Here is a 57,671-nt window from a genome sequence, read left to right on the forward strand (position 1 = left end):
GCCGAACGCAGGCGTTGCGCAGGGGGCACCGCGGCAAGGATGCCGCGGTAGCCGCCCCCGGCCATGGATGGCCGATGGCGGCGGGCCCCCGGAGCAATGCCGGAGCGAGGGCATGCCGAGCCTAGGCGAGGCCGAGGCACCGAATGGTGGGGCAAAAGCGCTTTGGTTACTTTCGCGCTTTTCGAAAGTGACCCGCTGTAAGAGCGGAACCCTGAGTGGCCGTGACCGCAGAAACGGATATGTACACCAAAGAAAAAACCCGGTCGGCTTTCAGGCCGCCATCCATTTTCTTAAGTGAACAGCATTACGCCATTGTGCGGGCATTTTTAGGTGTCATTGCTCAACAAAAATCGGCTATAAAGTGTTCGGTTGTCAACCAGGTCGTGACAATGAACCCGTTTGAAGATATGCGTATTTTTTGCCAGGTCATGGACTCCGGCAGTTTCACCGCGGCGGCCGATCAGTTGGGGCTGTCCAAGCAATTCGTCAGCCGACGCTTGATGCAACTGGAAGAGCGCCTCGGTGTGCGGCTGCTCAATCGCTCGACCCGGCGGCTGGACGTCACGCCCCTGGGGCAGAGTTATTACGAGTCGGCCTTGCGCCTGCTCAGCGAAGTCGAGCAAGTGGAGCAGGGCATCGCCGGCCAGACCAGCGAGCCTCGCGGCACCATTCGCTTGAGCGCGCCGCTGTCGTTCGCGGTGGCGCACTTGGGTGGCCTGCTGCCGGTGTTTTTGCAGCGTTATCGCGATGTCACGGTGGAAGTGGACTTGAGTGATCGTCCGGTGGACTTGCTCAATGAGGGCTACGACCTGGCATTGCGCATCGGCGTGCTGGAAGACTCGACGCTGATCGCCCGACGCCTCGCCTCCATCCAGCGGGTGTACTGCGCCAGCCCGGCCTACCTGGCCGAGCACGGTACGCCGATCAAACCCGAAGACCTGCACAGCCATGACTGCCTGCCTTACGGCCACGGTCCTCAGGTGCAATGGCGTTTCGAAGGTCAGGGCAAACCATTGACCGTGAACGTCACCGGAAGGATGCGGGTCAACAACGGTGAATTGCTCAAGGACGCGGCCATCGCCGGCATGGGTATTACTTATTTGCCGACCTTCATTGTCGGTTCGGCCTTGAAGGACGGGCGGCTGGTGTCGGTGCTGGACAACTTGCACCCTGAGCCGTTGACGTTATCGGCGGTCTATCCGCAGCATCGTCAGGGCTCGCGACCGGTGCAGGCGCTGATCGAATTCTTGCGTGAGCGGCTGGATCGGACGGAGGACGGACTTTAAATACCGGCCCAGATGCTTGGCAAAAGAAATTTTCTCAGCACAAATTTTTCGCACATCCATACAATCGCTCTGCTCCAACGACGCCGAAAATAGCGCCTCTCAAACGTATCTGGAGAAGTGTTATGGCAACCGCAGAAGCAGCACCGGGTAAAGGACTGATTGATCCAGGCAACCACGCTCTGATCCTGATCGACTTTCAGTCACAGATGGCATTTGCGACTAAATCCATCGACGCTGTCACACTCCGTAATAACGCTGCACTGATCTCGAAAGCAGCGAAGGAGTTTGGCGTTCCTTCCATTCTTACCACCGTCGCCGAAAAAAGTTTTTCGGGCCCCATGTTTGAAGAGATTACCTCGGTCTTCGCCGGCCAGGAGCTGATTGATCGGACCAGCATGAATACCTGGGAGGACGAGCGTATAGCCGTCGCCGTGAATAAGATCGGTCGCAGCAGAATCGTTCTTGCCGGTCTCTGGACCTCGGTCTGCATTGTTGGGCCCGCGATCTCGGCTCTTGAACAAGGGTTTGAGGTATACGTCATTTGCGATGCGTGTGGCGATGTTTCAAATGAGGCTCATGAGCGCGCTATCGAGCGAATGATTCAAGCAGGTGCGCGTCCAATGACCTCGCTTCAATACCTCCTGGAACTTCAGCGTGACTGGGCTCGCGGCGACACCTATAACGAGACGGTGAAAACCTCTATCGCTCACGGTGGCGCTTATGGTCTTGGTTTGATTTATGCCAAAACCATGTTTAACGCATCGGAAGGTCACTGATCTGTATTGCGCCTTTTCCCTGATAGGGATGAGGCGCACTCCTTGAGAGGAGCAGTCCCTTGCTGCCTTCATTTACGCCTTGCTGAGAAATCGACTTTTGCAAAATGCCCGATTGGCTTTCAACGTATTGACAGTGCTGACAGTTAGCCGAATGTGGTCATCGAAGTGGGGGAGTGATACCGGCAGGCTGATGGCTGGCTTCGCCGACTAGGCGGCGCAGCGTTCTGTAGCACCATCGTTGAGAGGTCGTCCGGGGTTCCCATGCCTGAAACGTTGAAGAAGTCCTCGAACTGGCGAATACGGTTTTCCCGGTCTGCGTCGGACTCACCCTTGACGCCGATGCACTGACTGGTGATTTCTGTCTTGTTCCAGGCCACCGGGCGCACGATGGCGAACAATTGTCCGGCAAGAGCCTTGATGCGATGCAGCAGCTAAGCACATCTGTCGGAGTTCGGCGGTTCAACAACTGGCCAGTTCCACGGAGTCCATTGGCGCTATCACCAACATCATCAGTTCTATTGCCGGACAAACCAATTTGCTGGCTCTGAACGCCGCTATTGAAGCAGCTCGCGCCGGCGAAGCGGGCAGGGGGTTCAGTGTCGTTGCCGACGAGGTGCGGCAATTGGCAACTCGGACCCAGGAAGCAACACAGCAAATTCAACCGCTTTTACTACAACTGCGTAATGCCACCGAACGCACTGTACAACTGACCGATGAGGGCCGAGAGTTCGCGCGAAATAGCACTCGGCGAGATGGCGACCCTCCCTGGCCTGGTGCTTGCGGCTGGGTTCAGCGGCCATGGCTTCGGCATCGGCCCTGGGGCGGGCCACTTGATCGCCGACATTGTCAGTGGTGCCAACCCCTTAGTTGATCCTCGTCCCTATCACCCGGACCGATTCCAGTCTTCGGCTTGGGGCAAGGTCGCGGAATTCTGAGGATAGGCCGCCTACCGATGCAGATCTGAGTTGAACTGCTCGGCACAAGGCTCTCACTCGCAAAACAATAAACGGGCGCGTCCTCAGGGGGATGCGCCCGTTCTCGTTGCGCAGGCGTAGATTCTGCCGCATGTGGATTTTCGAATGGCTCGTCGGCGCACCATGACAGCCCGCAATGCCCGTAAACAGAGGGTGAGCGCCCGAGTCTGGAGCGCCCCGCAAAGTCTGCTGAGCGAGCCCTGAAAAACGGTGGTTTGTACCAAGCAACCAGTCCTTTTAACGGTTTATGCGTGGTTCCCTGGTGTTGTAATAAGCCGAGATGCAGCGTTGCACCGATACTTCTCAAACGGAGTAACTGCTTGCCTCGTCATGACCTCAACAATAACTCAGGACTGCACTCATGAGCTTTCTTCGACCCAAGTACATTACCTTCGATTGCTACGGCACGCTGACCAACTTCCAAATGGGAACCATGACGCGCGAGCTGTTCGCCGATCGTATCGCTGCCGGGCAGATGGATCAGTTCGTCAAGGACTTCTCCGCCTATCGACTGGATCAGGTGATGGGTGATTGGCGGCCTTATGATGAAATCATCAAGACCGCGTTGGCTCGCACCTGCAAGCGTTGGGGTGTCGAGTATCGTGACGAAGGTCAGCTGTATTACGACGCCGTACCGACCTGGGGCCCGCACGCTGACGTGCCGGCCGGTCTGTCGAAGATCGCCGACAAGATTCCCTTGGTGATTTTCTCCAACGCCAGCGACAGCCAGATCATGTCCAACGTCGACAAGCTCGGCGCGCCGTTCCACAAGGTCTTCACCGCCGAACAGGCCCAAGCCTACAAACCGCGTCTGGCGGCGTTCGAATTCATGCTCGACAACCTCGGCTGCGGCCCGGAAGACGTTCTGCATGTGTCCTCGAGCTTCCGTTATGACTTGATGCCGGCCCACGACATGAAGATCAAGAACAAAGCCTTCGTTGCCCGTGGTCACGAGCAGCCGGCGAATGCGGTCTATGGCTACCACCAGATCCCGGATATCGGCGGGTTGGCCGGTTTGGTCGGTCTCTGAGTCTCAGGGCACTCTTCAAGGCAAAAGGGGTTAGACATGGGCAGTGAGTCCTATTGGCTCGATACCGCACCGGTATTTACCGGTGCTCAGCTCGGTGCGTTGCCCGGGCAGGTCGATGTGGCCATCGTCGGTGGTGGTCTCACCGGCCTGGCGGCGGCCCGGGCCCTGGCCTTGAAGGGGGCCAGTGTGGTGGTGCTGGAAGCGGGGCGGGTAATTGGCGAGGCGTCAGGGCGCAATGGCGGTCAGTGCAACACCGGCGTTGCCCAGGATTACGCGGCACTCAGCGCCAGCCTCGGCGCTGATAAGGCGCGAGCCTATTACCTGGCCTATGAAAGCGCCGTGCAGAGTGTTGTTTCGCTGGTAGAGCAGGAGCAGATTGCCTGCGACCTCAAGCGCAATGGCAAGCTCAAGCTGGCCGCCAAACCGATGCATTACGAAGGCTTGGCGCGCACTTGCGAACTGATTCGGCGGGAGGTCGATGCCGAGGTCGAGTTGCTGTCTGCGCAAGAGGCCCGTGCTGAAGTCAACTCGGCCCAGTTCCATGGAGGCTTGCTGCAGCGCAACGGGGTGCAGATGCACGTTGGGCGCTTCGGTGTCGGTCTGGCCGAGGCGGCAGCCCGTCGCGGCGCGTTGATCTTCCAGGGCGTGTCGGTGATGGACTGGAAAGCCCGTGCCGGCGGCTATCAGGTCAATACCACCAAGGGCTCGCTGCACGCCAAACAGGTTCTGCTGGCTACAGGCACGTGTCAGCAGGGCGGATTGGGTTGGTATCGGCGGCGGATTGTGCCGGTGGGCAGTTTCGTGATCGCCACCGAGGTGCTACCGCAGGCCCTGATCGACAGCTTGCTGCCGGCACGGCGTTCCTATGTCACCAGCCGCATGATCGGTAACTACTTCCGCCTGACGCCGGACAACCGCTTGCTGTTTGGCGGTCGTGCGCGGTTTGCCATGTCTGACAGCGTTTCCGACGCCAAGAGCGGCAAAGTCTTGCAAGCGGCGATGGTGCAGATGTTCCCGCAGTTGGCTAGCGTGAAGATCGACTATTGCTGGGGTGGATTGGTGGACATGACCTCCGATCGGTTGCCCCGGGCCGGCCAGCATGGAGGGGTTTATTACTCCATGGGTTACAGCGGCCATGGGGTGCAGATGTCGGTGCACATGGGGCAGGTCATGGCCGAGGTCATGGCCGGCAAGGTCGAGGCCAACCCCTGGCGCGAACTCGACTGGCCGGCCATTCCCGGGCATTTCGGCAAGCCCTGGTTTCTGCCCCTGGTAGGGGCGTATTACCGCCTGCAGGACTATCTACACTGAGTTCATGTTGTTGCTTCTCACCTTTACGTTTCAACCACGCTGCGCTAATCGCGAGCATTAGAGCCTTATCATTTTCGAAAGGTAGAACTGATATGACTGACAATAAAAATATCGACAGCCAGTTGATAACAGGTAAAGAAAGTCTGCGCGTTTTCGAAGGGCTCAATCGCGGCATGTCACGCCGCAATGCATTGCAAATGCTGGGATTGGCCGGGGTGGCCGTCGCGGGCGCCGGCAGCCTGTTCGGCGCCGCCGGCAAACTGTTTGCCGATGAAGCCGCAAGCCCGGGCAAAGGCAAGCCCGGCGGTCGCATCCGCGTCGCAGGCTCGTCCAGTTCCACCGCCGATACCCTGGACCCGGCCAAAGGTTCATCGTCCACCGACTACGTGCGCCATTACATGTTCTACAACGGCTTGACGCGTTTCGACAGCCATATGGTGCCGCAACTCGAGTTGGCCGAGCGTATAGACACCACTGACGCCACGCTCTGGGTGATCACCCTGCGCAAGGAAGTGATCTTCCACAATGGCAAGGCTTTGACAGCCGCCGACGTGGTGTTTTCTCTGTTGCGGCACAAGGATCCAATCACCGGTTCCAAGGTCCTGCCGTTGGCGTCGCAGTTCGCCGAAGTCAAGGCCAACGGCACCCATGAAGTGCAGATCCGGTTGAGCGGCCCAAATGCTGAACTGCCATCGGTTCTTGCCATCTCTCACATGTTGATCGTTCCCGAGGGTACGAGCGATTTCAGCCAGGGCATCGGCACTGGCCCGTTCAAGGCCAAGGAGTTCAAGCCCGGGGTGCGTTCGATTGGTGTGCGCAATACCAACTACTGGAAACCCGGCTTGCCCTATCTGGACGAGATCGAATTTATCGCCATTGCCGACGAGCCGTCACGGATCAACGCCCTGTTATCGGGCGACGTACACATCGTCAACGAGGTTAACCCGCGCTCAACGGTCCGCATCAAGGCCAGCGCCAAGCATCGGGTCGTGGACTCGCCGTCGGGTAACTACACTGACCTGATCATCCGTCAGGACCAGCTACCGGGCAAAAGCCCGGAGTTCACCGAGGCCATGAAATTGCTGCTGGACCGGGAACAGATCAAGTCGGCGATATTCCGTGGCTTCGCCAGGGTCGGCAACGATCACCCGATCGCACCCGGTGCGCGCTTCTACAACGCCGACCTGCCGCAACGTGCATACGACCCGGAAAAAGCCAGGTTCCTGCTCAAAAAGGCCGGTATGGAAAGCATCACCATGCCGCTGATGTGCTCGCCGGCCGCGACCGGTTCGGTGGACATCGCTGTGCTGCTGCAGCAGTCAGCCAAACAGGCCGGGCTGAAGCTCGACGTCAACCGGCTGCCGAGCGATGGCTACTGGTCCAACCATTGGGCAAAGCACCCGCTGAGTTTCGGCAACATCAACCCGCGGCCCAATGCCGACATGCTTTTCTCGCAGTTCTTCCAGTCGACAGCACCCTGGAACGAGTCCGGCTGGAAAAACGATCAGTTCGACCAGCTCCTGGTACAAGCCCGAGGCGAAACCGACGAGGCCAAGCGCGGCAAGATGTACGCAGACATGCAAACCCTGGTGCATGAGCAAAGCGGTATCGGCGTGCCGGTGTTCATCAGCAACATCGATGGCGCCGATCAGCGAGTCAAAGGCTACGGCACCAACCCTCTGGGCGGTTTCATGGGCTACATGTTTGCCGAGCAAATCTGGCTGGACGCTTGATGAAAGTCGGGTTTTTGCTGCAGCTACATTGCATGAGGATAGGGTGATGAATAGCAACACACTGTGGTTGATCGGCCGACGCCTGGGCGCGGCGGTCGTGACCTTGTTGATTGTGTCCATGGTGGTTTTCGCCATCACGGCGGTGCTGCCGGGAGACGCGGCGCAACAGTCTCTCGGGCAGTTCGCCACGCCGGAACAAGTGGCAGCTTTGCGCCTGAAAATGGGGCTGGATCAGCCCGGTGTGTTGCGCTACCTGCACTGGTTGATGAGCCTTCTCAGCGGTGACATGGGGCTGTCGGTGTCCAACGCCATGCCGGTCAGCGACTTGATGGCCGGACGGGTGCCCAACACCCTGATGCTGGCGGCCGCCACGGCGCTGGTATCGGTGCCGGTGGCGTTGATCCTGGGCATCGGTTCGGCCATGGGCCGGGGCGGGCGCATCGACAGTGTCCTCAGTTTTTTCACCTTGACCATGGTGGCGGTGCCAGAGTTTCTGGTCGCGACCCTGGCAGTGCTGATTTTCGCGGTGAACCTGGGCTGGTTGTCGGCGTTGTCTTATGCCAGCGACATCACCTCACCACTGCAATTCCTGCGCACTTACGCCTTGCCGGTGATGACGCTGTGCTGCGTGATTATCGCGCAGATGGCACGCATGACCCGGGCGGCAGTGATCGATCAGCTTGACAGTCCTTACGTGGAAATGGCCCGGCTCAAAGGCGTGAGCAAGATGCGGATTGTCCTGCGCCATGCCTTGCCCAATGCCATCGGACCCATTGCCAATGCCATCGCTCTGAGCCTGTCCTACCTGTTGGGCGGTGTGGTGATCGTTGAAACGATCTTCAACTACCCCGGCATCGCCAGTCTGATGGTTGATGCAGTGACGAACCGCGACATGGCGCTGGTTCAGGCCTGCACCATGTTGTTTTGTACGGCGTATCTGACGTTGGTGCTGATAGCCGACCTGTGCGCGATTCTTTCCAATCCGAGGCTGAGAAATCAATGAACAATCTCATTGTGAAATCGCCGCCTGCTGCGCCCGAACTGGCGGTTCGCAAGGCGTCCAGTGTGCCTTCGTGGCTCGGCCTGGCGGGGGCCGTGATGTGTGTTCTCTGGATGCTGGTGGCTGTTTTCGGCCCATGGCTGGCGCCGCACCCGGTAGGGGAGGTGGTCTCCGACAATGTCTTCGACAGCCTGAGTGCCGCCTACCCATTAGGCACTGATTACCTGGGCCGCGACATGCTCAGCCGAATCCTCGTAGGTGCGCGTTTCACCGTCGGTCTGGCGTTGGTAGCCGCGGTATTGGCCAGTGGTCTGGGGACCAGCTGTGCGTTGCTGTCGGTGGTTTCACCAAAGTGGCTGGATGAGGTTATCAGTCGCTTGATGGACGCTTTCATTTCGATCCCCAGCAAGATGCTGGCGCTGATCATGGTCTCGGCCTTCGGGTCCTCGGTCACCTTGCTGATCTGCACGGCGGTATTGAGCTTCACCCCGGGCGCATTCCGCATCGCCCGCAGCATGGCGGTGAACATCGAAGCGCTGGAGTACGTGCAGGTGGCCCGTACCCGTGGCGAGCGCAGGTTGTATGTGGCTTGCGTGGAAATCCTGCCGAACATGCTCAACCCGGTGCTGGCAGACCTGGGTCTGCGCTTCGGTTTCATCGTGTTGTTGCTCAGCGGCATGAGCTTCCTGGGCCTGGGTGTGCAACCGCCGGATGCCGACCTCGGGTCGCTGGTACGCGAGAACATCGGCGGCCTTTACCAGGGCGCGCCTGCCATCGTGATTCCGGCTTTGGCAATCGGCACCCTGACCATCGGTGTGAATCTGTTTATCGACCGACTGTCGTCGCGGCGTAGTCGACGTTCGGGAGGTCATTGAAATGAGCGAATTGATTCGAGTCCAGGACCTGCGAGTAGTCGCCTGTGGTGAGCTCGGTGAGGTGGAAATCGTCAAGGGCGTGAGCTTCTCCCTGCAAAAAGGTGAAGTACTGGCGTTGATCGGTGAGTCTGGCTCCGGCAAGACCACCATCGCCCTTGCGTTGCTCGGTTATGCCCGGCGCGGTTGTCGGCTGGCGGGTGGCGTGGTGCAAATCGGCGAACACGACATGCTGGCGTTGAGCGAAAGCGAGCTGCAAGGCCTGCGCGGCAATCGGGTGTCGTACATCGCGCAAAGCGCTGCGGCGGCGTTCAACCCGGCGAAAAAACTCATCGACCAAGTGGTGGAGGGCGCGTTGATTCATGGTCTGGGCAGCCGGGCTGTGCTTGAGGCCAAGGCCATCCAGTTGTTCCGCGACCTGGCCCTCCCAGACCCCGATCGCATTGGCCAACGCTACCCCCATCAAGTATCCGGCGGGCAACTGCAACGCGTAATGGCGGCCATGGCACTGATCAGCGATCCACTGTTGGTGGTGCTCGACGAACCGACGACGGCACTTGATGTGACCACTCAGATCGATGTGCTGCGTGCCTTCAAGCGGGTGGTGCGCGAACGCGGCGCGACGGCGGTCTACGTCTCCCATGACCTGGCCGTGGTCGCGCAAATGGCTGACCAGATCGTGGTGCTCAATGGCGGCCAGATCTTCGAACAGAGCGCCACCGGACCTTTGCTCAATGGCCCGGCCCATGAATACACCCGCAGCCTGCTGGCGGCGGCGCGGCCGGACACGACGATTCGTCCGCCTTGCGGCATCGCTGAAGACACGCCTTTACTGACCATCCAGGGCCTGACCGCCGGTTACGGCAACAAGAACGCGCAAGGCATGCCGGCAATTCGCGTGCTGGAAGACATCGACCTGACGGTTCGCAGAGGCCAGGCCATCGGGGTGATTGGTGAGTCGGGTTCTGGCAAGTCGACCTTGGCACGGGTGGTGGCCGGATTGTTGGAGCCCGCTCTCGGCGGTCTGACCTTCGATGGCCAACCCTTGGGTGGCAGCCTGTCGTCGCGCACCGATGAGCAGTTCCGACGCATTCAAATGGTCTTCCAGAATGCCGACACCGCACTCAACCCGATGCACAGCGTCAGCACCATTCTGAGTCGTCCGCTGAAGATGTATTTCGGTCTCAAGGGCGCCGCACTGCGCCAGCGTATCGATGAGCTACTGGATCTGGTGCGCTTGCCGCGAGCCATGGCCGACCGCCGCCCGAACGAACTGTCCGGCGGGCAAAAGCAGCGGGTCAATCTGGCCCGGGCACTGGCAGCCAAGCCGGATCTGATTCTGTGCGACGAGGTGACCTCGGCACTGGATACCGTGGTCGGTGCAGCGATTCTCGAACTGCTGCGCGACCTGCGCCAACAACTGGGCGTGTCCTATCTGTTCATCAGCCATGACATCTCCACCGTGCGGGCGCTGTGCGACGACATTGTGGTGATGTACAGCGGCCATAAGGTCCAGGCAGGCAGTCGCCAGTCATATGCCCAGGCACCGTTCCATCCCTACACTGACCTGTTGATCCATTCGGTGCCGGAGTTGCGCCAGGGCTGGCTGGAAAGCTGCGGAACGACGACCTGCGGCACGCTGCCGCCCATTGGTGAAAAGGCCAATGTGCCTGGGCTGTGCACGTTCCTCAATCGTTGCCCGGTGCGGGTCGACGGCGTGTGCAATTGCATCCCGCCGGACCGTCGAACGATTGTTGGCGGCAGTGAAGTTCTTTGCCATCACGACAGTACCGAGTTGCTGAAAGCTCAGCAGGATTCAAACAGCATGATCGTGGGAGCCTATGCATGAACGGGCGTTTCGTAAGGCTGGCCGAACAGGGCCGGCCAACCGTCAAACTGAAGGTAGACGGCGTGCCCATCGAGGCGTTGCAGGGCGATACGCTGATGGTCGCGTTGCTGACTCAGGGCTCGGCGTTGCGCCAGTCGGAGTTCGATTCGGGCCGCCGCGCCGGTTTCTGCCTGATGGGAGCCTGCCAGGACTGTTGGGTCTGGACCCGCAGCGGCGAGCGTCTACGCGCCTGTTCCAATGAAGTTCGTGCAGGGCTGGATATTGTCACCACACAACCGGAGGCGATATGGCCACTGCGCGGATAGTCATTGTCGGTGCCGGGCCGGCCGGCACACGTTGTGCCGAAACCCTGGTCGCCGCTGGATTCAAGCCCACCCTGATCGATGAAAATCGCCGGGATGGCGGGCAGATCTACCGTCGGCAGCCGCAAGGGTTCACCCGCGACTACGCGACCCTGTATGGCACCGAAGCTACCAAGGCGAGGGACCTGCACTCGAGCTTCGACCGTCTGCGCGAGTCAATCGACTATCGCCCGGACACCCTGGTGTGGAACCTGACACCGGGGCAACTGTGCTGCGTCAGCCAGGGCAAGCACTCGACGGTGGATTACGACGCCCTGATCCTCTGCACCGGTGCCACCGACCGCTTGATGCCGATCGAAGGCTGGCAGTTGGCAGGGACCTACAGCCTCGGCGGGGCGCAGATCGCATTGAAATCCCAGGCGGTGTCCATCGGCCACAGCGTGGTGTTCATGGGTAGCGGGCCGTTGCTGTATCTGGTCGCCAGCCAGTATCTCAAGGCTGGCGCCAAGGTGGCGGCGGTACTCGACACTTCCCCGTTGCGAAAGCGGGTCGGCGCGTTGCCGAAGTTGCTGGCGCGCCCCGGATTGCTGTTCACCGGAATGAAACTGCTGGCGCAGCTCTATCGAGCGAAGATCCCGGTGCACCTCGGGATCGAACCCCTGCAAGTGGTGGGCGATGCGGCCAGCGGTGTGAGTGGTGTGCGGGTGCGTACCGCTCGCGGGAAGACCCTGGAGGTAAATTGCGATGCTGTGGCGCTGGGTTATCACTTGCGCCCGGAAACTCAGTTGGCCGATCTGGCCGGTTGTCTTCTGCGCTTCGATGAAGCGTCGAGCCAATGGTTGCTGGCCACGGATGAAGACGGTCGGACCTCGATCAGCGGTGTATATGCCGCCGGTGACGGTTCGAAGATTCGTGGTGCCGATGCGGCCGAGTGCGCCGGACGCCTGGCCGCACTGGCGCTGATGCGCGATCTGCATCAACCGGTGGATGCCGGGCAGGTCGCCGAGCAGCGCCATGCCCTCGAAGTGATGGATGAATTTCGCCTCGGCCTGGCTCAGGCTTTTCCCTGGCCATCGGCGCAAGCCAAAGCTTTGCCGGACGAGGCGATTGTTTGCCGCTGCGAAATGATCACGGCCGGCGAGTTGCGCCGTACCGTCAGTGAGAAAGGTGCCTGTGAAGTCAATCGCGCCAAGGCCTTCAGCCGGGTTGGCATGGGCCGTTGTCAGGGCCGTTATTGCTCCCAGGCCGGAGCAGAAGTGATTGCCGCCGCGGCAGGTGTTGCCGTGCAACAGGTCGGCCGGCAGCGCGGTCAGGCGCCGGTCAAACCCCTATCGATGCTCACCGAGGAGGTGTCGCCATGACGGTACAGAAAGCCGATGTCGTGATTGTCGGCGGTGGCATCATGGGTTCGGCGGCGGCGTTTTTCCTGCGCCGACGTGGTCAGTCGGTGATCCTGCTGGAGCGCGACCAGATCGGTCAGTACGCCAGCGGCGTGAACTTTGGCAACGTGCGGCGCCAGGGGCGATACCTCGGGCAGCTGGAATTGGCCAACCGGTCCTGGGCGCTGTGGAAGCGTCTGCCGGAGCTGATCGACGACGACCTCGAGTTTATCGCCAGCGGGCATTTGCGGGTGTGTTACCGCGAAGACGAGATCGCCGAGCTGCAAGCCTATGCCGACGCGCCCGAGGCGGAGCAGCTGGACCTGGAAATCTTTCGTGGCGCGGAGCTGCACAAGCGTTTTCCGTTCCTCGGACCAGATGTGAAGGGCGGCTCCTATGCTCCCCACGATGGTCACGCCAACCCGCGTCTGGCGGCACCGGCGTTTGCCCGGGCGGCACGACGCCTCGGCGCGCGGATCGAAGAACGGACCGAGGTCGCCGAGGTGCAGAAGGTCGGGGGCGAGTTCAGCATCACCACCACCGATGGCCGCCAGTTCAGCGCCGCTCAGGTGCTGATTACCGCGGGCGCCTGGGGCCAGAAACTCTCGGCGCAGTTTGGCGAACCGGTGGCGCTGGAAACCCTCGGCCCACAAATGGCTGTCACTGAACCCGTGCCTTATGCCTTACGCACCGTGATCGGGGTGTACACCAAAATTCCCGAAGAAGTGATCTATTTCCGCCAGATCCCACGCGGCAACATCGTCATCGGCGGCGGCTATCGCAGCAAACCGGACATGCTCAACCGTCGGGCCTATGTCGAACCGCGCAGTATTCTCAACCAACTGGACCAGATGCGTCGTCTACTGCCGGGTGCCGCCAATCTCAATATCATCCGGGTCTGGAGCGGTATCGAAGGTTATCTACCGGATGCTTTGCCCATAATGGGACCCAGCGGCACGGTGGATGGTTTGTTCTACGCCTTCGGTTTCAGTGGTCATGGCTTCCAGCTCGGTCCAGGCGTCGGCGACGTCATGGCCGAACTGATCAGCACGGGCAGCACCAGCACTTCGATTGAGCCGTTTTCCATCCGCCGGTTCGCTTCTTCAGCCGAGCAACGGAGCAAGGCCTCATGAAACCCCGCGTACTGGATATTCTCAAACGCCTGATGGCCTTCGACACGGTGTCGTCGGAGTCGAACATGGCCCTGATCGAGTACGTGCGCGATCTGCTGCTGACCAAGGGCATCGAGTCGTTGATCGTCAAGGATTCCACCGGTAAAAAAGCCAACCTGTTCGCCAGTACCGGTCCACGGGAAGTGCCGGGGATTTTGCTGTCCGGGCACACCGATGTGGTTCCCGCAGCGGGACAGGCCTGGACCTTCCCGGCGTTTCAGGCGACGGTGCAGGACGGACGGATTTACGGGCGTGGCAGTTGCGATATGAAGGGCTTTGTCGCGCTGGCTATCGACGCCATGCTCGATGCCGCCGATCATTCGTTGAGCCGGCCGTTGCAACTGGCGCTATCCCATGACGAAGAAATCGGCTGCGTCGGTGTGCGACGTTTACTGGATGTATTGCACCTGGCGCCGGTGCGGCCGTTTTTGTGCGTGATTGGCGAACCAACCAATATGCAGTTCGTGCTCGGGCACAAGGGCAAGGGTTCTTACCGCACTTACTGTCGCGGCCTGGAGGCGCATTCCTCGCTGGCACCGCGATCGGTCAATGCAATTCACGTGGCCTGCGATTTCATCGCGGCACTGCGTCAAAGCCAGCAGCAGTTGCAACAGCAGGGTGCTCAGGATGCGGACTACGACGTGCCTTACAGCACCGTGCATGTCGGGCAGATTGTCGGTGGCAAGGCGCTGAACATCGTGCCGAACCTGTGCACCCTGGACTTCGAAGTGCGTAACTTGCCGGCGGACGATCTGGATCAATTCCTGGAGCAGATGCGCGAGCGTGCCGAAGTGATCGTGCGCGAAGCCAAAAAGCTGTCCAGCGTGGCGGATATTGAAATTGAAACCCTGAACGTCTATCCCGGCCTCGATACCCACCCGAGTGTCGAAGCGCTGCGCTTTTTGAAAAACTTCGCTGCGCCAGATACCTGCACCGCCAAGGTCTCCTTCGGCACCGAGGGCGGGTTGTTCCAACAACGCCTGGATGTGCCGGTGGTGGTCTGTGGTCCGGGCTCGATAGAACAGGCGCACAAGCCTGACGAGTTCATCGAGATCAGCCAGATGGAAGCCGGCGAGCACTTCCTGCAAGGGTTGTTGGGCTCGATGCGGCTTTAGTGTCCCGTTTTGCCTGGTCCTGACACTTGATCATCACGCTCGTGACCTTGTTACGGCATTGATTTTGTCCAGGAACGCGTGGCATCCGTGAGGTGGACCGCAACCTGCTGGGACAAAATCCACCCGCGTCGATAGCTATCACAAACCAACAGTAGAGCTTGCCGTCGAGTGCTGATTTTCAGCATTCAAGGCTGCTGGGGCGGCGCTTTCAGCATCCTCGCCTGTGGCGACGGAATAGACTGAACGCTGTCTCGGAACAGGATTCGACCATGCTCAAGAATCGTTTGAAAGACCCCAGCCTGCTGGCAGAACTCGCCTACATCGACGGTCAGTGGATCAGCGCCGACAACGCCGCCACCCTTGAGGTCGTCGACCCGGCCAGCGGCCAGTTACTCGCTCGCGTACCCGCGATGCAAGGCAGCGAAACCCGACGCGCCATCGAAGCTGCCGAACGCGCCTGGCCGGCATGGCGCGCACGCCCGGCGGCAGAACGGGCGGCGCTGCTGGAGCGCTGGTATCAGGCCATGATCGACAACCTCGACGACCTGGCGCTGATCATGACCTGCGAACAGGGCAAACCGCTCAATGAAGCCAAGGGCGAAATTCGCTACGGTGCCGGCTTCGTCAAATGGTTCGCCGAAGAAGCCCGACGGGTCTACGGCGAAACCATACCGGCACCCAGCGGCGACCGCCGCTTGCTCACGCTCAAGCAGCCAGTCGGGGTTTGCGCCGCGATCACCCCGTGGAACTTCCCCAATGCGATGATCACCCGCAAGTGCGCGCCGGCCCTGGCCGCCGGCTGTACGATCATCGTCAAACCCTCTGACCTGACCCCGCTGTCGGCCCTGGCTCTGGCAGTACTCGCCGAACGGGTCGGCATTCCGGCCGGGGTGTTCAACGTAGTGACCGGCATGCCCGCCGGCATCGGCGAAGAACTGACCGGCAACCCGACGGTGCGCAAGATCTCCTTCACCGGTTCCACTGCTGTCGGTCGACTGCTGATGCGTCAGAGCGCCGAACATATCAAGCGCTTGAGCCTGGAGTTGGGCGGCAACGCACCGTTCATTGTGTTCGACGACGCTGACCTTGAGCAGGCAGTGGCCGGCATCATGCTCAGCAAGTTTCGCAACGCCGGGCAAACCTGCGTCTGTGCCAATCGCATTTTGGTGCAGGACGGTATCTACGAACGCTTCGCCCAGCGCTTGGTGGAGGAGGTGGGCAAGCTCAAGGTCGGCAATGGCCTGGACGCCGACGTGACCATCGGCCCGCTGATCAATGCGGCGGCGGTGAGCAAGGTCGCCCGACATATCGACGATGCCTTGAGTCAGGGAGCCCGATTGCTTTGTGGCGGAATTCCCGAGGGCGACAACCAGTTCGTCCAGCCGACAGTGCTCGGTGAGGCCCATGCCGGGATGTTGCTGGCCAATGAAGAAACCTTCGGCCCGGTCGCACCGCTGATGCGCTTTACCAGTGAAGAAGAGGCGCTGGCCCTGGCCAATGCCACACCGTATGGCTTGGGCGCTTATTACTTCACCCAGGACTTGCGCCGCTCATGGCGTTTTGGCGAGGCGCTGGAGTTCGGCATGGTCGGCCTCAACACCGGGCTCATCTCCATGGAAGTGGCGCCGTTCGGCGGGATCAAACAGTCGGGCCTGGGCCGTGAAGGTTCCAGGTACGGTTTGGATGAGTACCTGGAAATCAAGGCCTTCCATATCGGCGGGCTGTAGTGAGCTGAGATAACAACAGGTCGGCTGGGAAGCCCCATTCATTTCTGGAGTGTCACCCTTTTAGCCCGTCCACACAGCGGGCTTTTTTTTTGGTTATCGCGCCCGAACACCCTCCCGCAGACACTGCTCGGGGCAGCCTTTTTCAGGCTCGAGTGCTGTGAAAGCGTTTTTAACAGCCCTTTATTGTTGCGAAGGGGCAGATGTCTATATCAATGACCGCCGTTCGATCCACTGGGAACTTGACCAGATGCAGCGCGAGGGCGTCTTCGCGGAGAATGATCTCAGCTGGATAGTCGAAGGACCCTGGCTCTCCGGTGAGGCGGGGTATCTTGGTTATACCTGGCTCAACGTGTCGGCTTACCCTTACAAGCGCAAATTCATGCAGCGACTCGACAAGGTTTTGGAGGAGTTGGAACGTGATGGAAGCATCGAACGCTTGGTAAAACGTTACGATTTGGTTAGCCCCTTGTACTCCCCGGGTGGTGGCATCTAGCTGCGGTGGGAGGGAACACACTCAAGCCCCCTTCAGGGGGGCCACTGCTTCCGCGGGTCTCAAGTGTATCCCTGTCCCGCCGGGCTACCTGCTTGCAACCACCTGCCTTAGCGCCTCGACAAAGCGGCACAGATCGCTCTTTTGCGTATAGATGCTCGGCGATACCCGAAGTCCGCTTATGTGCCTGATCTGGCGGAACTTGACATGCACCTTGTGGGTTTTTCGAAGCTCCTGCTCAACCCATTGAGCATCGCATTGATCGATAGAGAACAGGCTTACTGCGCCCAGCTCGACGGTATCAAGTGGCGTGTGGAGCCTGAAACCGGGAATGTCGCTGGCGAGGTCAACCCAGTAGCGGGTCAGCTCCTGTAGACGCGCGTGAATCGCTCGCGTGCCGATTTCCGCATGGAAACGGATGGCCGGGGCAATACCCGCCTGTATCGCCGAGTTATAGGTGCCGAGATTCCAGTGGTCGAATTTGTCGATCTGTAGCGGCGGAGGGTCGAAAGGCCCCAGCAACGGCCAGGTGCTGTCGATTCGGTCGCGCCTGACAATCAGCATGCCATTGCCGACCGGCGCACCCAGCCATTTGTGGAGGCTGGTGACGAAGTAGTCGCAATCCAGTTCACGGAAGCTGAGCGGCATCTGCGCAAACGTCTGGGCACCGTCCACCACCGTGATTATCGCCCGCGCCCGGGCTAGCGCACAGATGCGCTTTACCGGTAGGATCCGCCCGGTCCAGTGCAGCATGTGGGTCAGCTGGATCACCCGGGTGCGTGGGGTAATTGCCTGCGCATAAGCTTCCACGATGACATTCTCATCGGCCATCAGGTCGAAGTCGACGGTCACCACTTCGATGCCTTCGCGCTGCTGACGCTGCAACCATCCGGCTATTACGCTCGGATAGTCCCACAGTGAGACCAGCACTTGGTCGCCGGCCTTCAATGGAATGCCGAAGATGGCTGTCGACAAGCCTTCGGATGAGTTGCGGTTCAAGGCGATCTCATCGGGACCGCAATCGGCCATGTCAGCCAGCTGTTGCTTGATCATAGGGAGCTCGGCGTCGAGCTTGCTCCACATATTGACGTCCGGGTTTTGGCTGATCAGCCGATAGGCATCGATCATAGCCTGCTCTACCACCAGCGGCGGCGGACTCACGGCCGCGTTGTTCAGGTTCAATAGGGGTCGCTGCTCAGGATAGGCTGCGCACACGCGCTCCCAGAATGCTTCCCCAGCGACAGACTTGTCTGACATCAGCTGCACTTCCATTCCCGCTTCTCACCTCTGTTTGAATTGTTGACCGGGGCTTGGGCACTCGCCACGCCCACGAGCTTCAACGCCACGATTAGTGATGTCTTCAGAGCTGTTTGGACCATCAATAGCCGTTCGCTAAAGCCGATATAGATTAGGGTTTAGTATTTTTTTACCGAGTCTTCGAGCGTGCGTGCCTGAGCGTTAAGGGGCGGGTCCCTGGGCTCCTCAGTGACTGGCTTATCGTCGCCCATGGATTTGCGGAGCCCCCTGATCGTGTCGCCGAGATCCGACCCCAAGCCTTTCAGACGCCTGGTTCCGAACAGCATGACCACGATCAATAGGACGATCAGGAGTTTTCCGGCACTGAATCCACCTAACCCCATCGTCTGTACTCCGCAAGTGATTGATCGGTTTTGTGGTGGGGCCGGCGGAGGAAAATTCATCTGCCGGCGCTAGCGCAGTTCGACTTATTTGACGACGTAGAACTTGCGTACATAGGCGCTGCTCTTCCAGGCACATGGGGCGCCTCGGGGCACGAACACCGTATCGCCACTGTTGACCGTCAGATGGGTCCCGTCCGCTACCTGGAGGGTGACGCTGCCTTCGAGCAGGTGCATCAGTTCATGCAGCTTGTGCGGTCTCGCCCTGCGGGTATAGGGCGTCGAGTCCCAGACGCCGATGCGCAGGTTGGTCGCTTCTTCGACAAACAAATTGTGCGAGCGGCATTGCGGCGTCGGGCTCAGCAGAATCTCTGCATCCGGTGCCGCAGACGGAGAGAGCAGGGTTAGCGGGGGGAGTGCCGTGAGCCCGGGATGGCGCTCCTCAACGAGCTGGGTATCCGCGCAGAATGCCCAGAGAGAGTTGGGTTGCGCCTCGACCTGGAGTGGCGTACCGCGGCCGATCACTGCGCTGTCACCGGGATGTAGTTGGAGCGTGTGACCCTGGCTCTGCAGGGTGACCAGTCCCGCGTGAACCACGATCATTTCGCTGTAGGGATATTCATCGATGCTGAATTGTCCGCTCGCCTGGACCACGCCGGCAGCAATGTCATCCTGTCCGACATAAGCAATCTGTCTGTCGAATGGGTCGTTGGCTCCCAACGAACCGGGGGTAAATTTTGTTGCAACGGGACTGCCGTCGGCGTGGGCCAACAGCACTGCAGTGGGCTCTAGCATGAAGGTGATTCTCCAGGAAAATGCATCGTTAGTGTCTTTCGGGATTGTCAGCCGATGGCCTGAGTCACCAGAGCAAACTGGCGCACTCCGTCGATAGCCTGTGGTGGGGTACCGCGAGCCATTTGTGCGACTGTGTCGACCTGCTTCAGCCCGGCCTCTTCCAACCAAGAGGCCAGACCGCTGTCGGACGGAATATCCATGCGCACGAATGCGTCCGGTACTCGGGCCAACAACACCGCGATCAAATGCCTGGCTTGCTCCGGGTTTTGCGCGATGACCGGGCCGATGCAGCGACCACGGCCGAAGGGCCGTAACATGGCGAAGGCCCGCAGCTGACCATCGTGCTCGATACCGACCGAGTGTTCGACGATATCGAACAGATCCTTGAGCACGGCTTCTCGGTCCAGGCCGCTGCCGGCGTTGGCCAGTTCGATTTGGTCGGTCCGATCGGCTTCGGTCAGCGGGCGGCAGCGCTCACCGGCTGCCAGGTCGGTTGGTGCGAGAGCCAGCGCGTGTCCCTGATGTTGTTGAATATGTCCAAAGTCAATGAATCCCTGGCTGGCATAAAGTGGGGTGCCGGCTAGCGTCGCATTGAGAATGGCAGTACGCGATCCGCAAGCCGCAAGTGCCAGTTCCGTCAGTTTGCGACCTATACCCTGGCCCTGGTACTCATCACTGACGATCACCAGGCCGATGGTGGCGTAATTTCCCTGCGGACAGGTGAATGCGGTGCCAATCAGACGGCCTGTGTCTTCTACGACAAAACCCTGCGCGATGCGCTGCAACATGGCCCAGTCTTCCAGACGGTGGGGCCACTTCAGCTGCACGGACAAGGCGTGGGCCGACGCCACATCGGCCGAGTTCATGGGGCGATAGATATACGCAGCGCGTTGCGAGATGGACATGGCAGGTCTCCGTTTATAGGGAGCGTAATCGGTCGGATTTCTCCGCTGAAAGGACTTGTATCTCACCTGCGGCGAGACCTGACAAGGGGCTCCAATCGATTCGGTAGATTCCATAAAAGACGGTTCTGCAGACCACAGTTACTGCTCAAATCAGACGCAAGGTCGGCAGCAAATACCGGGTCGGTTTTCAGGATGCTGGCCAAAGCGAAAGCTCTGTGCCGATTACTTTTTGAACGTTGCTGACCGGCTATTGCCAGTTGCGCGGTGGCGGCAATAACAACCAGGTAGAGAGCTGTGTTTTGCGATGTTCGGGCTGGGGAGATGCGCCGCTGGACCGATCTGGTCGAGGCGAGCGCGGCGACGCGTGCAGCGCTTCGACGAGGTCTTGGCAGACCGGAAAAACGATGGCATGGGCGAAGGGCTGAAACTGCGCAGAAACAGCGAAACGAGCTGAAATCAAGTCTGCTTGGTGTAGCGCCAGGTTTGCTTGTTTACGAAGTGGCAAATCTGGCGCGCGATGATGTGGTTGCTGTCGAATTCGACTGCCCTGGTTAGTAATTTCGCTTGCGGTCAACCTGGCCAGGCATTGATTCACCTCGTTGATGCCGGCGGATATTTTCCAGCAACCCGCTAAACGCGCTTTCTGGCTGGGTCATCGCAGCAATATGCGGTGTCAGTAATATCTGCGGATGTTCCCAGAAGGGATGATCCGGCGCAGCCGGTTCCTGTTCCAGTACGTCGAGCACCGCCGCGCTGAGCTGGCCGCTGGCCAGGGCATCAAGCAGGTCCTCTTCTACCAGGTGCCCACCCCGGCCCATGTTGACCAAGGCGGCGCCTTTGGGCAGGTGCTGGAACAACTGGCAGTTGAGAATCCCTTTAGTCTGTTCGGTCAATGGCAGGACGCATAGCACGATGTCGCACTGGCTGAGGAAGGCCGGAAGTTGCTCGGCACCAGCAAAGCAGTCCACCCCGGCGATGCGATGCTCGCTGCGTGCCCAGCCCGACAACGCGAAACCATAGGTCTGCAAGGTGACGAGAATGTGCCGGGCCTGTAAACCCAGACCCATAACCCCGACCCGGCGATGCTGCGCGGGAACCAGCCGATGCGCTTGCCAGCACTGTTCGGTCTGTTGTTGGCGATAGCGCAACATGTCCCGGTGCAAGCCGAGCACGGCGAAACTGGCGTATTCGCACATGCCCTGGGTGATGCCAGGGTCGAGTAAACGGACCACCGGTAGGGTCGTTGGCAAGCGGTCAAGATCGAGCTGATCGACCCCGGCCGACAAGGCGAACAGTACCTGCAGGTTTGGCAGTAATGTTTCGAGATCGTCCGGCGCCTGCCAGGCTGCCAGGTAGCGAATATCCTTCGGATCGCCGATGTCCGGCCAGGCACGCCATTCGATATCAGGAGCGTGCTCGGCGAATAGGCTCTTCCATTGTTCGCCGCGCACCGGGTCAGCTTTATAGAGCAGGGCCATGGGTAACTTCTCGCATAAATAGGGAGCATCAAGCATGAACGAATGGCAGAGCAGGATATGTCGAAAGGTTCTGCGTAAACGCATTACGTTGCGCTGTATGGGGCACATGTCGGCAGATTCCATGGGCTAGTCACAGCTGAAGGATTCTGCTGTTTGCCGGGGTGAAAACAGCCGATCCGGATTTCTCAGAGGCCAAGTTCGGCTTAGACAATTGCGTCGAAGGCTTAACCTGAAACACATCGCAGCCGCTTCCTGGTTGCACGGCTCACTATGAGAGATGCCATGAACAGTAAAGTCGAAGAAACCCCTAATTTGCTCCGTCTGCGCGATCAATTCGTACCACGGGGTCTGGTCACGGCACACCCGCTGGTTATCGACCGGGCCCAGGGGTCCGAGGTGTGGGACGTGGATGGGACGCGCTACCTGGACTTCGTCGGCGGCATCGGCGTGTTGAACATCGGCCACAATCACCCGAAGGTGGTCGCGGCGGTGCAAGCCCAGTTACAAAAGGTCAGCCATGCTTGTTTCCAGGTGGCGGCTTACAAACCCTATATCGACCTGGTACAGCGATTGTGCGAATTGGTCGGTGGTCGCGAAGCCTACAAGGCGGCGCTGTTCACCTCCGGTGCAGAGGCTGTGGAGAACGCGGTGAAGATCGCCCGCGCGCATACCAATCGCTCAGCCGTCATCTCTTTTCGTGGCGGTTTCCATGGGCGCACTTTGCTCGGCACGACCTTGACGGGCATGAGCCAACCCTACAAGCAGAACTTCGGGCCCTTCGCTCCCGAGGTCTTTCATACCCCATACCCTAACGCCTATCGCGGTTTCAGCAGCGAGATGGCGCTGCAAGCCCTGAACGAATTGCTGGCGACCCAAGTCCCCGCGGACCGAGTAGCGGCGATCATCATCGAGCCGGTGCAGGGTGACGGAGGTTTCCTTTCCGCGCCCCCGGAGTTTCTCCAGGCGCTGCGGGCTCTGACCGAACAACATGGCATTGTGCTCATTCTCGATGAAATTCAGACCGGTTTCGGTCGGACGGGCAAATGGTTCGGCTTCCAGCACGCTGGGATTCAGCCGGATCTGGTCACCGTCGCCAAGAGCCTGGCCGGTGGTTTACCGATATCGGGCGTGGTGGGTCGTGCGCAAATCATGGACGCGCCATTACCCGGTGGTCTCGGCGGTACTTACGGCGGTAACGCCCTGGCTTGTGCGGCGGCGTTGGCGGTGATCGAAACCTACGAACAGGAGCAGTTGCTCGAGCGCGGTGAGGTTCTGGGCGAGCGGCTGCGTCAAGGCCTGCTGCGCTTGCAGGCACGTAACTCTCGTATTGGTGACGTACGCGGCACCGGCTTCATGCTGGCGATCGAACTGGTCAAGGACGATGAGGCCCGCAGCCCGGATGCCGAACTCACCCAACAACTGATCGATCAGAGCAGGATTGGCGGGCTGTTGGTGATCAAATGCGGCGTGTACCGGAATGTGTTGCGCTTTCTTGCCCCTCTGGTAACCGAAGAGGATCAGATCGACGAAGCGCTGGCGATTCTTGAAGCGGCACTGACACGCGTGTCGAATTAATTTCAGGCCTCGGTTGGCGCAATGTGACAAGGCGCCGACTGAGGACGTTTGCGAGCATGGAATGATGCGAATCATGGGGGAACAACATGGACCTGACTGATTATCGCGCCCTGCTGATCGATTGCGATGAAGTCCTGGTCGATCGGGATTCCGGTATCTGGACGGCCCTGCAACCGTTGCTCGAAAACCATCTGGGCATGCTGGGCAGGGAAGAGGTATTGGCTGAGTTTGACGAGGCGGTGCGTACGCTCTATCCACGTTTTTCCGAGCTAGGTTTCAGTGGCTTGTTGTGCTTCGCCCATCGTCAGTTGGCAGAGCGTTTTGGGCTCAAGGCCAGTTGGGAGGAGGGGATGAGTTTCGCCCGATCGGTGGGCAACTGGTCACTGTTCGAGGACGCGCCCGGCGCCATGTTGTATCTGCGCAAGTTTTATCGGCTGCTGATGTTTTGCGATCGTGATGAGGAGGATCGCGAGCAACTCTGTGAGCGTTTGGGGATTATGCCCGAAGACATGCTTTCCCGAACCAGCAAGCCACTTGAGGATCGCGCCTGGTTGCTGGCCAACGACCTGAAACCTGAAGATATCCTGCAGGTCTCCAGACATCCTGCCGAGCCGCCTGAATCGGCTGGCTTGTGCCTGATTCACCGTGGCCATGGGAATTATACCCAACAAGATCCTGCGGATTTCTGCATCAATAGTATGGCCGACCTGGTCGCTCAGCATCAGCGATCCTTGCGGCGCTGACCTGGCTAGAACCCGTATATCCGAATGCCCATCAAGAGGTACGCAATGGAAGGTTTAATCAAGCTGGACCGAATTGATATCAGAATCCTGGTTGAGTTGCAAAAAGACGGCCGAATGACCAACGTCAGCCTGGCCGATGCGGTAGGCCTGTCGTCCAGCCCATGCTTGCAACGGGTCAAGCGGCTTGAGTCGGCGGGGTATATTTCCGGCTATAGAGCCCATCTCAATCTTGCCAAGATCACCAACTCGGTCACGGTGTTCACTGAGATCACGCTCAGCGACCACAAGCGGGAAGACTTCGCCAAATTCGAGTCCAATATCCGCTTGGTCGATGAGGTGCTCGAGTGTCACTTGATCAGCGGCGGCTACGACTACCTGGTGCGTTTCACGACCTGCAACATCCTGGACTATCAGGAATTGATCGAAGGGCTGCTGGACAAGAACATCGGTATATCCAAGTACTTTAGCTACATTGTCATCAAGTCGCCTGTGCTGAAAGATGGAGTTCCGCTGCGTAAGCTACTGCGTCATTGATTGCCACTCTGGACAGTAATAATGACTGTGCATTCGCTTTTGGCTGATTGAAGAGTTGTCGCTTCTTATCAGACTATTTAGCGAGCATAAAAAAATCGAACATTGTGGGTTTACGTGAATGGCTGACGGTTTTTCTTTTCAATTAGCGTCAGGAAAAAAGTAGCAGCTGAGAATGACAATTGATAGCATTAGACATGAATTCTTGTCGGGCTCCTGATGTGCCCGTCTTCTAAGGGTTGTATGTTGATGCGTCGAACTCTCGTTTCTCTCTATGTTATCCAAGCCATTTCCCAGACCGCCTGGGCTGAACAAACACCGACTGATCCTGCATCAATAGTTTTACAGGCGATCGACATCAACGGCACACCCGATGAGCAGGCCCAGGGACCGGTCCAGGGGTATCGAGCGACCCGTTCGGCCAGTGCGACGCGCACCGACACCCCGATTCATGAAACTCCACAGTCCATCAGCGTGGTTACCCGCGATGCCGTGGAAGACCTCAGCGCTACGCGCCTGCAAGACGCCCTTGATTACGCCGGGGGGGTAGGTCGGGCGAACAACTTCGGTGGCCAGGGCCTGACCACCTTCACCGTGCGCGGCTTCACCACGGGTGAGTTCTACCGCAATGGTTTCCCGATCAACCGCGGTTACCCGAACATGCCCGATGCCAATACCATCGAGCGCCTGGAGGTCCTTCGCGGGCCAGCCACCATGCTATATGGCCGTGGCGACCCGGGCGGCACCTTCAACGTGGTGTCCAAACAACCCCTGACCGAGCGCACAGTCACCCTGGGCAGTCAGCTCAACGACCAGGGCATGCGCCGCGGAACGCTGGATGCCTCAGGACCGCTGGATGATGAAGGGCGACTGGCCTATCGGTTGAATGTGATAGGTGAGGGCGGCGATACCTTCCGTGATCATGTCGAAAACGAACGTTACGGTGTGACGCCGGTCCTCGGTTGGCAGGTCAACGACACCACCCGTATCACTTTTGAAGGCGATTTCATGCGCAACAACGCACCGCTCGATCGCGGTGTGACCCGCTATCGCAATCAGATCGGCGTGGCGTCGCGGGAGACCTTTTTCGGTGAAAAGGATGTCGGCAAGTTGCACAACGACAACAACATGGCGCAACTGCGTTTCGAACATTTTCTGAACGACAATTGGACCTTGGGCGGCGGCACGCAATTTCTCGACGGCAGCCTGCAAGGCAATGCCATCGAGGCCAACGGTGTCGCGGCCGACGGCCGAACGCTGGGGCGCAACTTCAACTACCGCAAGCTGGAGTGGACTGACCGGGATGTGCAGTTGAATCTCACCGGGCATTTTTCCACTGGCGGATTCGACCATACGTTGCTCACGGGCATCGAGTATGAGGATTACGATTACAAGTCGATCATCCGTCGTTCCAGTGGGGCGGTGAGTGCTTACCCCATCGACATTTTCAATCCGGTCTATGGCCAGCCGCGTCCGGCGCTGACCCGCACCACCACCCATGACCAGGAAAACCTCAAGACCTATGCTGCTTTCGTGCAAGACCAGGTGACCCTGAGCGAGGGTTTGAAAGCCTTGGTGGGCGTGCGTTTTGAACGCTTCGAGCAGGACTATGACAACTACCTCGTCAACGGTCGGAGCTGGACCAATAGCGACAACGCAGTCACCCCGCGCCTGGGGCTGATCTACGACCTGACCCCGACCGTGGCGATCTATGCCGACACGGCGCGCTCCTTCAAACCCAACAGCGGTGCCAGTCGAACCGGAGGCGGCTTCAAGGCTGAAGAAGGCAAATCCTATGAGGTGGGGGTCAAGTGGGAGGCTTTCGATCGCCAGTTGAGCGTGGATGCCGCGGTGTATCAGATCGAAAAACGCAACGTTCTGACGACAGACCCGGTGGATTCCACTTTCAGCGTTGCGGCGGGTGAAGTTCGCAGCCGTGGTTTCGATCTGAATGTCGCCGGCAACCTCACGCCAGAGTGGCGCATGATCGGTGGCTACGCCTATGTGGATGCCGAAGTCACCCAGGACAACGTACTGAAGTCAGGCACCCGCCTGATGAACATCCCGCGCAACAGTTTCAGCCTGCTGAATGTCTATGAGTTTCAGGACGGCGGCCTCAAAGGGCTGGGCCTGGGGCTGGGAGCCAAGTACGTCGACGAGCGCGCCGGCCAGACCGCGGCCAATGCCTTCTCCATGGATAGCTATAAGGTGTTCGACTTGCTCAGCTATTACAAAGTCAACGAGCACCTGCGGCTTAACCTTGACCTGAAGAACCTGTTCGACAGCCACTACGACGAAGGTGCCTTTGGCAACGTCTACGCCTATCCGGGCGCGCCGAGAACCGTGCAGGCGGGTATTTCATATTCCTTGTAGGGAGCATTCTCCTGGCCTGCGAGAGATGGCTACGGGTTTGCCCGGTACCCTGCACAGATCACTCGACTTGAATTATAAAAATGCATCAGCACAAGAAGCGTTTTTCGAGTGTTTAATTACAAGCCAGGTTGGCAAGGAATGGCATACATTGACTTGGCTGCACATGTATAGCCGAAAAGTAATGTTTAAGTAGATGTAGCAGGCTTGTGAGACAATAACCTCACAGCCTGCCGGTTGAATTATTTCTGATACAGAATACTGTCTGCGAGAATTGTCCTGCTTGACACGATTAAACGGTTCCATGTGCGCGAAGGGCTATCAAGCGATCAGCCAAATCCAATGATTGCTTTGGTTTCCAGATACTCTTCAAAGCCGTAGACACCGTACTCACGACCATTGCCAGATCGCTTGTAGCCGCCGAACGGAGCCATTGGATCCCAGGCGGGGTAATTCAGATGCACTTGTCCCGCGCGGATACGAGAGGCAACGGCACGTGCAAGATCAAGGTTCTGAGCTTGAACATGGGCGCCCAGCCCATAGACCGTGTCATTTGCGATAGCGACCGCCTCATCGACGGTCTCATAGGGAATGATGCACAGCACTGGACCAAAAATTTCTTCCTGGGCGATCCGCATTGCGGAATCTACCTCGGAGAAAACAGTCGGTCGGGTGTAGAAGCCCTTTTCATAACCCTGCACACGTCCTGGTCCGCCGCAAACGAGTTTTGCGCCCTCACTCAGGCCAGCCTCGATCATTTCTTGTACTCGATTGAACTGGGCCTCGTTGGCAATGGGGCCGAGTATCGTATCTTCCGATTGCGGATCACCAACGATGATCGCATTGGCGGTTGCGGCAGCCAGCGATTCGACTTCCGCCAGCCTGTCCTTTGGAACGATCATTCTTGTCGGAGCGCTGCACGATTGTCCGACATTGCGCAACGCAGACATCACTCCTTGCGGAACGGCTTTGGCGAAGTCGGCGTCGGGAAGCAGAACGTTCGGGGACTTGCCCCCCAGTTCTTGCGTGACGCGCTTCACCGTATGGGCGGCCGCCTGTGCGACCAGCGCACCCGCGCGGTTTGAGCCGGTAATTGAAATCATATCGATGTCGGGATGCGCAGCCATGGCTCCACCGACCTCGGGACCACTTCCGTTCACGAGGTTGAAGACCCCCGGTGGAAGGCCTGCGTCATGCACCAGTTGAGCAAAAAGAAGGGCGCTCAGAGGCGACAGTTCGCTTGGTTTCAGGACCACTGTGCATCCGGCAGCAATAGCCGGGGCGACTTTCGCGGTGATTTGATAAAGCGGCCAGTTCCACGGAGTAATGAGGCCGCAGACGCCTATTGGTTCGCGTTCAATCGCGGTGCCGCCTTCAACCGTTTGGAAACGATAGGTGGACAGGAGATCACGTACGACCCGAACGTGTTCGGCCGCCAGAGGCACTTGCATCGCCCGTGCGAAACCGATGGCAGCGCCCATCTCGAGAGAGAGCGCCTGTGCAAGCATCTCTTTTCGCTCAAGGATGAGGTCGTAGATCTTTCCAAGGATTAGCGCGCGCGATTCTACCGAGGAGGCAGACCAACCGGGAAACGCTGCACGCGCCGCAGCTACTGCCCGGTCAACATCCTCGGCAGACCCTCGTGCGACCTCTGCCACAACGACTTCACTTGCCGGATTGACCACCGGCAAACTTGCCGGACTTGCCGGGGAAGACCAACGGCCATTGATATAAAACTTGTGAGACGTTTCCGGATCAACGCGGTAGCTATTTGAAGATTGTGTTGTCATCCAACTAACTCCTTAGAGCGATAATAGGCACTGCGAGCAGCAGAGGGCGGTCTGTCTCGCGACGCCGCTGAAACAAAGATCAAGTGGGGGGTGCAAGTCACCAGAGCATCGCCGTGGCGACCAGCACATCGCTATGCCGTGTCTCTCAATAAGCTAACAAAGCGGCCCAGACAAAATGTACCGTTCTTTAAGTTTGCAAGGGATAATCTGCTGTATCTGCCAGGCTAACTTTGCATTAACGTAACTGGGCCCGCTCATGTCAGAAGTGCGTCCGGTAAAATCTTGCTGGCGACCGTGATCGTTAGCCTGGAGCCTGAGTAACCATAGCAAACTGCTTGATTCCGCCGCTTGATTGCGGGGGGATTCCGCGAACCATTCGCGGCGCTCTGTCGACGCACTGCAAGCCCAGGCTCTCCAACCAACCGGCCAATCCGCAATCGGTCAGAATGTCGAAGCGCATGAAGGCGTCAGGTATCAGGCGCAGAAGGTGGGTATCAAACGTTGGGCTTGTTCCTGGTTTTGTGCGACAACCGGGCCAATGCTCATCACTGACGTTCACCAGGCCGATGGAGGAATAGACGCCTTGGTGGCAGGCGAATGCTACGCCGACAATCCGACCATGAACCAGGGTTCGCTTTGGGCCGATACGCAAGCGGTAGGTACGGGTCGAGCCATGGCCCTGGTCGCAGGAATTTGAAATGCACGGCGTTGTTCGACAGAATCGCGCCCCGATCCGGCCAAAGGTGCCGGACGTTCGTGGTGAAAAGGGGCTGCAGTTGAACGAACAGACATTGTCCATGCGCCTGGAGCGCGTGGCGGCGCATGTGCCAGCAGGTGCGCGCCTGGCCGATATCGGCTCGGATCACGGCTACCTGCCGGTGGCGTTGATGCGCCGTGGCGCCATCGCGGCGGCGGTGGCCGGCGAGGTGGCATTGACGCCGTTCCGCTCGGCTGAACGCACCGTGCGCGAAAACGGCCTGGACCAGTGGATCACCGTGCGCCTGGCCAATGGCCTGGCGGCGATCGAGCCGGGAGACGGGATCACGACGATCAGCATCTGCGGCATGGGTGGCGAGACGATCCGCGACATCCTCGACAGCGGCAAGGCGCGTCTGAGCGGCCAGGAGCGCCTGATCCTGCAGCCCAACGGCGGCGAGCAGCCACTGCGCCAATGGCTGATGGAAAATGGCTACCGCATGCTCTGCGAGGAGGTACTGCGGGAAAACCGCTTCGACTACGAAATCATCGTCGCCGAGCGCGCCGGGCCGGTGATGTACACCGCCGAGGAGCTGTACTTCGGCCCGCTGCAAATGCAGGCACGCAGCCCGGCGTTCCTGTTCAAGTGGCAGCGCATACTGCGCCACAAGCAGCAGACCCTGACCCACTTCGCCCGGGCGCGGCAGGCCGTGCCCGAGGAGAAGGTGCAGGACGTCGCCCGGCAGGCCCGGTGGATCACCGAGCTGCTGGCTTGAGCCCGGTCCAGGGTTTGTACGAAAGTCGCCGAGCGGCGATCAGGCAATGCGAATGGCTGCATGAAAACCCTCGGGTTGTCACTCTTTTTGCACTTGCGTAGAGGCTGAACAAGAAACCTGTGGCAAGGGAGCTTGCTCCCGCTGGGCCGCGAAGCGGCTCCAAAACCAGGCGCCGCGATTCTTCAGATAGAACGCGTCAGCCGGTTTTACGACTGCTTCGCAGCCGAGCGCGAGCAAGCTCGCTCGCCACAATGGATCATCGGCAAGGCGAAAACAGGCCATTTTTACCAACACGGTTCACTTCACCGAAGTCTGCCCACTTGCACATTACTTCGGGTAGTGGGGGTGGGATGCCTGACCCTCAGCAACGATACAAGTGCCGGCATGAGCACTAACGCCCCTACCATGTTCCATACAAACAGCAGTACCAACAACAGCCCCATGTCCGCCTGGAACTTCAACGACGAGAACGCCCAGGTACTCACCCCCAGTGCCAGGGTGATGCCAGTAAAGGCCACTGATGTCCCTGTGGTTTTCAGTGTTTCGAAGTAGGCCTGACGCAGTTCCATGCCTTGTCGCTTCGCGTGCTGCCGGAAGAACAAACGATCAGCGTCGGTTTTCCGGTGAAGTTCTCCCGTGGTTTGCCGGACAGCGATACAGCGGTTCCTGCGTTGGGTGAGTACGGTGTCGAGGCGTTCAAGGCCGGTTTCTGAAAGACACGGGATCCACACCAAGTGATGCGCAAGGTTGCGGGTAAGTAGAAAGTTTCCTCAGCTCTCAAAGTAGCGTCAGTGGGTAGACAAGTATCAGCCGATGCTCATCGAAATCCTGTCCACCTTGATAATCGCGCCTGACCGTGGCGCTGCGCCATTTGAGCACCAGATCTTTCAGGGCACCCGACTGTATCGCATACGCGACTTCCGATTCGCGTATCCATTCCTTGCCATTGCTGTCAGCAGGCGAGACATCGATGTCGCTTCCGCGGATATAACGGTTCATCACAGTCAGGCCAGGAATACCCAGGCTGGTGAAGTCCAGGTCGTGTCGCACCTGCCACGAGCGTTCATCGATGTTGTCCGCGGTATAGGAGTAGCCATCGTTGGCCAGCGTACCTCCGCTGGCTCCATTGACACGCATCCATTTGCTGTTGCCGCGCACTTTCACCAGGCCAAGGTAGAACGTGTTTGGTCCATGCTTCAATGAGAACATTCCAGAGTAGGTTTCATTGCTCAAGTCGCCATCGAGCTTGTCGCCATTGTCGCTGCCCTGGAAGTAGCCGAGGTTCGCGCTCGCTACCCAGTCTTTGTTCAGCGCCTGGGTATGTACCAACTGGAAGTAGCGTTGGTCGTAGATATCCTCCAGTTCGGCGTACCAGGCGCCTACTATCGTCTGCTTCTCGTTAAACGTATATTCCGCGCCTGCCAGGTTGAAACGGTCTGACGTTCCGCCGCCAAGGAAACTGAAATCCTCCAGGCTGCCATCGTCGCGCGGACTGTTCTGGCGGAACTGGCCAATATAGAGTTCGAGGTTTTCGATCTCCTTGGAGTCGATAAGCGCACCTTGGAAGGTCTGCGGTAACGAGCGGCCATCATCGGCGCGCAGAATGGGCAAGGCTGGTGCCCATTCCCCAGCCTTCAAGTCTGTTTTCGACACGCGCGCTTTGCCTGCCAGCGCTATCCGCCCCCAGCTATCCGGTGGATAGCCGTCATCATGGATGGGGCTCATCTGGCTGTTTCTCGACCACTGGTCGCCGTCCAGTTTGATCGAAAGCATGCCAAGCATATCAACGCCAAAACCCACGACGCCCTCAGTGTGGCCCGACTGGACGGCAAGTATGAAATTCTGGCTCCAGTGGGAGGCCTCGCCCTGACGCCTGCCGTTGATGACCGGACCTTGATCCCCGGTGTAGTCACGACTGAAAAAGTAGTTACGCAATTGCAGGTTGGCTTTGCTGTCGTCGATCAATTCAGCGTTCGCGTCAATAACGACTCCCGCTGCACCTACGGCCAGTAATAGTGACGCGTAACTCCCGCATTGCCGGAAATATTTGTACATCGATACCCTCCTGCGGCGAATCCGGGGATAGATGCCAATGCCAAGCGGGGGCGCGGATGGAGGTATTGAACGCTAGACAGCTGCGTCGTCGGTTCAAATCGGCACGTCCTCCAGAAAGCCCTCTTGACTGTCGTCAGGTGTAGCTAAGCGTAGGCAAATTTACCAGGACGTCCACTGCGCTGAGGTGAGAAGTGCTCAATGGCGAAGCTGCATGAAATACGCAGCATTCGGCAGCATTTTACGTTTGGTACTACGCTCCCGTCGTGGGGAGTATCAAAGTCCATTCACCCCTGAAATCGGTGGAGTTCAAGAAGTGGACAATCTCACTGTTATCGACCTAACTGTAACCACTGTGTTTTGAAGAATCGCCCAGCTCGTGGGCGCAAGAAGGCGAAGCCTACGGGACTCGACATAGGTGACATATGGTACTCAGGGTAACGGGCATAGTCCTGGCAATAATAGGGCTAGCGACTTTATTCATGGGATTGCAGTTGGTGATGGTTGGCGGCTCGCTGGCGTATGCACTGATTGCTGTCGGCCTGCTGGTCACGGCCACGCTGCTGTTCCTGAAAAAGCGTGTCGCGCTGCCGTTCTACGCAGCGCTCATGTGGGCGATTCTGATCTGGATCATCGCCGAAGTTGGATTTGACAAGTGGCAGTGGATCCCGCGTGGCAACCTGTTCGCGCTAATCGGCCTGTGGCTGGCGCTGCCGTGGGTGACACGGGCGCTGTATGCGGATGACAGAAAGTCGTTCCATCCGTTCCTCGGCGGTACCGTTGTGGTCATGCTGCTACTGGTCATCGGCATCATGTTCTACGATCCCTACCCGCAAGCCGGCACGCTGTCCAACCCGGTCACTCAACGCAAGAGCGATGCCCCCGGGCAAGATTGGACGGCCTACGGCGGCACCAACGAAGGGCAACGTTTCTCCAAGCTCGATCAGGTCAATGCCGACAATGTCAAAGGCCTGACCGTCGCCTGGGAGTACAACACTGGCGATCTTCGCGATCCGGCCAAGGACGCCAGTGAATATACCTTTGAAGCCACGCCGCTCAAGGTCAACAATCGGCTGTATCTCTGCACCGCGCACAATGAGGTACATGCACTGGACCCGGTGTCTGGAAAGCTTGCCTGGAAATACGCGCCCGAAAAAGAGCGGTCCTACCTGCAGCAGCACCAGACCTGCCGTGGGGTCAGCTATTTCTCAATGGCTGACAATGCCGCTTCCGCCACTGCGCCTGCGGCACAGTGCGAGAAGCGCATCCTCATGGCAACTGCCAATTCCAGGCTGGTTGCCCTGGACGCCGATACCGGCAAGCTGTGTGAGGGTTTCGGCAACGCCGGTGTAGTCGACCTTAACGCCAACATGGGCAAGATTCGCCCGCACGCTCTTATGCAGACAGCCGCGCCACTGGTGGCCGCAGGCCTGGTAATCGTCGGCGGTTCGGTCATGGACAACGGCTACCATAGTGGTAACCCGTCGGGCGTGATACGGGCCTTCGATACGATCACTGGGAAGCTGGTCTGGAACTTCGATCCTGACCGTCCGCAGGACACGTCGCCGATCGCCCCGGCCGGTCAGTATACGCAAGACACGCCTATCGCCTGGGGTACCCTGAGTGCCGATGCAAAGAACCAGCTGGTGTACGTGCCTTTCGGTAACGCCTCCCCGGATGAGCTGGGCCTGCAACGCAAGGAGGGCAGCAATGTCGAGCAGTTCCGCGATACCCTGGTAGCGCTCGACCTCGCCACCGGTGCGTTCAAATGGAAATTCCAGACGTCCAACAATGACCTGTGGGACCGGGACAATCCGTCGCAACCCACCCTCATGGACCTCGGCCCCAAAGGCGAGGAAAAGCCGGCGATCCTGCTGCCTACCAAGGTCGGCAACATCTTCGTGCTCAATCGCCTGACCGGTGAACCCATCGTCCCTGTGGATGAGGTCGAGGTGTCTGACAAGGGCGGCGTGGCCGGTGAACGTTTCGCCAAGACCCAACCTGTCTCGCGCTTGAACTTCATCCCTGAGCCACTCAAGGAAAGCTCGATGTGGGGGATGACCCCCTTCGACCAGATGTCCTGTCGCATTGCCTTCAAGAAACTGAACTACACCGGCAATCCCTGGACGCCGTCCAGCGAACGCGGATCGATCATTTTTCCGGGCAACATCGGCTCGTTCAACTGGGGTTCGATCGCTGTAGACCCTGAGCGCCAACTCGCCATTGCCGCACCGGTTCGCCTGGCTTACAAGTACACGTTGATCAAGCGCACCCCGGAAACCCAGGCCAAGCGCCTGTTCACCCTGGAAGACACGCCGTACTGGAACGAGAACTTCGAAGGCGATTACGCCATTCATATTCAGCAGTTCGCTTCCAGCCTCGGGATCCCATGCATTGCCCCGCCTTGGGGGGGCATGGTCGGCGTCGACCTGACAACCGGTAAAACCCAGTGGGTGCGTCGCATCGGCAACAGCAAGAACCTGAAAACCACTTTCCTGCCTGGGCAATTCCCGGTGGGCTTACCCATGGGCATGGTCGCCCATGGTGGCCCGCTGCTGACGGCAGGCGGTGTGGTGTTCCATGGCGCGACCGCAGACAACTTCTTCCGTGCCTATGACGTCAACACCGGCGAAATGCTTTGGCAATACGAGCTGCCGGCAGGAGGTCAAGCGACGCCGTCTACCTACGTCGGTGAGGATGGCAAACAGTACATTGTTATCTCCGCGGGTGGTCATGGCTCGCTGGGCACTACCTTGGGCGACAGCGTCATCGCCTTCAAAGTGAAATAGAACACCTGGCACATAGGCCATGCGATGCATGGCCTATGTGCCAACCAGAAAACGCGAGATTTTTCGCAGTTGGCATTTCTATCCCTGCTGGGTTGGGCTTGGGCTCATAGATGTACGCATGCCTTTGACTGATACGACCGTTCGCCACGCCAAAAACCACGGAAAAAACTACAGCCTGAAAGACATGGGCGGCTTGCACCTGTTCGTGAGTGCGAAGGGCGTCAAGAGCTGGCATTTTCGTTGCTATTGGCTGGGCCGGCAGATCCGCATTTCCTTGGGAATGTATCCGGCAATCGGCCTTGAAGAGGCTCGGCGGGCACACGACCAGTCGCGAGCAACAGGGCACCTGCGTGAGCCTGCGATTCCAGCTGGCAGCCGACAACCATTGCTCAACATCGGTGTAGCTTTTCCCCGCTTATGGGGCCCAATTCCCCAGTTATGGCCACGCTTTCAACTCGACAAAACTTTTTAACTATTTGTTTTTATTGAGTTTAATCTTGTACATATTTTGACACTGCTTTGGCTGGATATTTGCTCATAGGCCTTATCCCGCACAAATACCAGGGTGGCAAAGATGGACAGGCAAGCGCGTTCAAGTTTGATTAGAGGCTCCTTGTGGCGCTTGTCGGGCATCATGTTGATGCTCACGGGCCTGGATCTTCATGCGGCTCCCATCGACAACGTCGATCCGCCACCGCCGAGCGATCCGTCCGCCTACCAGGATCCTCCACAGAATCCCGCGGCGGCGCTGAACAGCTTGCTGACCATGCCTGTGGCCAACAAAGGCTCGTTTGATTTGCCCAATGGTGTCGAAGGCGACCGGAACACCCCACTCAGCGAAAACGTGTTGCCGCCCAAGGTGCAGACCAGCTTCAACTACCCCACCAACGGCAAGCCCAGCCCGCTGTTCGGCGCCCTGCCATTCAGTCAGCAGTTGATGCTGTTCGAAGAGTTCGGTCCGCAGCGCCTGGATCCGACCACCCCGGCCGCCACCCTGGCCTTTCCGGCCGCGAGCAGGGGACCGGCGCCTGAACAAGACCCCTCGAGCATCGCCCGCAGTTCGCCGCCGGGCAGTGCGCTGGATGCCTTTTTGCGCCAACCGGGGCTGACCCCGTTCCCCAGCCAGTATTCCAATGTGGTCGATCGCAATCCCTGGCAGGCGCAGATCGAGTTCTTTCTCAATCGCCGTATCGGTTCGTCGGCCGAAGGCCGGCCGCCGGGAAAAGGCTGGTCTCATCAGCGCTGGAACGAGTTCTACCCCCAGGCGGCCTACAAGACCGTGCAATCAGGGGCGCGGGTCAATGGCGGGGTGCGTGACAGTCGGCAGATGCACGGTTATGCCCAGGGCGAATTCGGCCCCGGCGGGCTGTATCACAACACCACTGGCGTACCGCTCAGCGAAGGCACCACCCGCGGCGTCAATTCGCGCTTTCACCCCAAAATGCCGGTGCAGAATCACAAGTCCGTATGGACTTTCGACGGCACGCTGCCGCCAAAACTGCTGATGGTGCGTTACGGCCAGCCGCTGATCATGCGCCATTACAACGGCTTGCCCATCGACCCCGCGGCCAACCAGGGCTTCGGCTTGCACACCATCACCACCCATGAGCACAACGGCCATTCCCCGGCCGAAAGCGATGGCTATGCCAACGCATTTTTCTTCCCGGGGCAGTTCTACGACTATCGCTGGCCGATCCAGTTGGCCGGCCATGACAGCATCAACACCCGTGCCCAGGATCCGCGGGCGGCGTTCCCCTGTGCACCGGGCGAAACTCTCTGGGTCAACGACAGCAGCCCGGGCCTCAAGACCTGCGACAACGGCACCATCAAGATCCGTGGCGACTGGCGCGAGACCATGAGCACCCACTGGTTCCACGACCATATGCTCGATTTCACCGCGCAGAATGTCTACAAGGGCAACGCGGCGATGATGAACTATTACAGCGCACTGGATCGCGGCAACGAAGCCGTGAATGACGGCGTCAACCTGCGCTTGCCCAGCGGTTCGGCCTTGCCCTGGGGCAATCGCGACTATGACGTGAACCTGATCATCGCCGACAAGGCCTGGGATCAGAAAGGTCAACTCTGGTTCAACCCCTTCAACACCGCCGGCTTTCTCGGCGATCGGATACTGGTCAACTGGCAGTACCAGCCTTACTTGAGTGTGCGGGCGCGCAGCTATCGTTTGCGGGTTCTCAACGGCTCGGTGTCGCGTTACTTCAAGCTGGCACTGGTACGGGAAATCAAGGGCAGCGGCGGAGAGTTCCAGGGGCCCAAAGGCTCCGGGCTGTCCTACGCCCGGGTGCCGTTCCACATGATCGCCAACGATGGCAACCTGATGGAACACAGCGTGCCGTTCGACGGCACCATGGACCTGGATGCCGATGGCGATAAACAGGACCACAACGCGATCCTTCCGACCATGGGCATTGCCGAGCGTTTCGACATCATCGTCAACTTCGCGAAAAGCGGCATCCAGCCCGGTGACAAGCTGTTCCTGCTCAATCTCATGGAGCATGCCGACGGCAAACGTCCGGAGAAAGGTATCCCCTTGGCCGATGTGTTGTCGCAGAAATACCTGGCGCTGATCACGCAGAGCAGCAAAGGGCCGAAATGGGACCAGGGCGACCCGGCGGTGGGCAAGATCCTGCAGTTCAACGTCAAGGCCTACACCGGCCAGGACCTGGCCATGGACCCGGCGGCCTACGAACCGGCCAAACCCGGCAAGGCCGCCGGCAAGGCCATGATCGAGCTGAAAATCCACCGCGAGAATGTCGCCGATATGGCCCTGCTCCAACAGGCCCGGCACCGCACCTTCACCTTTGGTCGTTCCGATGGCACCGACCTGGCGCCCTGGACGGTCAAGACCGATGGCGGCTTCGGCTATCGCATGGATCCGCGCCGGCTCAATGCCTCGACGCAACTGGCCAGCGGCCCGACCGATGCCGGCGTGAGTGGCTTCGGCACCCTGGAAGTCTGGAAAATCCAGGGTGGTGATGATGGCTGGAGCCATCCAGTGCACGTGCACTTCGAGGAAGGGATCATTCTCAGTCGCGGTGGCAAGGTTCCGCCCGAGTGGGAGAAGTGGGCGCGCAAGGATGTCTATCGCATCGGCCCCGAAGAGGATGGCATGGATAACGTTGAGATCGCGATCCACTTCCGCGAGTTTGCCGGCACCTACATGGAGCACTGCCACAACACCCAGCATGAGGACAATTCAATGCTGCTGCGTTGGGATGTCGAACGCCCCGGACAGTTCCAGTTGATGCCCACGCCGCTGCCTTCCTGGGATGGCGTCAGGTACGTGAACTCCGCTGCGCTGCCGACCTTTCGCAACGGTGATGGCAAAGGCCCGCAAGTCAAGGTCAGCCCGTAGCTGCCAAGGAGAACACGTCATGGAACTCAAACTTGTGTGTGGCTGGACCCGGCGAGCCCTGGTGTTGCTGGCCTGTGCCCTGAGCGGCCTGGTGCTGGCCGATGAACCGTCATCGGCCACGCCCTGGGGCGCGGACTACTTTCCCAACACCGTGCTGACTGATCAGGATGGCCGGCCTCTGCGCTTTTTCGACGACCTGATCCGGGACAAGGTGGTGGTGATCAACTTCATCTTCACTGCCTGCACCGACTCTTGTCCGCTGGAGACCGCCCGCTTGCGCCAGGTTCAACAACTGCTGGGGGAGCGGGTAGGGCGCGACGTGTTTTTCTACTCCATCAGCATCGATCCGCAGACCGATACGCCGCCGGTCCTCAAGCACTACGCGGAGAAATTCAAGGTTGCGCCGGGCTGGCTGTTCCTGACCGGCGACAAACAACAGATCACTGAGCTGCGCCAAAAGCTCGGCCTGTTTATCGAAGGCGTCGACAACGGCCGCACCAAGGATCACAACCTCAGCCTGATCATCGGCAACCAGGCCACCGGCCGCTGGATGAAAGCCTCACCCTTTGAAAATCCGTGGATCCTTGCCGATCAACTGGGCAACAACCTGCAGAACTGGAAGGTTGCCAGCCAGGAAGGCAGCTACGCCGATGCGCCGCAAATTCGCCCGCCGAGCATGGGTGAGGAGCTGTTTCGCACCCGTTGCGCGTCCTGCCATACCTTGGGGGGGCTCGATGGGGAGAGCGTCGGCCTGCGTGGGATAGGTCCCGATCTGCTGGGCGTGACTCGTCAGCGCAATCCGCTCTGGCTCAGTCGCTGGATCAGGGAGCCCGACCGGATGCTGGCTGAGAAAGATCCGCTGGCGCTGGAATTGTTCGAACGTTACAACCGCGTGTCCATGCCCAACCTGCGCCTGGATGAGGCAGCCGCTGCTTCATTGATCGCGTACTTGCAGGAAGAAACCGAGCGTCAGCAGCCGACGGCGGTTCAGGCGGCCGAGGTGCATGTGCATCAAATGGATCATTCCAATCACGGGTCGAAAATCCAGCCTATGATCCAGTAGAGGCAAAATACTATTACGGCGATCCGTGCCATAGGTAATGATTGGCTGCTGCTGACCGGGCCTCGACTATAAGCATTCAGACAAGCATCCAGGAAGTCCCTCATGCAGATGCTGACGTTCAAGAAAATACCCGCCCAGGGTCAGTTCAACCTGCTGCACTGGTTCTCCCTGGCCAGCCTGTTCATCATCGCCGTCGTCGCCATGGTGCTGGGTTATACCTCTACACGTCTGGTGGTCCGGGAGAGCGTCGAGCGCGACGGGCTGCTGATGGCGCAATTCATCCGGGCGATCGGCACAGCGGAAATGCGCCACTCCGGCTTGCCGCCAGCCCTGACCATGGGCGCTATTCTCGATATCCGCGAGGCCAACGCCCAGCCGGGTTATGACCGCGATCACATTCTCGCGGCCCGGGGAGAGTTCCTCGACCATATCGAAAGTTTGCCGGACTTGTTGATGGCCAATATCTATGCCCGGGATCGAACGATCATCTGGTCGACCAACCCGGCGTTGATCGGTGTCCGGATCAAGGGCGACGAAGATCTCGACCAGTCATTCACAGACAAAGTGCAGGTCTCGTCCGAATACCACCAGGCCGATGAGGACCGTGAGGAGCAGAAATTTCTCCGCGAACCGAAGTACCTGTTTATCGAAAACTATATCCCGATGTTCGATGCCGCCGATGACCAGGTCCTGGCCATGGTCGAGATCTACAAGGAGCCTGAGGATCTGGTGTTGCGTATCCAGCGCGGTTTCATGCTGATCTGGGTGGCGACCGTCCTCGGCGGCGGCCTGATCTATTTCGGGTTGTTCTGGATCGTGCGAAGGGCGGCGCAGATGTTGCAGTTCCAACAAAAGCAACTGATCACCAGTGAAACCTTTGTAGCCTTGGGCGAGATGTCCTCGGCCGTGGCCCACAGCCTGCGCAATCCACTGGCGACCATTCGATCCAGTGCCGAACTGGCCCAGGAAATCGCCAGCGCGCCGGCGCAGAAGAATATTTCCGACATCATCAGCCAGGTCGATCGCATGTCGCGCTGGGTTCGCGAACTGCTGGTCTCGCTGCAGCCCTTGAACACCGACAGCGAGGCCGTCGACCTGGGCCCGGCCATTCAGGAGGCGGTGCAGGCGTTCGACCAGCAAATCAAGCGCGCCAATGTCCGGGTCCATCTCTCTATCGCACCGGTACCCCCGGTCATCAGCCAGCACATGCACCTGATCCAGATCTTCAATAGCCTGTTCGCCAATGCTCTGGAAGCCATGGCCGGCGGCGGGGTACTGACGATCGAAGTCGAGCCGGCGGTGGATGGGCGGGTGCGAGTGACCCTGACGGATACGGGCAAAGGCATGACCCGGCAACACGAGCGCATGGCGTTCAAACCGTTTTTCACCACCAAGCAAGGTGGCCTCGGGGTTGGCCTGATGCTGGTCAAATGTGTCATGGAGCGATTCAACGGCTCGGTCAGCCTGACGAGCCGGGAACAGGAAGGAACCCGGATAAGCCTGGTTTTCAACGTGGCGGGTGGGGAGCACGGGACACAGCATACGGTTGGTTGATGCCTTGTCGATTGCAACCCATCTGCTGGCGCTGCCGCTGTTTGTTGAGTCTGCCGAACTGCGAGTCCCCGGCAACTGCCAGTCGCCTATCGCCGCGACTGGTTGCCGACAGCTTTTTCGTCGGCAGTCGGGCGTTGGTTGCGCCGTTCTACGATTAGCGTCCGCTCAGAAACGCAGAGGGGGGCAGCAGGTAGAGAGCCCGGATATGACTTCCCTGGTCTCGTGCCGAGTTCCATCTTGAGTGTGCGGGTTGTCGGTGATAAGTGCGAAGCGGCGCATCCTCGAAGGTGGCCGAAGGCAACGCTGTTGCGTGCCTGGGTTTTGCCGACCACCTTGTAAAAGTGCCGCGCAGGTAAAAGTCAGTTGGTGACCAACAGTTCCGGGCCGAGGTAGTTGTTGATCTGGTCGATATCGTCGTCGCCCAGACTGCCCACCGAAGAGGCCAGGCGCAGGCGCGACATCAAATAGCGCAACTTGGCCTCGAACAGATCGTGGCGCGCAACGAAGAGCAGCTCTTCGGCATTGAGGACGTCCGAGTTGGTGTTGGTGCCCCCCTCTTTGAAGCCCTTGCGTGTCGAAGTCAGTGAGCGTTCGTTGGACTCTACTGCCTTCTCCAGCGCGTGAATACGTTTGGCGCCGCTCTGTACGCCGCTATACTCACGGGTGGTTCCGGAGATGACTTCCTGTCGCGTGGCGTCGAGTTCGTCCTGGGCCTTTTCGCTATTGGCACTGGCCTGGCGTGTCAGCGCGCTGACGCCGCCACCGTTGAACAGCGGGAAATTTACTTCCAGACCGATTGAGCCGTAACGGTTGCGTTGATTCAACTCGGAGATTGATTGGCTCTCGCCCGCGGTGTATCCGGCAACGAAATCCAGTGTTGGCCAGTGGCCGGCCTTGGCGCGCTTCACTTCTTCTGCGGCGAGGTCGCTGCTATAACGGCGCGCATGGATCAGCGGGCTATCGGCCTGGGCTTTGACCAGCCAGTCCTGCAGGTTGCTCGGTAGCAGCAGTGGTGTATCGAAGCTCGGACGCAAGGTGGTCAGCGATTCGGGGGTTTCACCGATATATTCCTCAAGCTTGCGGCGCGCGTTGACCAGGTTGTCCTGCGCTTCGATCAGCTCGGCCTCGGCGAGGTCGCGGCGAGCGACCGACTCGTCGATGTCGGTGACGGTGCCGGCCCCCAGCTCCATGCGCCGTTTCGCCGAGGCGAGTTGCTCATCGAAGGCGCTCAGCTTGGACTTGGCCAGGACGATGGTTTCGCTGGCCAGGAGCACGTCGAAATAGCTTTCGGCCAGGCGCACCGCGGCGTCCTGACTCTTGGCATCGAACACCGCGACACTGTAGTCGGCACGCTGCTTGCCTTGGCGGTACTCGGCCATCTTCTGTTTGTTGAACAGCGGCTGGCGCAGGCGCACGTTAGCGCCCTTGGAGGTGTAGTCGAGATCTCTTTCGACGCCGCTCTGGCGTTGGGTGCCATTGACCTTGTTGTCGTAGGCCGAGGCATTGATCTGCGGTAGCAGGCCGGCCCTGCCGATGGCGCGGTTTTCCCCGCCGGCCTCTTTTTCATGCACTGCGGCGCGGTAGATAGGGCCTTGGTACTGCAACAGATCCCAGGCTTGTTTGAGGTCCATGGCGTTGGCCGGCAGTGACAGCCCTAGCAGGCAGAATAACAGGCAATGACGGTCCATTTCATTGTTCCTTGAAGGAGCTGTCGACACGGTCGAGCATCGGTTTGAGTAGATAGCTCATCATGTTGCGCTCGCCGGTCTTGATGGTGACGCTGGCGGGCATGCCGGGGCGAATGTGATTGATGCCAAGCAGGCTCATGCCATCGGGCGTGACTTCCACCTGAGCCAGATAGAACGGTTCCTTGCTTTCCTCGTCGAGCAGGCGGTCGGCGGAGATGGTCTTCACGCGGCCGGGGATGTTTGGCGTCTGGGCATGGTTGAAGGCCGGGAAGGCAATGTCCACGGCCAGGCCGGGGACCATCTTGTCGATGGCCTGCACGGGAATCATCGCGTCGACCTGCAGCGGTTCGTTGACCGGAACGATTTCCATGATCTTGAAGCCGGGCTGAATTATCCCGCCGACGGTGGCAATGCTCAGGGACTGGACCATGCCATCGATCGGCGATCGAATCACCGTGTGGGACACTTCATAGTCCAGCGCGCGCAAGCGGTCGGCCAGGGTGGTGTTTTCCTTGGCAGTGTCGGTCAGCTGCGATTCGACTTCCTTCAGGTAATCGTGCTGGCGCTGCAGGATGCGCAGCTTGATTTCGGTGGTCTGGCTACGCACGCGAGCGATGTTATTGAGGTTCTCGGCCTGGCCGGCGGAGAGGTCGGCATTGCTGCGTTCCAGCTCAAGCAGACGGTTGCGCGGGACATAGCCTTCGGCCGCCAGCGCGCGGGTGCCTTTCAGTTCCTGGCTGAGGAAGTTGATCTGCGAGGCGCGGGCGCCATAGACCTGCTGCAGCCCCTTGAGCTGCACCGCTGACGCCGCGAGGTTTTCCTGCAGGATGCTGATTTCGCCAGCGAGGCCGGCACGCCGGGTGTCCAGCAGGCGTTGTTGCAGATCCATGGCGGCCACCAGGCGGTAGTCATTCCCGAAGCGCTTGAGCAATTCGGGATCGTAGTTCACCACATCGCGGCCGTCACGTTCCGCTTCCAGGCGGTTTTCCACAGTCTTGCTGACGATGTACTGGGCGCTGACTGCACCCTGTTCGGCAGCGGCACGCAGCGAGTCGAGGCGGACCACCTCCTGACCCTTTTTCACTGTATCGCCTTCGCGAACAAGAATGGCCTCCACGGTACCGCCGCTCAGATGCTGCACGGCTTTGCGATTGCTGGTGACTTTTACCGTGCCTGTCGCTACCACGCCGGCATCCAGCGGCGCCAGCCAGGACCACAGGAGGAAGCCGCCGAAGCCGGCGAGCATCAGCAACATGCCCCAGCGCACGGGTTTACCGACGTCCAGATCCACCTCGTTCCTGGGGTCGGCGAGAATCATGTCGGTGTGTTGGCTCATTTGCATGATCGGTTACTCCCGTGCTTTGACGGAGGCCAGCGGAGTTGACGCGCCTGCAGGCATCACACTGGCCTTGCGCAGCGCTGCGAATACTTCGTCGCGAGTGCCGAGCATCTGCACGCCGCCGTCTCGCAGCATCAGCACCTTATCGACGGCGCAGAGCACATTGGGACGGTGGGAAATCAGAATGACGGTGGCACCTCGATTTTTGAGTTGAGCCAGCGCATCGACCAAGGCCTTTTCACCGACGTCGTCGAGGTTGGCGTTCGGCTCGTCCAGCACAATCAGATTGGGTTCTCCATACAGCGCGCGGGCCAAGGCGATGCGTTGCTTCTGGCCTCCGGAAAGCGGGCTGCCATCGGTGCCCAGACGGGTCTCATAACCCTGCGCAAGACGCAGAATCATCTCGTGCACCCCAGTAGTCCTGGCGGCGCGGATGACCGCGTCGCTGTCCACTTCGCCAAAGCGCGCAATGTTGTCGGCGATGGTGCCCTCGAACAGCTCCACGTCCTGCGGCAGGTAACCGAGCCAGGGGCCAAGTTCGCCCTTGTTCCAGGTGAATATGTCCGCGCCGTCCAGGCGCACCTTGCCGGCCTGTGCCGGCCAGACGCCGACCAACAGGCGGGCGAGGGTGGATTTGCCCGAGGCGGATGGACCGATAATGCCAAGGCTTTCGCCGGGGGCAAGGTTGAAGCTCACCCCGCGCAGAATCGTGTTGGCGGTGCCGGGGGCACCGGCATACACATTTTCCACCGCCAGCATGCCCAGCGGCCGCTGCAGTGACATGCTCGGTGGCCGGCGCGGATAGTCGTTCAGCATCTCGTTCAACCGGCCCCAAGCCGAACGGCAGCCAAGCAGCTGCTTCCACGACGCGATGACCTGTTCCACCGGGCCCAGCGCGCGGCCGGTGAGGATTGAGCAAGCAATCATCATCCCGGGGGTGATCTTGCCTTCGATCGCCAGCAGCGCGCCGGCGCCGAGGATCAGCGACTGCAAAGTGATACGCACGAAGCGCCCGGTGCTGCTGATCAGGGCGGCACGGTCGGAGGCCAGGGTCTGCATTTCCAGAATGCGCAAATGGCTTTGGTACCAGCGCTTGCCGATCGACGGCAGCATGCCCATGGCCTCGATGACCTCGGCGTTGCGCAGGTTGTTGTTGGCGTAGCTGGCGGAGGAGAGGGCGGCCTGATTGGCTTCGGCCAGCGGCTTCTGCGTCGCCTTCTCGGTGAGATAAGCCAGGCCCACCAGAATCAGCGAGCCGATCAGCGTGATCAGTCCGAGCAGCGGGTGGATCAGATAGGCGACCAGCAGGTAGATCGGCGTCCATGGCGCATCAAAGAAAGCGAACAGGCCATTGCCGGTGAGGAACTGACGAACCTGCGCGAGATCTTGCAGGGCCTGGGCCGGATTACCTCCGGCGCGGCTCAGGTTGCGCTCGAACGCCGCGGTGAAGATGCGTCGGTTGAGGTCCATGTCGAGGCAGTTGCCGACCCGGATCAGCACGCGGGTGCGGACCATTTCCAGCGTGGCCATCAGCAAGAACAGACCCATCACCAGAAAGGTCAACATCGTCAGTGTCGTGACGTTGCGACTGACCAGGGCCCGATCATAGACCTGCAGCATGTACACGGCGGGCGTCAACATCATGACGTTGATCACGCCGCTGAACCCTGCCAGCGAGTAAAAACTGCGGCGCAGACGAAAGAGCGCGTCGGCCAGTTCGGAGCGGGTGCTCGACTGCTTATGCATTTTGGTCATCCCTTACCGAAAAGCCGGTTGCCCTTCCGGCGCAACAGCTAACAGTAGATGTAGTTGGCTAACAGTGACTGTAGTTCCGTAGGCAGCTAGTCGACACGCAGGCTGTAGCTCTATCGGCGAGTCTTGCGAAAATCTCTGCGCTGCTCCCGCATGCAGCAGAGTAGGTCGCGTTTGTCTCTCTGGCGCTACAGTTTGAAATAACATTTCGCGCTATAGCAGCGCTTAAAACTACCTATATGTCTTTTAAGAAATAGCTGGTTGCCCCGTCAAATACCTGTCGCCTGTTATCGTGGCGTAATATTGACAGTTTTGCCCGGCTAAATACCGGTCGTCCGTTATTGCGGCGTAATATTGACAGTTTTTTATTATGGAACTTTAGTCTGGTTGGGGGATCGCCCGCCTGAAGCCTGCCATCGCTTTGGCAACGCAAGGTGCGGTGATTTTTCTGAGGGAGCAGAACATGTCGATCATTTCGTTTCTTTGCAGAGTGAAGGGGCTATTTAGCAAGTTCGCCTTTACTTGCAGTTTCCATGGCCCACCCAAGGCTCGGATTCGCTCTGCCTAATCGCCCGGCGAGCAATTCATTCCGCGAATTCCAGGCGCGCATCCCGGGTAACGGCTTTGCCTTTCCAGCGCCAGCTCTCGCCAGAAAACTGAACCAACAAACTGCGCAAGCCAGCACCTAACTGGGCGTGGGAGGATTTTATCGTCCCGTGCTCTCCCCAGACAGATCGAGGACAACACAAAATGGCCAATTTCAACAAGTCGGACCTGGAATTCATCCTCAGGCAAATCTTCATCGCAGAAGCGCATGCCGACGGTGCCAGCCTCAGTGATTTGCTACCCAACAGTCAGGTGCCATTCGGCCTGCGCACCGTCGATGGCAGCTACAACAACCTGGTCGCCGGGCAAACCGAGTTTGGCGCCGCGGACAATTCCTTCCTGCGCCTGCTTGATGCCCAGTATCGAGCGGCCTATGCCGCGTCAGGGACGGTGGTCGACCCGCAGCCACGGATTATCAGTAACCTGATTGTCGACCAGACCGCCAACAACCCGGCCGCAGTAGCGGCGAACGGCGGTGCAGACCCGGTGATCAGCCCCGGTCTGGATGGCGTGTTCGGCACGGAAGACGACAAGGAAGTGTTCTTCATCCCCAACGTGTCGCCGGACGTCGGTCTGACCGCCGGCTTCAACTCGTGGATGACCTTCTTTGGCCAGTTCTTCGACCACGGCCTCGACCTGGTCACCAAGAGCAGTACCGACTTCGTGTTTATTCCGCTGCAGCCGGACGATCCGTTGTACGTGCCGGGCAGCCCGACCAACTTCATGGTGCTGTCACGTGCAGTGCATACGCCCGGCGCGGACGGAATACTCGGCACTGCCGATGATGGCCAGCCCAACACCACCTCGCCGTTCGTGGACCAAAGCCAGACTTACAGCTCGCACCCCTCGCATCAGGTGTTCCTGCGCGAGTATGTCCTCAACGCGGCAGGTGACCCTGTTGCAACGGGGCGCTTGATTACCAACCGCGATCTCGGCGGCGATGGCAAGTTCGGCACTGCCGATGACGGCGACGGCACAAATGGCGGCATGGCGACCTGGGCAGTGGTCAAGGCCCAGGCCCGTGACATTCTCGGCATCAACCTGACCGACGCCGATGTGCACAACGTGCCGCTGCTGGCAACCGATGCGTATGGCAACTTCATCCGGGGCCCGAGCGGTATGCCGCAGGTGGTGATGCGCATCAGTAACGGCGCTGACGATATCGCCGGGACAGCTGATGACGTCACGCAACTGGTCGAAGGCAACCGGGATGCTCCGATCAGTCTGGCCAGCGCCGTGAGCGCCGGGCATGGCTTCCTCGACGACATCGCCCACAATGCCGCGCCGGTAGTTGTTGGCGGGGTTCTGCAGGCGGATGCTGACGCCGATATCGGCAATGCGCAGCCGGTTGGCGCGGGCGGCAACAACCTGACCTACGACAACGAACTGCTCGACGCTCACTACATTGCCGGCGACGGCCGGGTGAACGAGAACATTGGCCTGACCACGGTGCACCATGTGTTCCACTCCGAACACAACCGCCTGGTCCAGCAAACCAAGGACACCCTCCTTGCCGCTGGCGATCTGGCCTTCCTCAATGAGTGGCTGGTGGACGACGTGACCGCGATTCCAACTACACCCGCCGAAATCGCGGCGTTGGTGTGGGACGGCGAGCGCCTGTTCCAGGCCGCCAAGTTCGGCACCGAGATGCAGTACCAGCACCTGGTGTTCGAGGAGTTCGCGCGGACCATTCAGCCGCAGATCGACGAATTCCTTGCACCCAACGGGTATGACACCTCGATCAACCCGGCAATCCTCGCCGAGTTCGCCCACGTGGTGTACCGCTTCGGTCACTCGATGTTGACCGAGACCGTCGATCGCTTTGACCCCGAATTCAATCCGCTCCTCACTGACCCGAACAACCCGGACTCGCAAATGGGTTTGATCGCGGCCTTCCTCAACCCGCTGGCGTTTGTCGGCAGCGGGGCGACTGCGGACGAAGCGGCAGGGGCGATCATTCGCGGTGTGACCCGCCAACTCGGCAACGAGATCGACGAGTTCGTCACCGAAGCGTTGCGCAACAATCTGCTCGGTCTGCCGCTCGATTTGCCGGCGCTGAACCTGGCGCGTGGTCGTGACACTGGCATCCCCACGTTGAATGAAGCGCGCCGTGAGATGTACGCATCAACCGGCGACAGCCAACTCAAGCCGTACATCAGTTGGGCTGACTTTGCGGACCACCTCAAGCACCCCGAGTCGTTGGTCAACTTCATCGCTGCCTATGGCACGCATGACACGATTACGGCGGCGACCACACTGGCAGACAAACGCGCTGCAGCCTTGGCGCTGGTATTCGGCGGTGCGGGTTCACCGGCTGACCGCCTGGACTTCCTCAACAGCACCGATGCCTATGCCAACGTAACGCTGGCCGGCAAGGATGGGCTGATGGGTACTGCCGACGACGTGACGGGTGTGACGATTACAGGCCTCGACGACATCGACTTCTGGGTCGGTGGCCTCGCCGAGCAGAAAATGCCGTTCGGCGGCATGCTCGGCTCGACGTTCAACTTCGTGTTTGAAACCCAGATGGAGGCGTTGCAGAACGGCGACCGCTTCTACTACCTGTCGCGTACCGCGGGCCTGAACTTCGGCACCGAGTTGGAGAACAACTCCTTTGCCAAGTTGATGATGCTCAACACCGATGTCACCCACCTGTCGAACACCGTGTTCCTGACGCCGACGTTCACCCTCGAAGTGAATCAGGCCAATCAGTTCACTAACCTTGGCTTGGACGGCAAAGACGATCCTACGGGCGGCATCATGATCAACGGCGTGGAAATCGTGCCGCTGGTGATCCGCGACAACCCCGACACCCCTGGTCTGGACAGTAATTATCTGCAGTACACCGGTGAAGACCATGTCGTCCTGGGCGGTACCGCCGGTAATGACATCATCATCTCTGGTGACGGCGATGACACCCTTTACGGCGACGGCGGTAACGATCGCCTCGAAGGCGGCGCCGGGAACGATGCGGTACTGGGTGGCGCGGGCGATGACATCATCACCGACTCGTTTGGCGACAACCGTCTGGAAGGCAATGCCGGTAACGATGTGATCGTGGCCGGTAGCATGGGGGTTGCAGGCAACCTGATCCTGGGTGGCGATGGCCAGGACTTCATCGTCACCACCGAAGACATCACCACCACCTTCGGCGGTCAGGGTGACGATTTCATCCTCGGCGCCAAGACCAACCTGCCAGCTACTGGCAACGAAGGTGATGACTGGATCGAGAAGGGCACTCAGGACGGTGCGCCTGGCGACAACTTCTCGGCGTTGCTCAATGACGATGTGATCGGCAACGATATCTTTGTCGGCGGTGGTGGCTTCGACGAAATGATCGGCGAGGGTGGCGATGACATCTTTGTCGGTAGCGATGCCCAGGACAATATGGACGGCATGTCCGGTTTCGACTGGGTAACCCATAAAAATGACAGGGTCGGCGTGACCGTTGACCTGACCATGGCCGAGCTGGCGCAGCCACACGGCAATGCGCCAAACCAGAACGCCGGGGTGTTCAATCCGGTCGGCGCCTCGCCGGCCTCGATTCTCGACCGTTTTGCCGAGGTCGAAGGCTTGTCCGGTTCGAAATTCGCCGATGTGCTCATGGGCGATAATGTTGATGCGGACACTATCCTCAACCACGGTGGTACCACGGGCAGTGCGCTGACCAATGTGGCGTTGATCCGCGGACTGGAGCAGTTTCTGGCCGATGCCGGTTTGCCGACCACCGGCTTTGCCACGGGCAACATCATCCTCGGTGGCAATGGCAGTGACCTGATCGAGGGTCGCGGTGGCGATGATCTGATCGATGGCGACAAATGGCTCAACGTCAGGATTGCGGTCTATGACGTCGGTGACGTCAATCATACCGGCCCCGAGATCGCCACCTTCGACAGCATGGTCGATATGATCCCGTTCATGCTCGACGGCACCTATAACCCGGGGCAGCTCAAGGCCGTGCGGGAAATCCTGCCCGGCACTTCGACAGGCGGGGAGGCTTTTGACACCGCCATTTTCTCCGGGCTTCAGTCCGAGTATGTGGTGACGCGTGATACCCGCGGCACGGCCAATGTGGCGGACGATGTCTGGACGGTGACCGATACCGAAGTGGGTCGCGACGGCACCGATACCTTGCTGCATATCGAACGCCTGCAGTTCGCCGATACCCAGCGAGTGCTGGTGACGGGGCTGAACGCACAACCGGTGGGCAGGCCGACCGTCGCGGATGGAAACGGCGGCGAGATAACTGTGGGCGATACACTGACCGTGAGCATGGCCGGTGTGCGCGATGCCAACAACGTCGCGGTGGGTAACCTGCAGGGTTTTGCCAACAACGCCTCGGTGTCCTACTATTGGCAGTTCGAAGCCGACCCCGGCACCGGCGTGTTCGAAGACATCATCCTGCTGCCTGCGGGTGACCTGGCATTCCAAAGTGCCGACGGCACCACGTTCAAGGTCTCCCCGGATCTTGCCGGGCTGGCACTGCGGGTCAAGGCGATCTACCAGGATGGTCATGGCACGACTGAAGTGCTGTTCTCGCAGCCGACTGCCGTGGTGGAACCCGGCGAGCCGGTTGTGCCGACGGCGCCGACACCTGTAGTCGATGCCACTGCGGGTGGCGAGGGCCTTCACATGGTCCGCTCCGACCTCAACTTCATTCTTGATCAGATCAAGATTGCCGAGGCTGATGCGGCCGGTCAGGACATCCTCTCGCTGATCCCGAATATCCGCGCGCCGTTGGGCCTGCGTGCGGTCGATGGCTCGAACAATAACCTGATGAACCTCAACGGCATTAACAACACCGAGTTTGGTGCCGCGGATAACACCTTCCCGCGCTTGACCGATCCGGTCTTCAATCCGGCGCAAGGTGCTCCTGCCGGGTTCTTTGGCCCCGGCTCGCCGGCCATCCCGGGATCGTCGTACCAGCAGACCAGCGGCTCAGTGTTTGACTCGCAGCCGCGCACGATCAGTAATCTGATCGTCGACCAGACGTCGAACAACCCGGCGGCCTATGCCACGGCTTACGACGTGGGCGCGGACGGCGTGCTCAACTTCGGCACGTTGGATAACGACGACGTGCTCAAGGATGGCGTACGGATAGTCGCCAGCCCCGGCATGGATGGTCAGTTCGGTACTGACGACGACCACGATGTGTACCTGTTCGAGAACACCACGGCGGATGCGGGGTTGTCCGCGCCGTTCAACGCCTGGATGACCTTCTTCGGGCAGTTCTTCGATCACGGTCTGGACCTGGTGACCAAAGGCGGTTCGGGCACCATCTTCATCCCGCTGCAACCGGATGATCCGCTGTATGTGCCAGGCGGCAGCGCCAACTTCATGGTGCTGACCCGCGCGACCAACCTGCCAGGGGCGGATGGTGTTCTCGGCACGGCCGACGACATCCATGAGCACACCAACACCACCTCGCCGTTCGTGGACCAAAACCAGACCTACAGCTCGCACCCGTCGCACCAGGTGTTCCTGCGCGGTTATGAGCTGACCGACAACGGCCCCATCGCGACCGGCAGACTGATCACTAACCGTGACCTGGGGGAGGATGGCAAGTTTGGTACCGCAGACGACAGCGAAATCGGTGGCATGGCAACCTGGAAGGTGGTCAAGGCGCAGGCCAACGACATCCTGGGTATTCACCTTACCGATGCCGACGTCGGTAACGCCCCGTTGTTGGCGACTGACGCCTACGGCAATTTCATCAAGGGGCCAAACGGCTTCCCGATGGTCGTGATGAAGGGGGCTGATGGTCTTGGTGGCACGGCTGATGACATCCTTGTCGAAGGCAATCCGCTTTCCCCCATTAGCCTGACCAATGCTGTGCGCACCGGTCACCAGTTCCTCGTCGACATTAACAACAATGCAGCGCCGGTGTTCAGCGGTGGCGTGCTCGTGCCTGACGCGGATGACGACATTGGCAACGCAGTGCCGTTCAATCCGCAGACCGGGGCCAACCTGGCCTACGACAACGAACTGTTGGATGCGCACTACATCGCTGGCGACGGCCGGGTCAACGAGAACATCGGCCTGACCGCGGTGCATGCAATCTTCCACGCCGAGCACAATCGGCTGGTTGCGCAGACCAAGGACACTGTGCTCGATTCGGGTGACGTGGCCTTCCTCAACGAGTGGCTGCTCAATCCGGTGAACGCGTTGCCAGCCAACCAGGCTGAGATCGATGCGCTGGTGTGGAATGGCGAGCGCTTGTTCCAGGCTGCCAAGTTCGGCACCGAGATGCAGTATCAGCACTTGGTGTTCGAGGAGTTTGCGCGGACCATCCAGCCCAGGGTCGACCTGTTCTTCGCACCGACCCAAGTCTATGACGTCGACCTCGATGCCTCGATCGTCGCCGAGTTCGCCCACACCGTGTACCGGTTTGGCCACTCGATGTTGACCGAGACCGTCGATCGCTACGACGTCAATTTCAACGTGGTTGGCGATCCGAACAGCGCTGATCCCGATCAGCAACTTGGCTTGATCGCAGCGTTCCTCAACCCGTTGGCGTACGCCGCCAGTGGCGTGACGCCAGAGGATGCGACGAGTGCGATCATACGTGGGGTGACTCGGCAAGCCGGTAACGAAATCGACGAGTTCGTCACCGAAGCGCTGCGCAATAACCTGCTCGGTCTGCCGCTCGACCTGCCGGCGATCAACATCGCCCGTGGCCGCGACGTGGGGATTCCCTCGCTCAATGCGATCCGCCGCGACATCTACAGCCAAACCGGTGATACCCAACTCAAGCCGTACAGCAGCTGGGTCGACCTGGTGCAGCACCTGAAACATCCGGAGTCGTTGATCAACTTCATCGCGGCCTATGGCACGCATGAAACGATCACGGAGGCGACCACGCTGGAAGGCAAACGCGCTGCAGCCATGGCGCTGGTATTTGGTGGTGTTGATGCGCCGGATGACCGCCTGGACTTCCTCAACGGCAGCAATGCCTGGGCCAACGTAACGCGGGCCGGCAAGGATGGGGTGCTGGGGACTGCCGACGATCTGAAGGGCGTGACGATCACGGGCGTCGATGCCATCGATCTCTGGATCGGCGGCCTGGCCGAAGAGAAAACTCCGTTCGGCGGCATGCTCGGCTCGACCTTCAACTTCGTGTTCGAGAACCAGCTGGAAAAACTGCAGGACGGTGACCGCTTCTACTACCTGGAGCGTACCGCTGGCCTGTCGATGAACGCCGAACTGGAAAGCAACTCGTTCGCCAAGCTGATCATGGCCAACACCTCGGCCACGCACTTGCCGGGGCTGGTGTTCTCGGACCCAGGGTTCTATCTGGAAGTCGACCCAAGCAAGCAGTACAACGATGGTCTGGGCAACGCCGATCCGCTTGGCGAGAACGGCGAGCAGGTGGTGTTCCGCGACAACCCGCTGACCGCGGGGCCGGACACCAACTACATCCGGTACTCGGGTGAAGAGCACATCGTGCTGGGCGGTACCAACGGCGCAGACATCCTCGTTTCGAGTGAAGGTGATGACACGGTCTGGGGCGATGGTGGCAATGATCGCATCGAAGGTGGTGACGGCAACGACCAACTGCGCGGTGGCGCCGGCGACGACATCATCACCGACCGCGGTGGCGACGATAACATCCAGGGTGGCGACGGCAACGATGTGCTGCACGGTGGCAACGGCGTCAACCTGATCATTGGCGGGTTCGGTAATGACTTCATCGTGACCGGTGAGGACGCTTCCGAGGCCATTGGTGGCCAGGGCAACGACTTCATCCTGGGCAGCAAAGCCAACGAACAGGACATGGGTAACGAAGGCGACGACTGGATCGAGAAGGGCACTTCGGACGGTGCACCTGGCGACAACTTCGACCCGGCTGGCAATGACCCGGTGATCGGCCACGATGTGTTCATCGGCGGTAACGAGAACGATAAGTTCAACGGCGAAGGCGGCGACGACATCATGGTCGGCAGTCTCGGCCTGGGTGACCGCTATATCGGCGGCTCCGGCTATGACTGGGCGACCTTCAAGGGGCTCGCCCAGGGCGTGTCCATCGACTTCACCGACCGCTTTTTCGATGTTCCGCCGGTGCCGGGTTCGGGTGCTTCGGCGCTGGTACGTTTCGACATCATGGAAGGTCTGTCGGGTTCATCGCACGGTGACTTCCTGCGCGGTGATAACGAAGATGCCACATCGCTGCCCACTGCGGGTGCAACCGGCAGTGTGCTGACCAACATCAACCTGATCGACGGCCTGGCGGATTTGCTGCCAGCCGGAGCGACGTTCTTCGATGGTGGCAACATCATCCTCGGCGGTAGCGGTAGCGATCTGATCGAAGGTCGCGGTGGTGACGACATCATCGATGGTGACAAGTGGCTGAACGTACGCATCAGCGTACGGGAAAACGTTGATGGCACTGGCGCGGAAATCGCCACGTTCGACAGCATGGAGCCGCTGGTGCCGTTTATGCTGAACGGTACTTACAACCCGGGCCAGTTGGTCATTGTGCGGGAGATTCTGACCGGCAATGACAGCTTCGACACTGCGTTGTTCTCCGGTACTTTGGGGGAATACGGCATCGAGATCGATGGCGACACTGTCATTGTGACCGACTCGGTGGCGGGGCGTGATGGTGTCGATCGCTTGACGGGTATCGAGCGTCTGCAGTTCGCTGACGGGGCGCAGTCGTCCGGAGTGGGCACCGCGCAAAACAACGACCCCTCGGGTCATCTGGCAATCCTCGATGCTGCCACCGGTGTGCGTGACGAAACGCCTGTCGCCGGCCAGTTGCTGCGCGTCAGTGATCGGGCGGTACACGACGCGGACAGCCAAAGCGTGACCAATCCGACCGGCGCGGTGACCGGTGGGGTGGCTTACTACTGGCAGGTCGAAAACATTGCCGGCTCGGGCATCTATGAAGACATCACCTTCCTCGCCGCTGGCGAGGCATCGCGGGCGATCGGCACCACTTACCGGGTGGCGGACGATGTGGCGGGTCTGAACATCCGCGTCCGTGCGGTGTATCAGGATGCCAAGGGCACGCTGGAGATCGTCGAGTCGTCGGGGAACAGCGAATCGACTGAAGGGCCGACCGTAACCGGGCTTGCAGTGCAGAACCAGGTGTTGACCGCTGACCCGGCGAGCATCATCGACGTTGATGGCCTCAGCAATCCGCAGTTCACCTACCAATGGCAGACGAGTAACGGGCTTGCCTTCGTCAACATCGCCGGAGCTACCGGTAGCACGCTCGCGCTTGGCCAGGCCCAGGTCGGCCTGGAAGTGTGCGTGGTGGTCGGTTACGTGGATGACTTCGGTGTGGCTGGAAGCGCTTCGTCCAACATCCTGGGGCCAGTGGCCAACGTCAACGATGCACCGACAGGCGCGTTGCTGATCAGCGATACGACACCGGATCAAGGGCAGGTGCTGACCGCGCTGACGGGGGGGATTGCCGATCCGGATGGGCTGGGCACATTCAGCTTCCAGTGGCAGCAAGGTGTCGGCGCGTCCTTCACCGACATCAACGGCGCGACTGCTGCGACCTTTACCCCTGGTGCGGCGCAGGTCAATCTGCAACTGCGGGTAAACGTGCGCTACACCGATGGCTTCGGCACGCTGGAGTCGGTGACCTCTGCGGCGACGGTGGCGGTTGCGGCACTGGGCGTGGTGCTGCAGGGCAACGCTTTGGCGAACACCCTCACCGGCACCACGGGTAACGATGTGCTGCTTGGTCTGGGCGGGAACGATACGCTGAATGGCCTGGCCGGTATCGACCAGTTGTTTGGCGGCACTGGCAACGACATCCTCAACGGCGGGGACGGTAACGACGTCCTCAATGGCGAGGACGGCAACGACAGCCTCAACGGCGGGCTCGGCGCGGATGCCATGAACGGCGGTGCCGGCAACGACACGTTTGTCGTCGACAACGTGGTGACCTTGTCACCGAGGCGCTGGGTGGTGGTACCGATCTGGTGCAAACCAGCCTGACGAACTACCTGCTCGGTGCCAACGTCGAGAACCTGACCTATACGGGAGCCGGTAACTTCACCGGGACCGGTAACGCGCAGGCCAACACCATCACCGGCGGGGTGGGTAACGACCTCCTCAATGGCGGTGCCGGTGCTGACCGGTTGGTGGGGGGAGCCGGCAACGATACCTACGTCGTCGATGCAACCGCAGACGTGGTGGTCGAGGTGGCGGGAGGCGGTACGGACACCGTGCAGACTTCGCTGGCCAGCTACACGCTGGGCGGTAATGTCGAGAATCTGACCTACACCGGAGTCGGCAACTTCGTCGGCAACGGCAACGGGTTGAACAACGTCATCACCGCCGGGGTGGGTAATGACACCCTCAATGGTGGCGGCGGCAACGACATCCTCACCGGCAACGGCGGCAACGACACACTGAATGGCGGCGCCGGTAACGACCAACTGTTCGGTGGTATTGGCACGGATACCCTGAGCGGCGGCACTGGCGATGACAGCCTCGACGGCGGTGACGGGGCGGATGCATTGGATGGTGGAACAGGCAACGACACGCTGCTCGGCGGACTGGGTAATGACAGCCTGAATGGCGGCACCGGCATCGATCTGCTCCAGGGCAACGATGGCAACGACACGCTGCTGGGTGGTGACGCCAGCGACACATTGTTGGGTGGTATCGGCAATGACTTTATCGATGGCGGTACTGGCAACGATACGGTCACTGGCGGTGCCGGCAACGACATGATGGTTGCCAGCAGTGGCAACGATATCTTCATGTTCGCAGCGGGCTTCGGGACCGATCAGATCATCGGCTTCGATGCCAACGCGGCGGGAGGCCAGGACCGGCTCGATATCTCCGCGTTCAGCATCACTGCTGCGACCTTTGCCGGCAGCGTCACCATCGCCGATCTCGGTGCGGATATCCTGGTCAGCTTCGCAGGAGCTGACTCCATCCGCCTGGTCGGTGTGGCCGATGCGACAACCGTCACTGCCACAGACTTCATTCTCGCCACTTGAGGTCCTGATCAGTACTGTCGCAGACGCGTGGAAAGCGGAGGGGAGGGCATGGATGCCCTCCCTTTTTTTTAAAAAAACCTGGCCGTTTGTCAAGCTGAAAATGGGTGAGCCACCCTGGCAGGTCGGTATGTCGGACCGTAGGAAACGCTCGATCAACATTTGGGACTTTTGCC

The 57,671-nt window shown here is 59.7% G+C and carries 35 protein-coding genes and 7 pseudogenes; 29 read left to right on the forward strand and 13 right to left on the reverse strand.

Going from position 1 to position 57,671, the window contains the following annotated elements; translation table 11 throughout:
* The first annotated feature begins 389 nt into the window (after positions 1–389).
* A complete protein-coding gene (locus F8N21_RS15965) occupies positions 390–1,286 on the forward strand; it encodes a LysR family transcriptional regulator (protein ID WP_150643033.1) in 897 nt (298 codons plus the stop codon).
* A 122-nt stretch (positions 1,287–1,408) separates the two neighbouring features.
* The gene (locus F8N21_RS15970) at positions 1,409–2,062 is read left to right on the forward strand and encodes a hydrolase (protein ID WP_150643034.1); all 654 of its coding nucleotides are present in this window, start codon (positions 1,409–1,411) and stop codon (positions 2,060–2,062) included.
* A 242-nt stretch (positions 2,063–2,304) separates the two neighbouring features.
* On the opposite strand, the pseudogene F8N21_RS30925 reads toward F8N21_RS15970, so the two are convergent.
* Positions 2,305–2,454, reverse strand: a pseudogene (locus F8N21_RS30925) (anthranilate 1,2-dioxygenase large subunit); the annotation flags it as partial.
* A 116-nt stretch (positions 2,455–2,570) separates the two neighbouring features.
* Between F8N21_RS30925 and F8N21_RS31505 the strand changes: the two are divergent.
* The 14 genes and pseudogenes from F8N21_RS31505 to F8N21_RS16040 all read left to right on the forward strand — a co-directional run.
* A pseudogene (locus F8N21_RS31505) lies at positions 2,571–2,733 on the forward strand (methyl-accepting chemotaxis protein); the annotation flags it as partial.
* A gap of 72 nt (positions 2,734–2,805) precedes the next feature.
* A pseudogene (locus F8N21_RS30935) lies at positions 2,806–2,997 on the forward strand (D-amino-acid oxidase); the annotation flags it as partial.
* 400 nt (positions 2,998–3,397) lie between these two features.
* Positions 3,398–4,066, forward strand: a complete 669-nt coding sequence (locus F8N21_RS15985) for a haloacid dehalogenase type II (protein WP_150643036.1) — start codon at positions 3,398–3,400, stop codon at positions 4,064–4,066.
* Positions 4,067–4,102: 36 nt separating this feature from the next.
* On the forward strand, positions 4,103–5,377 hold the full coding sequence (locus F8N21_RS15990; protein WP_150643037.1) for an NAD(P)/FAD-dependent oxidoreductase: 1,275 nt from the start codon (positions 4,103–4,105) through the stop codon (positions 5,375–5,377).
* Between the two features lie 92 nt (positions 5,378–5,469).
* Complete coding sequence (locus F8N21_RS15995; RefSeq protein WP_150643038.1) at positions 5,470–7,110, forward strand: ABC transporter substrate-binding protein; 1,641 nt, start codon at positions 5,470–5,472, stop codon at positions 7,108–7,110.
* 46 nt (positions 7,111–7,156) lie between these two features.
* Entirely contained in the window at positions 7,157–8,113 is a 957-nt protein-coding gene (locus tag F8N21_RS16000; protein ID WP_150643039.1) for an ABC transporter permease, read from the forward strand.
* On the forward strand, positions 8,110–8,985 hold the full coding sequence (locus F8N21_RS16005) for an ABC transporter permease (RefSeq protein WP_150643040.1): 876 nt from the start codon (positions 8,110–8,112) through the stop codon (positions 8,983–8,985). Before F8N21_RS16000 ends, F8N21_RS16005 begins: the two co-directional genes overlap by 4 nt.
* A gap of 1 nt (position 8,986) precedes the next feature.
* Positions 8,987–10,831 (forward strand): ABC transporter ATP-binding protein, encoded by a 1,845-nt coding sequence (locus tag F8N21_RS16010; RefSeq protein WP_150643041.1) that lies wholly within the window; start codon positions 8,987–8,989, stop codon positions 10,829–10,831.
* A complete protein-coding gene (locus tag F8N21_RS16015; RefSeq protein WP_150643042.1) occupies positions 10,828–11,136 on the forward strand; it encodes a (2Fe-2S)-binding protein in 309 nt (102 codons plus the stop codon). Before F8N21_RS16010 ends, F8N21_RS16015 begins: the two co-directional genes overlap by 4 nt.
* Complete coding sequence (locus tag F8N21_RS16020) at positions 11,118–12,494, forward strand: NAD(P)/FAD-dependent oxidoreductase (RefSeq protein WP_150643043.1); 1,377 nt, start codon at positions 11,118–11,120, stop codon at positions 12,492–12,494. Before F8N21_RS16015 ends, F8N21_RS16020 begins: the two co-directional genes overlap by 19 nt.
* Positions 12,491–13,645, forward strand: coding sequence for an NAD(P)/FAD-dependent oxidoreductase (locus F8N21_RS16025; protein ID WP_150643044.1), 1,155 nt, complete (start codon positions 12,491–12,493; stop codon positions 13,643–13,645). Before F8N21_RS16020 ends, F8N21_RS16025 begins: the two co-directional genes overlap by 4 nt.
* On the forward strand, positions 13,642–14,799 hold the full coding sequence (argE, locus tag F8N21_RS16030; RefSeq protein WP_150643045.1) for an acetylornithine deacetylase: 1,158 nt from the start codon (positions 13,642–13,644) through the stop codon (positions 14,797–14,799). The genes F8N21_RS16025 and argE overlap by 4 nt, the downstream gene beginning before the upstream one ends.
* A gap of 269 nt (positions 14,800–15,068) precedes the next feature.
* Positions 15,069–16,526: an NAD-dependent succinate-semialdehyde dehydrogenase gene (locus F8N21_RS16035; RefSeq protein ID WP_150643046.1), complete on the forward strand. Its 1,458-nt coding sequence runs from the start codon at positions 15,069–15,071 to the stop codon at positions 16,524–16,526.
* A 157-nt stretch (positions 16,527–16,683) separates the two neighbouring features.
* The gene (locus F8N21_RS16040; protein ID WP_150643047.1) at positions 16,684–17,019 is read left to right on the forward strand and encodes a hypothetical protein; all 336 of its coding nucleotides are present in this window, start codon (positions 16,684–16,686) and stop codon (positions 17,017–17,019) included.
* An 84-nt stretch (positions 17,020–17,103) separates the two neighbouring features.
* Here F8N21_RS16040 and F8N21_RS16045 read toward each other — a convergent pair whose 3' ends face one another.
* From F8N21_RS16045 to F8N21_RS16065, 5 genes are all read right to left on the reverse strand, one after another.
* Positions 17,104–18,273, reverse strand: coding sequence for an aminotransferase class V-fold PLP-dependent enzyme (locus F8N21_RS16045; protein ID WP_224788231.1), 1,170 nt, complete (start codon positions 18,271–18,273; stop codon positions 17,104–17,106).
* A 158-nt stretch (positions 18,274–18,431) separates the two neighbouring features.
* Positions 18,432–18,656, reverse strand: coding sequence for a twin-arginine translocase TatA/TatE family subunit (locus F8N21_RS16050; RefSeq protein WP_150643049.1), 225 nt, complete (start codon positions 18,654–18,656; stop codon positions 18,432–18,434).
* 84 nt (positions 18,657–18,740) lie between these two features.
* The gene (locus F8N21_RS16055; protein WP_150643050.1) at positions 18,741–19,448 is read right to left on the reverse strand and encodes a cupin domain-containing protein; all 708 of its coding nucleotides are present in this window, start codon (positions 19,446–19,448) and stop codon (positions 18,741–18,743) included.
* Between the two features lie 47 nt (positions 19,449–19,495).
* A complete protein-coding gene (locus tag F8N21_RS16060) occupies positions 19,496–20,353 on the reverse strand; it encodes a GNAT family N-acetyltransferase (RefSeq protein ID WP_150643051.1) in 858 nt (285 codons plus the stop codon).
* A 551-nt stretch (positions 20,354–20,904) separates the two neighbouring features.
* A complete protein-coding gene (locus F8N21_RS16065; protein WP_150643052.1) occupies positions 20,905–21,831 on the reverse strand; it encodes a 2-hydroxyacid dehydrogenase in 927 nt (308 codons plus the stop codon).
* Positions 21,832–22,113: 282 nt separating this feature from the next.
* Between F8N21_RS16065 and gabT the strand changes: the two genes are divergently transcribed.
* The 4 genes from gabT (at position 22,114) to F8N21_RS16085 (ending at position 27,053) form a co-directional block, all read left to right on the forward strand.
* Positions 22,114–23,406, forward strand: a complete 1,293-nt coding sequence (gene gabT / locus F8N21_RS16070) for a 4-aminobutyrate--2-oxoglutarate transaminase (RefSeq protein WP_150643053.1) — start codon at positions 22,114–22,116, stop codon at positions 23,404–23,406.
* Between the two features lie 86 nt (positions 23,407–23,492).
* Positions 23,493–24,149, forward strand: a complete 657-nt coding sequence (locus F8N21_RS16075; RefSeq protein WP_150643054.1) for an HAD family hydrolase — start codon at positions 23,493–23,495, stop codon at positions 24,147–24,149.
* Positions 24,150–24,194: 45 nt separating this feature from the next.
* Entirely contained in the window at positions 24,195–24,683 is a 489-nt protein-coding gene (locus F8N21_RS16080; RefSeq protein WP_150643055.1) for an Lrp/AsnC family transcriptional regulator, read from the forward strand.
* Between the two features lie 246 nt (positions 24,684–24,929).
* Positions 24,930–27,053, forward strand: coding sequence for a TonB-dependent siderophore receptor (locus F8N21_RS16085; protein WP_191624337.1), 2,124 nt, complete (start codon positions 24,930–24,932; stop codon positions 27,051–27,053).
* Positions 27,054–27,379: 326 nt separating this feature from the next.
* Here the strand turns inward: F8N21_RS16085 and F8N21_RS16090 are convergent, their stop codons facing one another.
* Together F8N21_RS16090 and F8N21_RS30940 are read right to left on the reverse strand one after the other, a co-directional pair.
* Positions 27,380–28,840, reverse strand: coding sequence for an aldehyde dehydrogenase family protein (locus F8N21_RS16090; RefSeq protein WP_150643057.1), 1,461 nt, complete (start codon positions 28,838–28,840; stop codon positions 27,380–27,382).
* 301 nt (positions 28,841–29,141) lie between these two features.
* Positions 29,142–29,380 (reverse strand): annotated as a pseudogene (locus tag F8N21_RS30940) (GNAT family N-acetyltransferase); the annotation flags it as partial.
* Between the two features lie 236 nt (positions 29,381–29,616).
* On the opposite strand from F8N21_RS30940, the gene F8N21_RS16100 reads away from it, so the two are divergent.
* Entirely contained in the window at positions 29,617–30,312 is a 696-nt protein-coding gene (locus F8N21_RS16100; protein WP_318184178.1) for a tRNA (adenine(22)-N(1))-methyltransferase, read from the forward strand.
* Positions 30,313–30,614: 302 nt separating this feature from the next.
* Here F8N21_RS16100 and F8N21_RS16105 read toward each other — a convergent pair.
* A pseudogene (locus F8N21_RS16105) lies at positions 30,615–30,890 on the reverse strand (MMPL family transporter); the annotation flags it as partial.
* On the opposite strand from F8N21_RS16105, the gene F8N21_RS16110 reads away from it, so the two are divergent.
* Positions 30,885–31,025: a hypothetical protein gene (locus F8N21_RS16110; RefSeq protein WP_224788235.1), complete on the forward strand. Its 141-nt coding sequence runs from the start codon at positions 30,885–30,887 to the stop codon at positions 31,023–31,025. The pseudogene F8N21_RS16105 and the gene F8N21_RS16110 overlap by 6 nt on opposite strands.
* Positions 31,026–31,089: 64 nt before the next feature.
* Here F8N21_RS16110 and F8N21_RS16115 read toward each other — a convergent pair whose 3' ends face one another.
* On the reverse strand, positions 31,090–32,367 hold the full coding sequence (locus F8N21_RS16115) for an OprD family porin (RefSeq protein ID WP_150643059.1): 1,278 nt from the start codon (positions 32,365–32,367) through the stop codon (positions 31,090–31,092).
* A gap of 422 nt (positions 32,368–32,789) precedes the next feature.
* On the opposite strand from F8N21_RS16115, the gene F8N21_RS16120 reads away from it, so the two are divergent.
* The 6 genes and pseudogenes from F8N21_RS16120 to F8N21_RS16145 all read left to right on the forward strand — a co-directional run.
* Positions 32,790–35,153: a membrane-bound PQQ-dependent dehydrogenase, glucose/quinate/shikimate family gene (locus F8N21_RS16120; protein ID WP_150643060.1), complete on the forward strand. Its 2,364-nt coding sequence runs from the start codon at positions 32,790–32,792 to the stop codon at positions 35,151–35,153.
* A gap of 118 nt (positions 35,154–35,271) precedes the next feature.
* Positions 35,272–35,625 (forward strand): Arm DNA-binding domain-containing protein, encoded by a 354-nt coding sequence (locus F8N21_RS16125; RefSeq protein WP_150643061.1) that lies wholly within the window; start codon positions 35,272–35,274, stop codon positions 35,623–35,625.
* A gap of 162 nt (positions 35,626–35,787) precedes the next feature.
* Complete coding sequence (locus F8N21_RS16130; protein ID WP_224788232.1) at positions 35,788–38,529, forward strand: multicopper oxidase domain-containing protein; 2,742 nt, start codon at positions 35,788–35,790, stop codon at positions 38,527–38,529.
* 19 nt (positions 38,530–38,548) lie between these two features.
* Positions 38,549–39,592, forward strand: coding sequence for an SCO family protein (locus tag F8N21_RS16135; RefSeq protein WP_150643063.1), 1,044 nt, complete (start codon positions 38,549–38,551; stop codon positions 39,590–39,592).
* A 102-nt stretch (positions 39,593–39,694) separates the two neighbouring features.
* Positions 39,695–41,146, forward strand: a complete 1,452-nt coding sequence (locus F8N21_RS16140) for an ATP-binding protein (RefSeq protein WP_150643064.1) — start codon at positions 39,695–39,697, stop codon at positions 41,144–41,146.
* Positions 41,091–41,246: pseudogene (locus F8N21_RS16145) on the forward strand (gfo/Idh/MocA family oxidoreductase); the annotation flags it as partial. The gene F8N21_RS16140 and the pseudogene F8N21_RS16145, both read left to right, overlap by 56 nt.
* Positions 41,247–41,505: 259 nt before the next feature.
* On the opposite strand, the gene F8N21_RS16150 reads toward F8N21_RS16145, so the two are convergent.
* The 3 genes from F8N21_RS16150 to F8N21_RS16160 are packed head-to-tail and all read right to left on the reverse strand — an operon-like array spanning position 41,506 to position 45,919.
* Entirely contained in the window at positions 41,506–42,834 is a 1,329-nt protein-coding gene (locus F8N21_RS16150) for a TolC family outer membrane protein (protein WP_150643065.1), read from the reverse strand.
* Between the two features lies 1 nt (position 42,835).
* Positions 42,836–44,176 carry an HlyD family type I secretion periplasmic adaptor subunit gene (locus F8N21_RS16155; RefSeq protein ID WP_150643066.1) on the reverse strand — a complete coding sequence of 447 codons (1,341 nt, stop codon included), beginning with the start codon at positions 44,174–44,176 and terminating at the stop codon, positions 42,836–42,838.
* A gap of 6 nt (positions 44,177–44,182) precedes the next feature.
* A complete protein-coding gene (locus F8N21_RS16160; protein WP_150643067.1) occupies positions 44,183–45,919 on the reverse strand; it encodes a type I secretion system permease/ATPase in 1,737 nt (578 codons plus the stop codon).
* Positions 45,920–46,675: 756 nt separating this feature from the next.
* Between F8N21_RS16160 and F8N21_RS16165 the strand changes: the two are divergent.
* Positions 46,676–57,498: pseudogene (locus tag F8N21_RS16165) on the forward strand (peroxidase family protein).
* The last annotated feature ends 173 nt before the right edge of the window (positions 57,499–57,671 follow it).

This window comes from Pseudomonas fluorescens, from assembly GCF_902497895.1.
GTDB classification, from domain to species: domain Bacteria; phylum Pseudomonadota; class Gammaproteobacteria; order Pseudomonadales; family Pseudomonadaceae; genus Aquipseudomonas; species Aquipseudomonas fluorescens_BP.

Excerpts from the sequence above, each read along its gene's own strand:
- F8N21_RS15965 (WP_150643033.1), top strand. The coding sequence starts at position 390 with ATGAACCCGTTTGAAGATATGCGTATTTTTTGCCAGGTCATGGACTCC.
- F8N21_RS15970 (WP_150643034.1), top strand. The coding sequence starts at position 1,409 with ATGGCAACCGCAGAAGCAGCACCGGGTAAAGGACTGATTGATCCAGGC.
- F8N21_RS15985 (WP_150643036.1), top strand. The coding sequence starts at position 3,398 with ATGAGCTTTCTTCGACCCAAGTACATTACCTTCGATTGCTACGGCACG.
- F8N21_RS15990 (WP_150643037.1), top strand. The coding sequence starts at position 4,103 with ATGGGCAGTGAGTCCTATTGGCTCGATACCGCACCGGTATTTACCGGT.
- F8N21_RS15995 (WP_150643038.1), top strand. The coding sequence starts at position 5,470 with ATGACTGACAATAAAAATATCGACAGCCAGTTGATAACAGGTAAAGAA.
- F8N21_RS16000 (WP_150643039.1), top strand. The coding sequence starts at position 7,157 with ATGAATAGCAACACACTGTGGTTGATCGGCCGACGCCTGGGCGCGGCG.
- F8N21_RS16005 (WP_150643040.1), top strand. The coding sequence starts at position 8,110 with ATGAACAATCTCATTGTGAAATCGCCGCCTGCTGCGCCCGAACTGGCG.
- F8N21_RS16010 (WP_150643041.1), top strand. The coding sequence starts at position 8,987 with ATGAGCGAATTGATTCGAGTCCAGGACCTGCGAGTAGTCGCCTGTGGT.
- F8N21_RS16015 (WP_150643042.1), top strand. The coding sequence starts at position 10,828 with ATGAACGGGCGTTTCGTAAGGCTGGCCGAACAGGGCCGGCCAACCGTC.
- F8N21_RS16020 (WP_150643043.1), top strand. The coding sequence starts at position 11,118 with ATGGCCACTGCGCGGATAGTCATTGTCGGTGCCGGGCCGGCCGGCACA.
- F8N21_RS16025 (WP_150643044.1), top strand. The coding sequence starts at position 12,491 with ATGACGGTACAGAAAGCCGATGTCGTGATTGTCGGCGGTGGCATCATG.
- argE (WP_150643045.1), top strand. The coding sequence starts at position 13,642 with ATGAAACCCCGCGTACTGGATATTCTCAAACGCCTGATGGCCTTCGAC.
- F8N21_RS16035 (WP_150643046.1), top strand. The coding sequence starts at position 15,069 with ATGCTCAAGAATCGTTTGAAAGACCCCAGCCTGCTGGCAGAACTCGCC.
- F8N21_RS16045 (WP_224788231.1), bottom strand. The coding sequence starts at position 18,273 with ATGTCAGACAAGTCTGTCGCTGGGGAAGCATTCTGGGAGCGCGTGTGC.
- F8N21_RS16050 (WP_150643049.1), bottom strand. The coding sequence starts at position 18,656 with ATGGGGTTAGGTGGATTCAGTGCCGGAAAACTCCTGATCGTCCTATTG.
- F8N21_RS16055 (WP_150643050.1), bottom strand. The coding sequence starts at position 19,448 with ATGCTAGAGCCCACTGCAGTGCTGTTGGCCCACGCCGACGGCAGTCCC.
- F8N21_RS16060 (WP_150643051.1), bottom strand. The coding sequence starts at position 20,353 with ATGTCCATCTCGCAACGCGCTGCGTATATCTATCGCCCCATGAACTCG.
- F8N21_RS16065 (WP_150643052.1), bottom strand. The coding sequence starts at position 21,831 with ATGGCCCTGCTCTATAAAGCTGACCCGGTGCGCGGCGAACAATGGAAG.
- gabT (WP_150643053.1), top strand. The coding sequence starts at position 22,114 with ATGAACAGTAAAGTCGAAGAAACCCCTAATTTGCTCCGTCTGCGCGAT.
- F8N21_RS16075 (WP_150643054.1), top strand. The coding sequence starts at position 23,493 with ATGGACCTGACTGATTATCGCGCCCTGCTGATCGATTGCGATGAAGTC.
- F8N21_RS16080 (WP_150643055.1), top strand. The coding sequence starts at position 24,195 with ATGGAAGGTTTAATCAAGCTGGACCGAATTGATATCAGAATCCTGGTT.
- F8N21_RS16085 (WP_191624337.1), top strand. The coding sequence starts at position 24,930 with ATGCGTCGAACTCTCGTTTCTCTCTATGTTATCCAAGCCATTTCCCAG.
- F8N21_RS16090 (WP_150643057.1), bottom strand. The coding sequence starts at position 28,840 with ATGACAACACAATCTTCAAATAGCTACCGCGTTGATCCGGAAACGTCT.
- F8N21_RS16115 (WP_150643059.1), bottom strand. The coding sequence starts at position 32,367 with ATGTACAAATATTTCCGGCAATGCGGGAGTTACGCGTCACTATTACTG.
- F8N21_RS16120 (WP_150643060.1), top strand. The coding sequence starts at position 32,790 with ATGGTACTCAGGGTAACGGGCATAGTCCTGGCAATAATAGGGCTAGCG.
- F8N21_RS16125 (WP_150643061.1), top strand. The coding sequence starts at position 35,272 with ATGCCTTTGACTGATACGACCGTTCGCCACGCCAAAAACCACGGAAAA.
- F8N21_RS16130 (WP_224788232.1), top strand. The coding sequence starts at position 35,788 with ATGTTGATGCTCACGGGCCTGGATCTTCATGCGGCTCCCATCGACAAC.
- F8N21_RS16135 (WP_150643063.1), top strand. The coding sequence starts at position 38,549 with ATGGAACTCAAACTTGTGTGTGGCTGGACCCGGCGAGCCCTGGTGTTG.
- F8N21_RS16140 (WP_150643064.1), top strand. The coding sequence starts at position 39,695 with ATGCAGATGCTGACGTTCAAGAAAATACCCGCCCAGGGTCAGTTCAAC.
- F8N21_RS16150 (WP_150643065.1), bottom strand. The coding sequence starts at position 42,834 with ATGGACCGTCATTGCCTGTTATTCTGCCTGCTAGGGCTGTCACTGCCG.
- F8N21_RS16155 (WP_150643066.1), bottom strand. The coding sequence starts at position 44,176 with ATGCAAATGAGCCAACACACCGACATGATTCTCGCCGACCCCAGGAAC.
- F8N21_RS16160 (WP_150643067.1), bottom strand. The coding sequence starts at position 45,919 with ATGCATAAGCAGTCGAGCACCCGCTCCGAACTGGCCGACGCGCTCTTT.